The sequence below is a fragment of the Fibrobacter sp. UWB13 genome, from assembly GCF_900177805.1.
Lineage (GTDB): Bacteria > Fibrobacterota > Fibrobacteria > Fibrobacterales > Fibrobacteraceae > Fibrobacter.
Genome location: NZ_FXAX01000005.1, coordinates 115,343 through 171,090, shown reverse-complemented (window position 1 = coordinate 171,090; position 55,748 = coordinate 115,343). Strand labels below are relative to the sequence as shown.

Genomic DNA, 55,748 nt, shown 5'->3' with positions numbered 1-55,748 from the left:
TCGATAGGCCGCAGGTGTAAGCGTGGCGACACGTTGAGCCGAGCGGTACTAATAGCCCGTGAGACGCTTTTCCTTTCTTTCAACGATTTGGTTCATCCGCTGCGTGAGCAGCCCGAACCCACTACGCTTCAGCACTGAAGCTTGATTGAGTTTCCATGTCACAGAGATTGTTTCAGCGGTTATCGAGTGAGGGTCACACCCGTTCCCATCCCGAACACGGAAGTTAAGCCTCAGATCGCCGATGGTACCTGGCCCCCGGGTCCGGGAGAGTAGGTCGCCGCTGGATTCTCGAGGCCCCCTGCCAAGACGGCAGGGGGCCTCTTCGTTTTTACGCGCAACCGCTCGCGCCGGTGTCCTGCCGGGACTCCGTCGAGGCGCTCGCTCTCGCCGCCACGGCATGTCAGTACATGCCGCTTGCGGCTCACGCCCCTTGAGGAAATCCTCGAGGGGTCCTTTCTTTTATCTAATCAGTTTTCTATGTTGTTTGTGTTTCTTTGTTCGCACACTGTCGCGCTGGAAACCGCGCCGTTATGCGGACCTGCAATATTCGGATGCTGAATATTCCAACCTGGCACATTGATAAAAAGTCCATAAAAATATCCAAAATGTATACTCCGCGCGCCCGCAGGAATTGTAGTTTAGAATTGTAGGCAGGCGATGTCGCAGGCCTCGGGGTATAGTGAGGATAAGACAATGAAAGACAACGAAAATGAAATCAAAAAGGTTGGACCCATCGTGGAAACTGCCTGGGGCATTCTCCTGCTGGTCTCTAGCGTTACGCTATTTTTAATCGGTTGCTGAGCTATGTCCTTTAACCGGTTGATTTAAAGAGAGTCCGTTATTGTTGGAAACGGGCTCTTTTTTTTTAGCCTTAATTAGCGTGCCATTTTCATCCAGATGAAACAAAAACGGAGCCCCGAAGGACTCCGTGAAATTTTTTTTTGAGTCTATTAGACTCTTCCGAAGCGGCGCGTCTTGCGGAACGGCTTGTCGCCAAAGCTGCGTTCATCGCGGTCTTTGCGGAAGGGCTTGTCTTCGAACTTGCCTGGCTTGCGGTCGGCGAATTGGCGTTCGCGACGTGCCTTGCGGTTCTCGAAAGGCTTGTCGCCAAAGCGGTCGCCGCTTTCGCGATTTTTGCGGAATCCGCCACGACGTTCTTCGTCGTGGAAGCCTCCCTTGCGGTCGCGATGGAAACTGCGGCGTTCTTCGCGGCTGGCGTGCGGCCTTGTTCCCGGTGCGGGACCCTCGGGAGGTTCGTCGGTCATCACGCGGAAGCGGGCGTCGTTACCGCGGATTGTCATTTCGGACAAAATGTCGAGAACGTCTTGCGGGAGCGTGTTCGGGAGTTCAACGGTACTGAACTTGTCAAAGAGCTTGATACGGCCGATGTTGCTGCTGTTGATGTTTGCTTCGCCAGCGATTGCTCCCACGATGTCGCGCGGGGTAACGTGGTCAATGCGACCGACGCCAAGATAGTAGCGCAAGAAGCCTTCTTCGACGCCGTTCAAGCCTTCCTTGCGTTCCTTACGCATGCGCTTTTGTTCTTCGCTGTTGAGGCCGAAATCTTCGCTGTTGCCGAGGAAGTCTCTGCCCGTGCGGACTTTTTCGCGGCGTTCCTTCGGAGCTTCGAGCGGCGGGAGGTTCGGGAAGAGCGGCTGCTTTTTCTGGTACATCTTGATGACTGCTGCTGCGATGTCTTCGGCGGTCATTTCGTTGACCGTTCCATCTTCGAGGGCAACGCCATCCTTCATGTTGCAGCCTTCTGCGGCGAGTGCGCGGACGAGTTCCTTGAACTGGTCTAGTTCACCGTAGCTTACAACGCTCTTGACTTTAGCCTTGAATGCTTCGACGCGTTTTTTGCTGATCTGATCGGAGGTCGGCATTTCCATCACGTCAATTGGTTGGCGCGTTGCCTTTTCGATGGTCTTGAGCATGCGCTTTTCACGCGGTGTGATGAACAAGATGGCGTTACCGCTGCGGCCTGCACGGCCTGTACGGCCAATGCGGTGCACGTAAGATTCCGTGTCGTACGGAATGTCGTAGTTCACAACGAGCGAAATGCGGTCCACGTCAATACCGCGGGCGGCGACGTCTGTTGCGACGACGATATCGAGCTTGCCCATCTTAAGACGGTTGATGGTACGTTCGCGCATGGACTGGGCGAGATCGCCGTTAAGCGGGGCCACGTTGAATCCGCGGCTTTCGAGCTTTTCTGCCACTTCGGTGGTGTTCTGCTTGGTGCGCACGAAAATGAGTACACCGTCAAATTCTTCGCCTTCGAGCACGCGGGCGAGCGCTTCGATTTTGTGTTCGTTTTTCACGAGCAAGTAGCGCTGGCAAATGTTTTCGACCGTGGTCGTCTTGCCTTCGATGCGAGCTTCTTCGTATTCGCCCAGGTGCTGGTCGATAATCTTCTTGACGCTGTCCGGCATGGTGGCGCTAAAGAGGGCGCGCTGGGCGTCGGCGGGGATTTCCTTGAGGATGGTTTCCACGTCTTCCATAAAGCCCATGTCGAGCATTTCGTCAGCTTCGTCGAGGACGATTGCTTTGACGGCTCCGAGAGAAATAGAACCACGCTTGATATGGTCTATCAAACGACCCGGTGTGGCAACGACGATGCTAGCCTTGCGCTTGAGGGCGCGCAACTGGATGGCGATATCCTGACCGCCATAGACCGGAACAACCGTCACGTTCTGCATCTTGACGGCGTATTGCTGGATGGCATCCGAAACCTGGATCGCAAGTTCGCGTGTCGGCGTGAGCACGAGCATGGACGTTTCGCGTCCGTTAAAGTTGATGCGCGAAAGGAGCGGGAGCGAGAATGCTGCCGTCTTGCCGGTACCTGTCTGTGCTGTTCCGAGAAGGTTTGCGCCCTGTAAAAGCGCCGGGATGGCCTTAGCTTGGATGGGCGAGGGCGTTTCGTAGCCTGCGAGCTTGACCGCTTCAAGAACTTCCGGAGAGAGACCGAGATCGTCGAACGTCACCAAGGATTCGTCGCCGACATCTTCTTCGTCTGTGGAGTCTTCGTTTAAGGTTGCCGAATCAGTCGCGACTGTTGCAGAGTCTTCTGTTTCAGCGGGCTTTTCTTGCTCGCATGTTGCTTCGTCATCGTCGATAAATTCGACTTTTTCGCCTTTCTTAATCTTGGAATTTGCGCCGGATTCCAGAACTTCGCCGTTATCATCAACGACAATGCCGTCCGGATTTGCAGCAAAGAATGCGGCTTCGTCAGCCTGGTCTTCGTCTGCACCGCCTGCGATGGCGTTCAAGAACGCATCTGCTTCGAGCTGCAATTTAGAGTTGTCATTATTTTCCGGAACGTCGATTTCCGGGCCGCAAGAAATATCTTCTGCCATAAGTCACCTTCGGGATCCGTAAACTTCATCTGCAGCACATGCCGCGTCATCACTTTGCTCGAATCGAGCATTCAATAAGCCCCGAAGTGCACTCGCACTTATAAACCTGAAGTCTGTTGGGTCCCCTTAATTTTGCGCCAAATGTAGAAAATAAAGGTTTGAAATCAAAGGTTTTTAAAAGGTCGCTCTCTGAAATAAGCAAAATAGAATTTATGGTGTTATTGGAAATGTAATTTATGGGATGGACTCATTGCAAAAAAATAATTGTATAAAAGGGAGTAAAAGATTGTCAGAAATAGTTAATGAACATAGACAGTTTAAATGAAATATACTATATTATGCAAACCTCGGAGAGATGCCAGAGTGGTCGAATGGGCCGGTCTCGAAATCCGGAGTCTGTCACAGGACCGAGGGTTCGAATCCCTCTCTCTCCTTGAAACAAATAAGGAACCCCTTGTGGGTTCCTTATTTGTTTCATAGGGTTTGTGTTTCCGAACCCTCGCAGAGGGTTCGACAAACTCGCCGAGAGCGAAGCGAACGCAGGCGAGTTTGAGATTACGGCCTCTGGCCGTAACCCGTAGGGCAAGACGTGAAACGAAGTGAACGTCTTGTCTAATCCCTCTCTCACCTTTGGGGAGGGAGACACATAAAAACGCAAAAAAATTTTCGAAAAATCATTTTTTCCTTGCTCGTCGCGGTCTTTTTTCGGAATTTTAAAGAAAATTTATACGAAAAAATGGTAATTTTTAGCACTTCTGTGGTCAAAAAATGAAATTTTGTAATAAAAATGTATTCTTTTCAAAAAATTATGCTATATTTATTTACGTGAACGTATCAGAGGGGAGCTTTGATTTGTTTGCGCAATTTCAAGCGCCCTTCTATGAATTTAACGAAATAAACGAGACAATAGGAACCGTAAGGAACGGTTTTGGTGTATTAGGAGTTTATTCAGAAGTCTCTCATTCCAACTCGTAAAATACTGTCGCCCTCCATTCGAGGGCGACTTCCCGTTTATGGGGCGCGCGACGTGGCTTTTTGCGGTTACAAAAAAAAGACTGACTTTTCAGTCGATCTTTTTTATACCCTTTGTCGCGGTTGGCTTGTGGGTATAAAAAAAGAACCGGCTTTTCAGCTGGTTCCTTTATACCCTTTAAAAGGTTGAAAAAAAGACTCATCTTTCGATGAGCCTTTTTATACCCTGTGTCGCGGTTTGCTCGAGAGTAACGAAAAAGGCTTGCTAAGAAGCAAGCCTTTTCCTTATACCCCCAAGCGGTTTCGAACCGCTGTTGCGGGAATGAAAATCCCGAGTCCTGGGCCACTAGACGATAGGGGCGTTTTGTGTGAGGACAAATATAGGATTTTATAAAATATTGTCAAGGGTGGATTGATAATTTTTTTAAGGGCGTGCGATTTTTTTTAGCTGGCTTTTTATACCATGGATGGATTGAAAAAAAAAAACAACCTTGCGGTTGATCTTTTTTATACCCTTTAAAAGGTTGAAAAAAAGACTCATCTTTCGATGAGCCTTTTTATACCCTGTGTCGCGGTTTGCTCGAGGGTATAAAAAAAGAACCCAACTTGCGTTGAGCTCTTTTTATACCGCTTGAGGCGGTTACAAAAAAAGCCAACCTTGCGGTTGACTTTTTTATACCCCCAAGCGGTTTCGAACCGCTGTTGCGGGAATGAAAATCCCGAGTCCTGGGCCACTAGACGATAGGGGCGTTTTGTGTGCGCCAAATATAGATGTTTATAGGAAAATGTCAAGGGTTTTTGTTTGATTTTTTTATTTTTTCTCTCGTGATTCTGAAAAAAAGGCTAAAAAAGATACTTTGGCGAGGCGTTTTCCGCTTTTTGCCGGTGGCTTTGCTTGCGAGTGCTGCCGATGCGGCTTTGCTTTGGGGCATTCGCTCATTTATGGATATTCTCCAAGGCAAACCGATTTTCTCACTCTCCGGGTGGCTTGTGCTGATGGTCGTCCTTACGGCGCTCCGTTTTGCGTTTTTTGCCTGGAAAATGAACATTTCCGAAAAATGGCTTTTTGGCGCGGGTTGCCTGGTAATGGGTTGGTTCCTACATACGCTCCGTTCGCTCTCGCCGCGAGTGTTCCATACGCCGGAGGGCGAATCCAAAGTTGAGGCTGCTTACGAATCGGTGGTTGTTTTGCAATCGAATGGAGGCGTGTTTTTCCAGGCGGTTCAGGCGGTACTCCAGCTTTTGGTCTTTTTGCCGGTGCTGTTCTACATTTCTTGGCCGTTGACGTTATTCCTTTTTGTTGTGGTTGTTCCGCTGGTGGGCTGGATGCAGCGCCGTTTACACAAAATGGGTCCTGCCGAAGAGCTCATCCTGACGGAACGCTCGGATTTTCGCGGTTCGCTTTATCTTGCTCGTAAACTTTTCCGTCGCTGGAGTTCTCGTTATGAACGTAAGGAAATTTCGAATGACTTGATCGCTCGAGTTCGCGATCTCAGGGACGATGGTCTTGATGTTTCGCTCCGCAAGGGCGTGCTTTCTCTGATTACGGAAACTGTGTCGGTCTTGGCGATGGTCTTTGTGCTTGCGTTTTGTGCGCTACTGATTTCGGAGGGCTGGATGGACGGAACGGGACTTGTGCTTTACTGCTCGGCGGTTCTACTTTGTTACAAGCCTGTGAAGGAATGTGCTCGCGTGATGCCGCAGGCAAGGTCTGCGATGAGTGCACTTAGCGTTTTGGAAAAGTTCGAAACGTTGCCTTCGAAAAAATCGGATTCCAGTTCTGCAGAAAAGGCGTATTCTCCAAATTCAGACAACTTGCAAATTACGCATGGCGACTTTGCGTATGAAGGGGCTTTTGAAACGCTCTTTAGCAATTTTTCGCTTTGTTGGAATACGAAAAAGCCGGTGCTTGTCCGTGGACGAAATGGTGTTGGCAAGTCGACGCTGTTGCGCTTGATTGCTGGTCTTGAGGAATGGGACTATGGAAAAATTTTAAGTTCGATCCCCTTAAAAAACAACGTGTTTTTTGTCGCTCAAGATTTAGAACTCCCTCCAATTCACTTGTTGCAAAAATTGCTTGCACAAACGAATTCTGCGGCAGTCATCGAATTTGCGCATGCCGCGCGAGTGGATAAAATAATGGCTAAGGAGGGAATGTCGGGCGGAGAACGTGCTCGCGTTGCCTTAGCTTGGGCGCTTGCCTCTGACAGTTCCATGATTTTGCTCGATGAACCGTTTGCATCTGTGGCGCTTGCGGACCGCGAATTGCTTTTGACAGCGTTCCTCGATACGGCTGAACTCTTGCACAAGTGGGTGGTGCTCGTGAGCCACGATGTCCTTTCTCGTGAACTTGAACAACGTTTTAATGTTGTGGAGATGGGCGATGCCTAATGCAGAAAATAAAATTTCTGCGTTCTTGTATCGCTATCGCGGATACATCTTGGGCGTCATTGCTGTTGCTCTTGTTTGTGCGCCTCCGGGCGATTTAACCCCTAGTACCCTAATTGCGATTCCGATTTACGTTGTAAGTGCTTTTTTACGAGTGCTGTCAAGGCGTTTTATTGGCGAACATACTCGTGGGCATGTCCATGCCGCGGATGCGCTTGTGACTTGCGGTCCTTACGCTCGTGTTCGTCATCCGCTTTACATTTCCAATACGGGCTTTGCGCTCGGGGTCGCGTTTTTCCATCTAGGCGTTTCGCTTTGGGTGGTCGCGTTTATGCTTGTCGTGGTTGCTTTTGAAGTGGCGCTTTCGCGAATTGAAGACCGCTTCTTGGAACAGAAATTTGGCGATGTGTGGCGCTGTTGGGCTCGCGAAACTCCAGCTTTTGTCCCGCGTTTAAGCGCATTGGGCGCTTCTTCTTGTGATTCTAAACACGTTCCCGCGCAAAGAACCTTTTGGCTGGCGTTTTTTGCAGATTCTTCGACATGGCTGTGGCTTTTCTTTTGTAATTTATTATTGATATTGAGGAAAGTGGCGGTTTTCTATGTTTAAGGTATTTGACATTGCGCGTGAGGCTCTCGGATCTGTAGCCAAAGCTGCAGCCAAGGTGCCTGTTATAGAAAATAAGTACCATATGAACGAGCGCTTGCGCGGTCCGTGGCCTAAGGGACCTTTCCTTTGGATGCACGGCGCGAGTCTTGGTGAATGCAAGATGCTCTTGAATTTGGCGAAGTGCCTCAAGGAGGACTTGCCGAATTGCCCGCGTCTTTTGCTCTCGACGCAGAAGGTAGAGGTCGTTTCGTTTATTAAGGAATCGGGGGTGGATGTGGTCGCTCACATTGCGCCTGTGGATGCCCCTGCAACGATGAAGTCCTTTATTTCGTCTGTGAAGCCGATGGGGTTGATTCTTGCCGAAAATGAGCTTTGGCCGGGCTACCTCTCTTCGATGTTGCGTATTTCGACGAGACCGCCTGTAGCCCTTGTCTCTGGGCGCTTCCATCACGCGGTTCCGGGAATGGACTATGCCGCCATTGGCTTTGTGAGCATGCAAACGGGTTCGGACTTGTCGCGCTTCTTTAGCGTTTCTGCGCGAGCGAGTAATTCGCGGATGATGATTGGCGGTGATTGGAAACTTTTGCCGTGGGTGCGCTTGAACAAGGCTGTTTCTGCCCCTGAAAATCCGACGGTCGATACGGTGTTTGTCTCGATGCACATTCAGGAGGTGTCGAGCCTTAGCCGCATGGTTCTTTCTTCGATCAAGCGTGGAGAATCTGTGGTGCTGATGCCGCGTCGTTTGCCCGAAGTGGAAGAGTTCCGTCAGGAACTTAGTGAACAGGGAATTCCTCTTGTCGACTGGCCGCTGGTGCAGAAGGGCGCGGTTTCGATTGTGAGCGAGTTTGGCAAGACAAAAGAAGTTTTGGCGGTTTCTAGAACGGCTGTTATTGGTGGTTCGTTTGCGCGTGGACTTGGTGTTCACGATTTTTGGGAGCCGCTTCAGAGTGGTGTTTCTACGTGTGTTGGTCCGTATGCCGAGGGACAAAAAGAGGCGGTTGCAACGCTTGTACGTGAAGGCGTTATTGCCCAGTTGCAATCGGCTGCGGAATATTCTAGGCGCAATAAGCCGGATATCCGTTTGGTGCAGACGTTCCTGGCTCATGAAAGTGCGAAGATTAGTGATTCGTACCAGCAATTGCTTGAGTTCTTGAAAAATTTGTTAAAGTAAATTAGGTAAACTATGAAAAAAATCGTTTTGGCTACGCCTCGTGGTTTTTGTGCCGGTGTGGATCGTGCTATTCATGTGGTCGAAAAGGCTATTGAAAAATTTGGTACGCCGATATATGTGCGCCATGAAATTGTTCATAACAAGTTTGTTGTGGATACTCTCAAGGGTAAAGGCGTTGTTTTTGTTGATGAACTCGACCAAGTACCGGAGGGATCCGTGGTGATTTTCTCGGCGCATGGTGTAGCTGAACATATTTATGAAGAGGCTAAAGCCCGTAATTTGCAGGTGCTCGATGCGAGTTGCCCGCTGGTGCTCAAGGTACATTTCAGCGCGAAACGCCATTACAATGCGGGGCGCCATATCATCTTGATTGGTCATGCTGGTCATGCTGAAGTGGAAGGTACGCTGGGGCAGCTTCCGGAAGGCGCAATTACGCTTATCAGGAACGAAAAGGATGCGGAAACAGTAGAAGTGCCTGCAGACAAGGAACTTGCCTATATCACGCAGACGACGCTTTCTGTGGCGGAAACGCGCAAGATTATTGAGGCGCTTAAGCGCCGCTTCCCGGAAATCATCGGACCGGAGGCGGGGGATCTCTGCTATGCGACGGGCAATCGCCAGGCGGCGGTTCTCGAACTGTGCTCTGTGGTCGACATGCTCTTGGTCGTTGGAGCCAAGAATTCCTCTAATTCTTCGCGTTTGATGGAGCTTGGACTGGAACAGGGACTCCCGAGCCATTTGATTGCGGACGTGAATGACCTTGATCCGGCATGGTTTGAAGGAATTGGTTCGGTCGGTATTTCGAGCGGTGCGAGCGCACCGGAAGTGCTAGTTCAGGGTGTCGTCGACTGGCTGAAAGAAAAATTTGGACCGGTTGAAGTGCAAAATCTTGTAAAATTAGTGGAAAATACGAAGTTTAACTTGCCAAAAGCATTGCAAGATTAACTTTAGCCTTGACAGTTCCAGAATTTTTAGCTAAAATTGCTGCCTGTAAAAACAACGGAGTTTAATATGAGCCGCATTTGTGAAGTTACCGGCAAGGCCGGTCTCGTGGGTAACATGGTTTCCCACTCTAACCGTAAGAAGTTGATGAAGCAGCTTCCGAACCTCCAGAAGAAGCGCTTCTACATTCCTGAAGAAGATCGTTGGGTCACGCTCCGCGTTAGCGCTGCTGGTCTCCGTACGATCAACAAGCTTGGTATCCAGGCTGTTGCTCAGGAACTCGGCATCTAATTTCTTAGATTAAAAGTTTAACGAAAGCCGCTATGCTCCGCATGGCGGTCTTTTGTGTATTTATTGATTGTATGCATTGTCATTCTGAGGGGGTAGCCCCGAAGAATCCAGTTAAGGTTTATGTTGCTGATTCGTAATGTGCAACAAAAATACCCCGGCGTGGTGACCGGGGCTGGTTTTGTAAAAGGAGATTCCCGGTCATCCCCGTCAAGCGAGGACAGGCGCCGGGAATGACAGTACTGTAAGACTACTTTCTAATGAACTGCGGGACGCCTTTGTACTTCGCCATGGCCTGCATGATGCTGCCCATTTCCCATTCCTTCTCCTTGAGACGGCGGCGGAGGAGGGCGACGAACACTTCCATGAGCATTTCGCAGTCGTACACGGAACGGTGCATCTTTTCTTCATCGATGGTCATTGAGATTTCACCGCGCTTCATGAACATATTTGCCATGAAACCGAGCTTGTGGTTTGCGAGTTCCGGCATGATGGTCTTGGAAATAGCAAGGCTATCGACGACGGGGTTGCCCGGCGTGAACTGCGGGTTCTGCTCGTAGGCGGTGCGCAAGAAACTGGCGTCGAAGTTTGCGTTGTGAGCGAGCAAGATGGAGCCAGGGCCGCAGAATGCGGTGAACTGCTTGAGGGCTTCTCCGACGGGCGGTGCGTTTTCGACCATCTTGTCGGTAATGTGGTTCACGTTTGTGGCTTCGGCGGGGATGAGCATATTGGGCTTTACGAGCGTGTCAAATTCCGAGATGAGTTTCGGTACGACGCGTCCGTTTTTCACTTCTACGGTGAACTTTACGGCGCCGATTTCAATGATTTCGTCTTTACGGTTGACAAGACCAGTCGTTTCTAAGTCGAATGCGACAAATTTTGGTGGTAGTGCTATCACGGCTGTGTTTCCTTTTTTGAATTATTTTCGGGCAAAAGATACTTAATTTCGATGTCAATTGCTGTCAATGGAAGAGGAATTATGAAATTATCCCATCCATTTAAGCGAAAATGCCTGCCATACTTGATGCAAAAAAGCCAAAGAGGGCGACCGCTCGCCTTAGAAAGCCATAGGGAACCCGGTTTTACCTGGAGAGCGGGGCCGTGCGGACCGTCGAGTGCCATGCCAACAAAACGGTCGTTTTTGAGTGACTTGAGCAAATGGCGGACGTTTGTGGCTCCGTGCGTGTCGGAACCGCGGGTAACTTCGTAATGGAGCTGCTTGGCTGCCTGGGCGAAGAATTCACCGTCGTTTGATTGCGAGACGAGAATGTGAACGTTCTTATCCTTGAAGGCGGCGGTGCTTGCAAGCAGATCCTTGTGCCAAAGTCCAAGGATTCCCGGGCGGAAGTCGTCGGGCACGCGTAGGCGGATGCGGAGGCTCCTCATCCAGAGGGCGCCGAGCGTTGCAAGCAATTTTGTCTTCATTTGGGTGAAATTCACGGCTAAAAATTAAAAAATTTCACTTTTTTTGATCTTACCCCTTGTAAGGTCCGCTTAAAATACTTATATTGCGTCTGCAATTATGGCGACGTACCCAAGTTGGTAAGGGGCGAGTCTGCAAAACTCTTATTCGGCGGTTCGAGTCCGCCCGTTGCCTCTCAAAAGACCTTTCGTGAAAGCGGAAGGTCTTTTTGTTTTTCGCAGGGCTGCGCGGAACTGCGTTTTCGGTCAAAAAAAATGCCCGCGCACTTGTGGTGGCGGGCTGGGAAACTTATTCTGCCGGAGGCGGTGGGAGCGGGTTCTTGCGGGGGCGACCACGGGGGCGCTTGACCGGCATTTCTGCTGCGGCTTCTGGGTGTAAAGCCTTGTTCTTTGCCATGAGCGCTTCGCGGATCTTCTTTGCGCGTTCTTCGATGCGCTGGCGGGCGAGGTCGGCTGCCGATACAATCACGGTCTTTGGCTTGTCGCCCGGTTTTGCGCCGAACGAGCCCTTGAGGACGCGGCCTGAAGGCGGCTTGGGCGGTTCGGAGAGAACACTTGTAAGCACGCGCTTCGGAGCTTCGGCGGGGGCTGCTTTAGCGATGATTTTCTTGACTTCGGCGTCATCGGCCTTTGGAGCGGCGTTCGTGGCGATTTTCTTTAGGATACTCTTGATTTCGGCATCGCTTTCGGCTTCGCGGGACTTTGCGTTATCCGGCTTGTTGTACTTTGCCACGAGCGTATTGAACTTTGCGTTTTCGCTCTGTTCTTTGAGTCTTTGACGTTCACGCTTGGACGGTCGCTTGGCGCCGTTGTGCTTTTTGCCGATGAACTTTTTTTCCTTGCTTTCCGAGTTGCGAATGATTTCTTCGTCGGAAAGACCACGCAGTTCGGGCGGAACTTCAGTGATTTGAAGAGCCTCTTTTCTAGTGGAATCAGTCATGATTTCTGGGTCTTTTAGCTGTTTTTAGCTTTGTCAAGGTTTTTTTTGCACTTTTTTTGCAAAAAATTCAGAAAAAAATTAAAAAAATTTGAAAAAAATGTTTGTCAAGGTCTAGAAAAAAAATTCTTTATGGACTATTTTTGGAGTACAATGCTTCGGTTTACACAAGAAATATCTCTCGCTTTGCGCTCTATCGCTAATGAAGAAGAAGCGCATGAAATGTCTAAGAAGGCTAGGGAGCAATTTGAATTTCTCGGAATCAGATTGGTTCCCCGTCGTGAAGTCACATATCCGATTTTCGACAAGTACCCGCCAAAGGACGGGGACGAACTCGTGTCGAGAGTCGAGGACATGTGGGCGCAGCCGTATAGGGAATTCCAGTACGCGGCCTGTGACTACCTGTTCCGTCATCGTGGGCTTCTCGGTGGTCAGCACCTTAATTTTTTGAAAAAACTCATCAAGACCAGAGCCTGGCGCGACACGGTCGATACCCTCGCTTCTTGCGTCTTGGGTGACTTGGCGCTCCGCCTGCCGGCGCTGCGTACGAAGATTGCCTCCTGGATCCGCGACCCGAACATCTGGGTTCGCCGTAGTGCAATCATCTTCCAGGTGCAGTACAAGGACCGCACGGACTGGCCGCTTTTGCGTCAGTTCTGTCTCACTTGCGCAAAGGACGACGACTACTACATCCGCAATGGCATTGGTCGTGCTCTTTCTGAGTATGCACGCATCAACCCGACGGAAGTGCGCCGTTTTGTTCAGGACAACACGTTTGCCGAACAGACCGCTCAAGAAATCCTGCGCCTCATTTAAGCAGGACATTGGCGGGCTGCGAAATTTTGCAATGTAAGTTGCGCGAAGCCTCGGCTTTTAAAGACTCTCGAAAGAGGGTCTTTTTTTTGTATTGTCATGCCCGCCACCGAGCGGGCATCTCTCTTATTTACTGTTCTTTTCGGATTTCGTCTTTTCCTTTAGCGGAAAGCTGAATTTTCCCTGAAGGACGCAACCTTTTGCCCCCGGGTCGCATTCCTGTTTGCGTTTTTCGCAGAACGTTTCGTTGAGGTATTTACATTCCCAGCTCATAAGAATCTCCTTCTTGAAAGAGGTGGTTGTGCTTGTGGCACTTTTATTAATCTAATCAAAAAGGGGGCGGATAAGCCTATAATTTTGAGCTGAAAATGGTCTAATTAAAAACTTGCCTTAATCAAAGTTGAGGGATCGGCGGTAGGGGGTGAAGCCGGCGTTTTTGATGAAATTTTCGGCTTGTTCGATGGTCGTGAGCCCATGATTCTTAAGCACATTCTCTTCGATGACGATGCTGTTGATGTCATCGGCGCCAGCGTGCAGCCCGAGTTCACCGAGCGAAAGTCCCATGCCAAGCAGCGAAACTTCAATGTGCGGGACGTTGTCGAGGTACAGGCGGCTGAGCGCGAGCAGCTTGAGGTATTCGTCGCCGCGTACGTGACGGATCGGGAACTTGTCGGTCTGCGGCTGGAACGTCCAGACGACAAAGCTCTTGAATCCGCCCGCGATGTCCTGCGTTTTGCGCACGTATTCCAAATGTTCTATGACTTCTTCGGCGGTTTCGGCGCTGCCGATGACGATGTTTGCGCTGCCGGGGAGGCCTTTTTTGTGGCAGGCGGCAAGCGTGTCGCACCACTGCTGCGCGGGGAGCTTCTTGGGGCTCAGAATTTGACGCATGCGGTCGGAGAGAATCTCGGCGCCTGCGCCTGGAACGGAACTGAGGCCTGCATCCTTGAAAATGTCAAGCAGTTCGTCGAGCGGTATGTTGTTGAATTCCGCGATGCGGACAAGTTCAACTGGCGAGAATCCGCGCACCTTAACGCCCAATTCTTGTGTGAGCATCTTGAGAACGTCGGTGTAATAGCTGAGCGGAATTTCCTTGTTAACGCCACCTTGCAGAAAAATTTGGTCGGCGCCTTTAGCTTTGGCTTCGATTGTCTTTTGGCGGATTTCGTCTAAACTTAAAATGTACGCTTCAGGGTGCTTTGCAGGGCGGCAAAAACTGCAAAAACTGCAAGTCACTTCGCAAACATTCGTGTAGTTAACGATGCGGAATGCCGTATAACCGACACGGTTACCTGGGAGTTTTGATTTACGTACGGTATCGGCTGCTTCGACGACTTCAGTCCACGGGTCGTTTTTCAGGATTTCGAGCCCTTCGGTTGGAGTGAGGCGTTCTTGGGCGATAGCTTTGTTTAACAAGGAATTCATTGGTTAAATAATAGAAAAAATAAACCTCATACCTCAAAGGCTCGAAGAGCCGACCTCACACCCAATGCCCTGTTGACTAATTGTCCACGAAACCGCTTCTTTGCTATGTGATAACGTTCACATTCGGGGATATATTATAGTTGGGTTAAGTTAGGAAGAACACTGGTGTGTTCATGCTTGGTTTTGTGGAGCCACGCTGTTGTGTGGCGTATCTCCTTGCATGTATCAAATCAGTTTGGAGGACTTGTCCCTTCGGGATAAAGAGTTAGGAATGATACTAAAGGAGAACAGGTATGAATCATCTCAGTTTGAAGTGTGCTGCAATGGCGCTTGCTTTTGCGGCATCTGCACAGGCCTTTACCGTTACGGGTAAGGTTAGCGACGAAAGCGGCAAGGCTATCGAAAAAGCCTCCGTAGAACTTCTTAAAAACGCACTCAAGACAACGACCGATTCCAAGGGCGAATTCAAACTCTTCAAGGAAGATTCGACGATTGGCATCCATGCGGTACGTCCGATGCTCGGCTACGTGAGCGTAATGAACGGCGTTCTGTCTTATTCCCAGAGCACAAATGAACCGGTGCGCATTCAGGTTTTTGATGCTGTGGGTTCCCGCGTCTTGAACGAGACCGTTTATGGCACGGGCACGCTTGACATGCAGTCTATCGTGAAAGCCCAGGGCTCTTATTTTGCACGCGTGAGCGTCGGTAGCGCCAAAAGCAATTTCCGCTTTACATCCAATGGCAATTACGGGATTTCGTTTGGCGAAGCTGTAGCCCGCGGCCTCAAGAAAGAAGAGGCTGGCGATGAACTTCGCGTGATTGCAACGGATTATGATACGCTTACGGTTGCGCTCAGCAACTTGGACACAAACGTTACTCTCAAGCTCAAAAAGACGGTCAAGCAGCCGGAATACGCTTACGGTTGGGGCCTCAAGAACGATCCTGTGCCGACACGCGGTTGCGGCAAGGATACAAAGCTTGATTACAAGTATCGCGGTGACAAGCCGTATATCGAATTCAAGTGGAGCAAGGGTTCGCGTACCGTGCGTCTCGACATCCCGAAGAACTATGACAAGAATAAACCGTACAAACTTATTTTCGGCATGCAGTGCATGGGCGGCTGGGCCGGTGGCGTGCAGGATGAAGGCTACTATGGCCTGAAACCGCTCGATACGGGAAATACCGCTATCTTCGTCGCTCCGGAAGGCAATGGAAACCAGGCCCCGTGGGGTCAGGATGACTACACGCTCTTCGATGAACTCCTTGCTTACCTCGAAGGCAACTTCTGCATTGACTCTTCTCGCGTGTTCTCGACGGGCTTTAGCTATGGCTCCATGTTCAGTAACGGACTTTCCTGGAACCATCAGGATGTGCTCCGCGCGGTCGCCGTCTATGAAACTGCCGAACGCAACATTTGGCTCCCGCAGCGCAAAAAGATGGGCATTGGCTGGATGGGCGTGCTCGGCTTGCAGGATAACCTCTGCACTCCGGTCATGGGTCGCGCAGCTCGCGATATCATCTTGGAACTCAACTCCGAAGGTGGCAAGGCCAAGAACGAGCGTGCTCAGGAATACGGAGGCAACGGTCCGCACGTTTGCTATGACTACACAACTGTCGAAGAACGCTTCCCGGTTCGCTGGTGCACGCAGAATGGCGGCCACATCTGGGACCACAAGGATCCGGGTTCGAACCAGTCTTGGGTACCGAAGACTACTTGGGATTTCTTCAACAAGTTCTAATATCTAAGATTCTTTCCTCCTCACTAAGCTCCCGGTTTCGGCCGGGAGTTTTTGCGTAGGAGAAAATTTGCCGTCCCGTTAGGCTTTTTCTATCTTTGGGCGCATGGAATTCAAGCGCTTTGAAGCTTTGATCGAGATGTTTCCGCAGGTGCAGATTTTCAGCACCGAGGGCGAAGATCTTGACCGAGTCATTACTCATTTTTTGAATCAACGTGAAAATGTCTCCACGATGTCGGAGGCGATGCAACGTAAAATCCAGCAGGCGTTGGCCCCGTTCTTCCAGCAGCGTTTTATCAGCTTGCATGATGCGGAAGCTCCGCTGGTGCGTAACCTGCTTTTGGACAAGAAGTTCTTTTTGCAGACGGACCGCTACATTGACGATATGGCGTGGCCGCTGACCGATCCGGAAAAGCTTGGCGAGGCATTGAACATCGCTGACCTTGCCGAAGGAATTCTTGACCGCAAGCTGTTGAGCCTCTCGAACGGCGAACTGCGCCGAGTGCTCTTGGCCCGCATGTGGATGGAAAAGCCGGAATGGGTTTATTTCAATGACTTGTTCGGCGGGCTCGATCCGGAATATCGAGCGCATTTGGCTGGCTGTGTGGCTGACCTTGCAAAACGTCCGGGATTGAAAGTCGTGGTGCGCCTTGCTCGCGAAGATGAACTGCTCCCGGAAATTCCGGCGTTTGTTTATGCGGACAAAACGTTCACGCAGTATGCGGGTGAACTCCCGAAAGCCGCAGCAACCCCGAAGTTCAAAAAAGCCGAACTCAAGGATTACGAGATTGTCGATTTGAGACGAGAGACGAAAGACGAGAGACGAGAGTGCGGGAATGACAATAGCGGTGTCATCCTGAGCGATGCACCGCAAGGTGCGCAGTCGAAGGATCCAGTGAATTCTAGTGCCGAGATTCTTTTTGATCTTAAGCACGTGAATGTTCGCTTTGGCGATACGGATGTGCTCAAGGATTTGAACTGGACGGTTCGCAAGGGTGAACATTGGGCGGTGATGGGCGAGAACGGTGCCGGCAAGAGTACGCTCCTCGGCATGCTTACTGCAGACCATCCGCAGATTTACAATAACGATATTACGCTTCTCGGTGAACGCCCGGGGCATGGCCTCAACATCTGGGACCACAAGGCAAAACTCGGATTCTTCTCGCCGGAAATGGCTCTCCAGTATCGCGAAGATTTGAGCCTTCTGGATGTGCTTTGCACAGGATTTACACCGAACCTCTGCCGCGCTGAAAACATCACGTGGGAAGAAAAGGCAAAGGCTCGCGAATGGCTCACCTACTTGGGCTTTGAAGATACGTCGATTTCTATCCGCAAGATTTCGCCGATTGACAAGCGCCTGGTGCTGATGGCTCGTGCTGCAATCCGCCCGCCGAAAGTCCTTTTGCTTGACGAACCGACGCAAGGCCTCAAGGGCGAGTATCGCGAAAAGCTGTTCCACCTGTTGCAACTGCTTTCGACGGAAACGACAATCATCATGGTCAGCCATTACGAAGAGGAATGGCCACCTTGTATGACACACCTCCTTCGCATGCCGAAGTTTTCGCTGAATTAAACGAACGCAAAAAGGTCCCGAAATGAATTTCTTATTCGTTGCTCTTGGCGGTGCTCTCGGTAGCGTGTTGCGCTACTTCATGTCGCTTGTGATTCCGAAGGTCGCCGGGTTCCCGTGGCCGACCTTTGTCGCAAACATCTTGGGCTGCCTTTGCATCGGGATTTTCTCGGGACTTTTCCTCAAGTGCGACTCCCTCTCGCCAAACCTCAAGCTTTTTTTGGTGACAGGCTTTTGCGGAGGCTTTACGACGTTCAGCACTTTTGCCAATGAAAACTTGGCGCTTTTGCAAAGCGGAAAAATCGGGATGTTCATAGCTTACGCGCTAGCAAGCTTTGTACTTGGCGTTGCCGCCTGCGCCTTCGGAATTTATAAATTATAAGAACTAATAAACCTAATACCTAGCCTATGCAATTGAATGAGCAAAATATTTTAAGCGCCTTGCGTGCAGTCCAGGATCCGGACTTGCACAAGAATATTGTAGAACTAAACTTTGTTCAAAACCTGAAAATTGAAGGCACGAAGGTTTCCTTTGATTTGAAACTCACGACTCCGGCATGCCCGATTCGTGACCGCTTCAAGGATCAGTGCATTACCATTGTGAAAAGCCTTGGTGCCTCCGAAGTCGAAGTGACGCTCACTTCTTCGCAGGGCCGCGTGGGCGATGACAATTCTGCTGCTAAGGCTCCGCAAAATTCGCACATTGGCGAAGTGGCGCATGTGGTTGCTGTGGCTAGTGGCAAGGGTGGTGTCGGTAAATCGACCGTGACGGCGAACCTCGCCATGGCGCTTAGCCTTTCTGGCGCTCGCGTGGGTATTCTCGATGCTGACATTTACGGCCCTTCTATGGGTCTTATGTTCGGGATAGACAAGGCACCGGAAGTTTTCGAAGACAATACGATTGCACCTGTCGAAGCGAAGGGCGGCATCAGCATCGTCTCGATGTGCATGTTCGCGGATTCCGACAAGGCGACCATCTGGCGCGGACCGATGGTTTCGCAGATGATCCAGCACTTCATCCACCACGTGCGCTGGGGCAAGCTCGACTACCTCCTCGTAGACTTTCCTCCTGGAACGGGCGACATCCAGCTCACGCTTACGCAGAACTGCCCGATGGCAGGTGCAGTCGTCGTGACGACTCCGCAGCAGGTGGCTCTCGCTGACTGCCAGAAGGGTATTGCCATGTTCGATAACGTGGGCGTGCCGGTTATTGGCATTGTCGAGAACATGAGTTATTTCATTTGTGATGAGTGCGGCAAACACCACAATATTTTCCCTGCCGGTGGCGGTCAGAAAATTGCTGAAAAGTGGGGCGTGCCGCTTATCGGTAAGGTCCCGATGGAACCGGCTGTTGCCGACTGCGGTGACAGTGGCACTCCGGCGGTGCTCCGCTACCCGAACTCCGAATCGGCGAAAGTCTTTATGGATGCAGCCGAAAAAATGGTCCGCACGCTTTCTGTGTTTGAATCCGAAGGCGATGGAGTCCTTAAAAACTTCAATTACGATTTCGAACAGTTGCCTGTGGAGGAAGTATGATTCAGCCAAAGAAAGTATTCAGGACAAAAGAGGGCAAGCTCGGCTTTGAATGGAACGACGGCAGCCGAGGCGCTTGCGATGCCCGTACGCTCCGCTTAGCTTGTCCGTGCGCACTTTGTGTGGACGAACATACAGGCGAAAAACTCCTCGATGATTCGACTGTTCCCTTGGATGTAAAGCTTGAACATATCCAGTCTATAGGTCGTTATGCCGTTGGTCTTTCTTTTAGTGATGGCCATCGTTCGGGAATTTACCCGTATGATAAACTTAAGGAATTGACGAAATCCGCATAATAAACCATATTTGAAAGAGTCGAAGACGGTTTGTCCAAGACAAGAAGGTGTTGTTTTATGAGTGATTTTAACGAAGCTCTTTATTTTCGTGACTTGAATAGGTATCCTACGCTGACTCCACAGGAGGAATCGGCGCTGTTGAAAATTATCAAGAACGGTGAAACCGAAGAAATTCGAAAGTCTGCCTTACAGCGCCTTATCCGTGGTAACTTGCGATTTGTGGTGAGTGTCGCCCGTAAGTACCAAGGTCGCGGTCTTTCACTTCTGGACCTCATCAACGAAGGTAACCTCGGTCTTTTCAAGGCGGCTAAGCGCTTTGACATGGACAAGGACGTGAAGTTCATCAGCTACGCCGTGTGGTGGATTCGTCAGTCCATCCAGAAGGCTTTGTTCGAACAGGTGGGCGCAGTCCGCATTCCGCCTAACAAGCTTGCCTTGGTGAATCGCTTCAAACGCGCCTTGATGCAGAACGGCGGTGACTACGACAAGACCATCTCGATGGAAGAATTTGCTCCTTACGAACGCGACATCGTCGAAGTCATGGAAAAGATTGTCGATATCTCGCTCGATGCACCGATTGGCGATGACGCTGGCGTCTCGAGTGCCGATTCCGTGAGTACGCTTATGGATGTGCTCGGCAGCGACGGCAACCAGGACGAGGACATGGAACGCGAAGAGCGCAAGAAGCTCATCCAGGAAACGCTTTCTTCACTCCCGCAGCGCGAAGAAGAAATCCTCCGCATGTTCTACGGTCTCGATACGGTCGAAGACACGACGCTCAAGGACATTGGCGAAGACTTGAAGCTCAGCCGTGAACGCGTCCGCCAGATCAAGAACAAGACTTTGCGTCGCTTGCAGAAGAGCAAGGAACACAAAGAAAAATTGGCTGACTTCCTGGAAATTTAATTGGAACTCTAATGTCGAATCCTTCATCTGCGCCTCGTACTGCCGCGTACCTCTTTCTGTTTTTTTTCTTTGGGGCGCTGCTTGCGTATGGCGGATTCAAGATTTATAACAAATACGGACCATCCAAGACGGTCGTAGGGGAAATTCCGTTCGGGCTCGAAGCGGGTACTTCCGTGATGAATGGCGATGCCCCGAATTTCAAGGCCGATGTCGAAAGTCTCCCGTTGCAGGCGCAGGCTGAATTCCGCCGTGCGGGTGAACTCTCGCGTAGCGGGGCGACCAAGGCCGCTTACGAAATTTACGATGCGCTTGTGCTTCTGTATCCGAATGTGGATGCGGCGGTCTGGGGCGAAGTCAATACGTTGTTCCATATGGATTCCGTTACGGAAACAATGCGTGACCGCGCTGAACTTTTGATGGGGCGCCTCATGGCTCGTTATCCGAATACGGGTATCAGCTTTTACTTGGACAGCCGCAAGTCGCTCCTTGCAGGGAACTTGACCGTTGCTGTCGAACTGGCGAAGATGGCAAGTTCGCGCGCTCCTGCCATTTACGAGATTAGACTTTGGTACGCGGAACTCCTGCACAAGAATTCGAATTTGCGAGATGCTGCCAACGAATGCCGTGCGGCTATCAGCCTTTCTTCGGGCGATTCACAGCGTGCGTTTGAGCTTTTGGCTAAAGTCTACCATGACGATGGAAATCTGGACAGTGCGGCACTCGTCGTTGATTATGCTTTGACGCAGTTCCCGCTCTCTTCGGAATTGATGCTTTTGCGCGGTTACCTTGCCGAATACAATGGCAAGTTCGACGTTGCTGAAAAGACGTACCAGCGCATTCTTGCCTTCCGTCCCGATTACGAAAAGGCTCGCCGCGCGATGGCGACGATTGGCGAAAAGACGGCTCCTGGCAAGAATGGTATGTATGCGGGTTCCTCTCGCGATCGTGCCCAGGTGGCATGCGACATTCTTGCTCCGCTGGTCGAACGTTATCCTGAAAACTTGCCGCTACGTGAAGCCATGGGCATCGCATATACCAAAGCCCACATGTTTGATATGGCTCGCCGCGAGTTCAACTACATCCTCAAAACCGATCCGGATTACCCGGATATCAAGTCTCGCCTGAATGAACTTGAACAAGTACGCAGGGCAGCGATTGAGGAGTACAATAACGGTCTTACGGCAAACTTGAACCGCGCCGTGGATAGCCTCCGCGAATCCATGATGCCCGAAAGAAAACACGACTTCTCGACGAAATTAGGACATTATCTTGTTCGTTATGGAGCCTCTTCGCAGGAGTTCTTTAAGAAGTATTCCGCCTCTAATTTTAAACAAGTGAAGCGCTTCGTTTGGCAAGAGACTTTCTTTGAATCGCCTTACCATCATACGTACACGGTCGTTTTTGATTCGCTGAACCGATTCAGGGAAGTTCATGTGGTCGTGTTCGATTCCGCTTCAAGCTCGAATCATCTTGGTGTGGCTCCAGAAATCTTTACGCGCCTCCTCAAGCAGAATTCCCGCATTTCTGGCATCAGCAATAACACTGGCGAAACGGATTGTGGCAATGGCGTTATCATGGATGCCGCTGTCTGGGAAACCCGCGATAACTTTGAAATCCTGGCTCGCATTGTCGGGAAACCCGCCGAAGTGCGTATGGTCCGCCTCGATCGCTCGACTTTGCCCCCAACAGGCATGAAACTTTGCGATTATATGCCTCTTCTTATGGAATTTTAGCTCATAAATATCTATTTTATAGCTATATGTTCCGTGGTCGTTTTTTAGCTTTATTTTTGCTTGCCGCTTTGATTGAAGGCTGCACTTGCTGCGCCTACTTGAACCATATGTTCAATGCAGAACGGCTCTATGACGAAGCGACCGAACTCCGCCAGGCTCGTCTGGATAGTGTTCCCGACGAAACCATGTCTTACCCGAGTGGCGAAGAATCTCAGAAATACGAAAAAGTCATCGAAAAAGGCTCTCGTGTTCTTGAACGTTTCCCTAAGAACAAGACGCGTACTGCCGAAGCTGTTTTCCTCATTGCCGAATCTTACAGGCACAAGTCCGACTGGCCCAAGGCAATTACCAAGTATGACGAATACGAACGCTACTTTGCCGATAACGATTCCATGCGAGCTGTGGAATACCAGCGTGCTTACTGCCTCTACCGCAACCAGGAATTCAATATCAGCCGCTTTGCGTTGGAACCTGTAGTGGCTAACAAGAACCACCCTTACTATTTCCAGGGGCTCAACTTGCTCTCTCTCTTGGACGAAAAGTCCGAGGCTCCGGAACAGGCAATTGCTGCTTTGGAGGCTGTGCTTGCCGATACGAGCGGAACGCCGTACATGAAGGGCAAGGCGCATTTCCGTTTGGCTGGGCTCTATTATAAGATGGAGCAGTGGGAAAAGGCGCACCATCATTACAATGCGAAGGAAATCGAGAATTTGAATGATCGCGAACGCCAGACGGCGGGCGAGCAGTCGGCTGAATGCCTCGTGAACATGAAGGATTATCTCAAGGCGGCTGACGAGTTTAAACAACTCTACAAGGTTGAGGCGTACGAGAAAAAGCGTCCGCACTATTTGGTGCGAATCGGTGAAACGACTCTCTTGGCTGGTCGCAATGCCGATGCCTACGTGATTTTCAATAAGGTCAATTCGGAATACGCAAAGACGGAACACTCTTCCCGCTGCTATTTCAATATGGGCGATTACGAGCAGAACAAGACGCTGAATTACGATTTGGCAATGTCCTATTACGATAGCAGTTACATTGCAAGGTCCATTAGCGAGTACGCCCAGAAAGCCCGTGACCGTCGCAATGCTTTGAGGCGCCTAGTCTCGATGCGCGAAAAGAACGAAGATATTCTTCAGAGCAAGGATTCCATTCCCGACATGAAGTCGTTCTTCAAGAATGAATTCATGATTGCGGAACTCTTTTTGCTCAAGCTTTCTGAAGCGGATAGCGCCGTAGCAAGGCTCACGAACGTTATTGAAAAATCCGACGACACCGCAAGTGTTATGCGTGCTGCGTATGCAAGGGCTTTTATCTATGACGAGTTCCTGCACGATCCAGATACCGCTGAAGAACTTTACAAGGAAATCATCGAAAAGTATCCGAATACCGATTACGCCAAGCAGGCTCAGGTAAACCTTGGCATGAATGTCACGATGAAAACGCAAGAAGACGAAGCCCGTGACCGTTATATGGCCGCCGAAAGCTTGTGGACGGTGGCGTCTGAAATGCCTGCAAGCAAGATGGACTTGGTGGATTCCGCATATGCCAATGCCTTTGCCGCCTTTGATAGCGTTTACAAGGAATACCCGCAGACGCAGTCGGGCATCCAGGCTCTTTACATGAAGGCGATTTACTTCCAGATGACTCCGGACCGCATGGATAGCGCTGTCGCTATTTATCGCGACCTTCGTGACAAGCATGGAACAACGGCGTGGGGTAAGCGTGCCGCTTACGTGCTCAATACCCGCCTCACGACAACGGATGATGACATTGCTAGACTTCGTAAGCGTACGGCTCAGACGATAGAAAGCCTTGATAAAAAATCGGCGAAGTACTACGAAGAGCTGAACGCCAAGCCTGAAGAAAAGAAGGCTGATATTATCAGCAAGGAAGATGAAATTCTCGAAAATACGTACAACAGTATGTACGACTTTGAATAGGCTTATGCATTCTCGACTTTTCTTTGCTGTTCTTATTTGTGTTTTGGTCGCGTTTTCGGGCTGTTCGGGCGCGACGAACCGTAAGGGTTATACCCGCGTGACAAAATCATCGCGAGTACAGAAAAAAGCGGAAATCGGCTATACATTTACAGGCGATGCCAGTTATTATGGCAAGGGCTTTGATGGCAAAAAGACTGCAAGCGGTGAAATTTTTGACCGTGATAAATTTACCTGCGCCCACCGAAGTCTTCCGTTTGGAACGAAGCTCAAGGTAACCCGCATTAAGACGGGCGCCTCTGTTGAGGTTCGTGTGAATGACCGTGGGCCGTACTCCAAGAAACGCGTACTCGATTTGAGCGAAGCTGCCGGGAAGGTGCTTGGTCTTGATAAAGCGGGACATGCCCAGGTCAAAGCGGTTGTTATAGAATAATTTTTCAAAAAAATGAAACTACTGCTCAAAATGTCATCTTATGACATTTGACGATTCTATATTAGTGCTCGTAAGAACACTAAATACCCAAAGGTAAAAATATGAATCGCAAAGCAGTTAAGGTGAATAAGCATGTAGTCGAAATCCCGGAACAGTCTCCGTGGGATTCCGGCTTTTCCATTTTCAAGCGCCGTATTGGGGAATTGATGCAATTAAGCGGTAATGACGATTCTGTTATCGATGACGATGACTTGATTCCGTATTACCGCATGGGCGAAAGCGAAACGTTTGTGCTTTCTGCCCTCGGAAGTGCCGTTTGCGGCTAGTGGGTTCCTAAGCTTTGGTTAGGGAGCTTACTTGCGGTTGATGCGTAACATTACTTGCAGGGAATTGCCGCAATGAGTGTGGTGGTAGTAATCTTTGCGGTTGTCGTCTCCGGCTGTGTCATAACCGGATTCAATTCCCAGGAATTGCCATCTTACACTGATACCCATGTATGTTCTTTCGGAAATTTGCCAGTCTTTTCCGACTTCAAAGTCGATTCCGACAACCGTGTGGCTGTCTCGGGTTCTTTTCCCTGCATGGTAGTAATTTAAGTTTCTGTCATAATAAAATCCACTGTTGTCGAACGGATCGTTCATGAGTATGGCGCCGATAGACATTTTTGCGCTGACGAAAAGCCCTTGCAAGAATGTGTTTTGTGTCCGAGAGAATGGGAATGCTGTTACGCCACCACCGAATAGAATGACGAGAGCGTCAATGTCGTTCAAGCCGATGTATTTGCTGTCGATGTCATCTAAATCGTATTTGCCGTCAATGGATACAAACTCGAAAGAGCCATGGATGGCGATAAGCCCTTTGATGAGCATACCAAGGGTTAGTTCGCCCGTGTAGCCAAAACCTGTGCCATCGTATTTGAGTCTTTCGTCATAATAGCGATGGTTGTAGTAGATGTTGGTCATGTCGAAACCAATTCCTGCGTTCACGTAGAAACTGTTTCTTCTGGGGGCTTTCTTGACTACGCCAAATTCTTGAGGCTTGGCCTGTGACTGTTGCGTTCCCCACTGCGATTGGTTGTTGCCGTTTTCGTCGGCAAAATAATCTTGTGCAAAAGCTGTTTCACAGAATACAGAAAAAAATAGAGCGAAAATCAAACGTTTCATGTCGCCCCCTGGAGACGGGTTAAGGGTAAAGGATGTTACTTTACTCTATAACTTATATTTTTTTATAGCTGACGAAACGAATGTTGTTGCAAAAATCTTTGTGAATGCCTGTAAATTCAAGCCAAGTGTATCTTGATGCTTCAGCTTTGAGCATTTCACCTTGTTCTGAACCGATTTCGAGTAAAATAGATGCGCCCGGCTTGAGGCTGTTTTCGGTCTGCTGTAAAAGCTTGCGGACAAGGTCGAGGCCATCTGCACCGCCAAACAATGCGAGCGCGGGGTCGTATTTCGCAACTTCTGGCTGGAGCTTGTCTTTTTCGCCGTCGGGAATGTAGGGGAGGTTTGCGATCAGGCAGTCAATTTTTGCAGAGGCGTCACCGGTGGTTTTTGCGATGGCTTCTGGAGTTACGGCGTTCAGCAGGTTTCCCTGTGCAAAGGTCAATGTGCTAACTGCGTTTGCGGAACTTGCCGAAGCGGTAGAGTCTGCTGCGGTTGCCGCGCTTTGTTCGCTAGAATTGCCTGCGAGTCCGTTCACTTCTGCATTTGTACGTGCAAGGGCGAGAGCGTCTTCGGAAACGTCTGTTGCCAAGACTTTGGCGCCTGCAATTTCTTTAGCACAAGCGATTGAAATGGCGCCTGTGCCAGTGCCGATTTCGACAATGAACGGCTTTTCAACGCCCTTGAGGCAGTCGGTTGCCATGTCCACGAGTGATTCCGTTTCCGGACGCGGGATAAGCGCGCGGCGGTCGCACTTGATAATGAAACCGCGGAAGCTTGTGTCGCCGATGATGTGCTGCAGCGGCTCACGCGTTGCACGGCGTGCAACCATCGTGCGAAGCACGTCCAGCTCTGCTGGCGTGAGCGGCTTTTCGAAGTTCAGGTACAAGTCCATGCGGTTCTTCATCTTGAGACCGTAGCTGATGATGTACTCGGCATCGAGACGTGCATCAGGAATGCCCTTCTTTTCGAAGAAGACCTTGGTGCGGTTCAAAATTTCAAGAACTGTCATCTGCGGCTGTGGCATTGGACTTACCTCACGACCCCTTAAGCGTTGAACTTTCCGAGCTTTTCCTGGGCGTTTGCCATCTGGAGACCGTTGATGATTTCATCGAGATCGCCTGTGACAACCTTGTCCAAGTTGTAAACGGTGAGACCAATGCGGTGGTCCGTCACGCGGTTCTGCGGATAGTTGTAAGTACGGATCTTGGCAGAACGGTCGCCAGTACCCACGAGGGCCTTGCGGTTTGCCGCTTCTTCCTTTTCCTTCTTCGCGATGACGGCGTCAAGAATCTTGGAACGCAACATTTCCATAGCGTGGAGTCTGTTCTGCAACTGGCTACGTTCGGTCTGGCAGCTCACCACCACACCCGTCGGGATATGAGTCAAACGCACTGCGGAGTCCGTCTTGTTGATGTACTGACCGCCAGCGCCCGAAGAACGGTAGGTATCCATGTGGATGTCCGCTTCGCGGATTTCCACGTCGACTTCTTCTGCTTCAGGGAGGATTGCGACTGTAGCTGCAGACGTATGCACGCGGCCCTGCGTTTCTGTTTCCGGCACGCGCTGCACGCGGTGAACGCCACTTTCGAACTTGAGTGTTCCATAGACGCTGTCGCCTTCGATGAACACGCGGATTTCCTTGTAGCCACCCACCGTGCCTTCGCTCAAGTCCTGGATGGTCATCTTCCAACCCATCTTGTCGCAGTAACCGCGATACATGCGGAACAGGTCGCCTGCGAAAAGTGCGGATTCGTCGCCACCCGTACCGCCGCGAATTTCAAGCGTTGCGTTACGGTAGTCCCACGGATCCTTCGGCACCATCAAAATCTGGAGTTCGTCCGTCACTTCGGGGAGCTTCTTTTCGATCTCCGAAATTTCGGCCTTGGCCATCGCGACCATTTCCGGGTCGGAATCGCCGAGAGCGGCCTTGTATTCGTCAAGGTCGTCCATCATCTGCAGGTATTCCTTGGCCTTCAAAACAGCCTTTTCGATACCCTTGTACTGCTTGTGAATCTTGTTGTAACGAGCCTGGTCTCCGAGAACATCCGGGTTGCCGAGTTCCGATTCCAGTTCTTCGTACTTTTCAATGAGTTTTTTAGCTTTATCTTTCATCGTGCGCAAATTTAGTAAAAGGCGAATGCAGCGGCAAAACAACTTGTTGTTTTGACATTGCTGAGCCGAACTAAATGCGCTCCAAAGGAGCGCAAAGATAGAAAAGTAGGAAGTAGGACGAAAAAGGTATGATAATATTGTCGGCTATGAAAAATCTAGTGGCGTGAATTAGAAGAATGATAGCCTCGCTTTTACCGAGGTTTTTTCTGTGTTCTATATCAATATTTTTGGTCAAAAACTCGAAAAAACTTGACAATGTTTCGCCTTTTTTTACATTTGAGGTTGGATTTGTTAAAACATAAACGGAACATATTGAAATGAAATCAAATCTGTTTACTGGTTTTCTGTTGTCTATTTCTTTGCTTCCCTCATTGCTTTTTGCCCAGGAAAGCGAATTCGTTGAAGATAGGAGTAATACTGTCGTTGAATTTGCTGAATCAGAGCAAAAAACGAGTGAATCAACGGAAGTTGTCGTTAAAGACAATGATGTTAAGAAGTCCGACATTGATGATTCCTTTAAAATAAGGAGTTTGCTTTTGGGAGCTCGTTTAGGGGGCATGTTTGCTTTACCTTTGGGAATGTCGATGACTGATGAAGTTCAAAAAAATCATGAGGAGGCTGATGCTACTTGGCTTGGTGCAAAAGCTGGTGTTGGTGCGGCCTTGTGCGTTTATTTTTATCAAAAAATGGCTTTGGTAACAGGTCTTGATTATCAGATGCTCTATTATAAGACTACGGATCAAGTTCCTCGAAATCGTGTAATTACGGTTACTGGATCAGAGTATTATAGTGATGGATGGAGTGGCGTAAAGGAACCGCGTCGTGTGAGTAAAACTTCTTCGCAAGACCGTTCAATTACATATCATCAAGTTTCTGTTCCCGTTTCTTTTAGATATCATTTCTTGGATGATTTATGGGGACAACTTGGTGTTGGTTTGGGTTGGAACTTAAAGGGAAAAGGTGTATATGAAAGCTCTATTACGAACGCAACTATTGAGGTTCAAGGGTACTATCAGCCGAATTCACAAATAAGCATACCTCAATATGGGACTACTTATAGGTCACAGCCGCCTATCGAAGAACCTGTAAAGAAAGAATTTATCCCAAGTTTATTGCTTTCTGTAGGTAAAAGCTGGACTTTGGGAAAATGGAATCTTGATGCTGCGTTGTCGTTCTCGTATGCATTAAAGAAAATTGATTTTGACTATGGATTGTCTGCGAACACCTTTACTATCGGACTTGACTTTTATGCCTGGTACTCTTTAACAAAGGAAAAGAAATGAAAAAAATAACCCTTATTGCAGTAGCCTTGTTGATGGCTCTGTTCTTTGCTTCTTGTGCAACAGTTAAGCCAAATTCGCCGGCTGCTGGTCCGACAATCCCAATAACCCCATTGAAAATAAAAAAGATGACGCCTGTTACATATCAGTACGAATCTGCTAATATTGGATGTTCTGAAATTGGTTTTTTGAACAAATTTGTCGGTAAAATGATAAAGCTTGGGGATGGAAGTGTTATATACGTAGATAACATTTTGGATATCCATACTGAAAAGTATTCGTCGCAAAGGTTTTTTGATGTAGGTCTTTTTGGCATGTTGCCATCTTTTGCATTGACTGATGAAAAATACAATTGCAATTTTTGGGGTTTGGCTGTAGAATACGAGAAGTAGTGTGTGATAGAAATTTGAAATACGTTTAGCCAGTCCTTCGCGGGGCTGGCTTTTTTGCTTTTCCTGGTGCTTAAATCCCGTCGAGCAAACTTCCGACGATAGTCCCGGCGACTTCTATGGCTGCGTTTGCTGCTTCCCCTGCGACATCAACGGCGGCACTCGCGGCAGACCCGGCAACATCCGCGGCTGCACTTGCCGCGGAACCTGCAACATCCATGACCGTATCGACGGCGGCCCCGGCGTTGTCAATGACTGAATTCGCGATAGGCTTGGCAACGTTGATGACTTTATCAATGGCCGAGCTAAAGGCTTCGTCTATAGCGTGATCCGCTACGGAATCAAAAAACTGTCCCACAAAAGACTGATCGTTAGAGGCGTTTTGAGCCTGGTTTTGAATTTCAACTGGATCGTTCTGCATATAATTTTAAATTATTAAATTTTGTTTGTTGAACTGTAATTGTTTCTGGTAATTTTATGGAAATCACTCCCATCGGCACATTTTACGGTGATGCTGTTTACAAGTACGACGCTCCCAGGCAGGGGCGCCTTTTTGCGGGGCATCCGGGGCGGATTGTGTTGAATCCTGGGCGAAATTTCGAGATGGCTCTCCGTGATTTGGAGGGCTTTGAGCGCATTTGGGTGATTTTTCAGTTCCACGAAAATGGTGGCTGGCGTCCGACAACGCGTCCGCCTGTGCCGCCGAAGGGCAAAGATCGTGTAGGGACTTTTGCAAGTCGCAGTCCTTATCGCCCGAATCCGATTGGGCTCAGCTGTGTGCGTCTTTTAAAAGTTGATGGTCTTACGTTATATGTAGATGAATCGGATTTGCTGAATGGAACGCCTGTGCTTGATATCAAACCGTACATTCCGATGGCAGACGCATTCCCCGATGCAAAAGCGGGGTGGGTTGAAGAGCAAGTCGGTGACCTTTGGGCTGTTGAAATGTCTGAAAAGTTCGCCGAACAGAATCGCTGGATTGCTGAGCGCAGTTCTTTTGACTTGGAAAGCTTTGCGCAGGTGCAGCTTTCGCGTGGGAATTTTTCCAAAGATGTTTTTGACAGCTCTCGACGTCGGTTGACGATTGGTGAAAATTCCAAAACGGGTGTGCTTGCTTACCGCACGTTCCGCATCCATTTTAGCTATGACGATGTGGCTTGCAAGGTTGTGCTTGAAAGCATTACGAGCGGCTACACACCTGAAGAACTCCATTCTCCCGAAGATAAATACGGCGACAAAAAAATCCACAAGGAATTTGTGGATTTGTATAAATAAATTCTCGGTGATTTTTGTTATGCGAAAGCTATTCTTGCGTTTAGCGCTTTCGCGTTGTTTTATTTGAGTTTTTTATTGATGTACTCGTTGTAGTCGATTTCACCGCATTTTAATGTTTCTTTTAACGTGAATGTCTGTACGATTTCGGGACTTTCAGAAAGTTCACCACAGTACTCGAATAGGAATCCGACATGCGTATCGAACGGGCGCGGCTCGTAATCGCAATTGTCGTGGATTTCTGTGATGGCGATGGTGTCCTTTGTAATTTTGGTAAGCACATGCACGACGGGCGATGAGTCGTAGATGTTTAGTACATAGAGCGGGCAGCCGTCTGGCAATCTTGAAATATCTCCGCTTGCTGTTCCATAGACATCGCCGTGCATTGCCCAGATTGTTTTTTCGAAAAGATAGGGGAGTGCGCGTACATTATCTTTCGTAATCTTGTGCAGTCCGAGTTCTCTCAGCTTTGCTGTGCTAGATAGTTCCGCACAATTTTGCTTTGTGGAGTCGCAGTATGTTAAAGTCACGTTGTAGCCGAGAACGTTGTCGTCGTAAGTGGCTTCGGTAATGTTGTATTTTTTGAGGTAATCATCAAGTGTACTTGCGGGCTCTACTGTTGGACCACAATGACATGTATATCCGATTGGGCAATAACAGTTTCCCGGATTGCCAAAACCAGGACTTCCTGCTCCTCCACTGCCACCTGTTGAACTGCTTGACAGTGCTGGATCTGTGTGTATGGGGTTATAGCCGTCTTCTTCAGAGCGTGATGAAGAAGAAATCTGTACCGAGGGCGTTGGACTTGTGGCGCTGCTTGTGATAATAGGATAATCGTTTGGTGTTTCTAGAGATTTGCCGGAATCCGATACGATGGAGCGGTCTATGGAACTGCTAGACTGCGTCCCATAGGCGAACTGGTTTGGTTCTTCGGCGGTTCCTGCTATTTTGTCTGAACAGGCAAACGAACAGAATGCGGCTAAAACCGTTGCACTTGCAGTCAAGAGTTTATTGAACAACTTAGTCATTACCATTCTCCTTCGCCTTTCTTGTGAGAGGGAATAACTGTAAATTTAATCTATAAACTTGATCGATGTTCTTGTCGCCTGCGGCAATGCTTACGATTTTACGGCGGCATTCGTCGAGTTCCTTGACGATTTGTTCGTAGGAGTCCTTGGAAATTCCCATGGTGATTCCGCTAAAATTGCGTTCGGTACGGGCAAGATCCAGCGAATTTGCCGCAATTTTTGCCATTTCACGATGCATGTCGCGGATGGCGAGCTTGGTTGCCTCGGGGGATCCCTTGATGGATGTTTCGGTCTGGGTGTAAGTGTTCTCTCCGGTCTTGTTGAGGAACCCTGCCTTGACCAAAAAATCTAGGGACTGCTTGATGTCGGCGGCGGAAACGTCCGTGTAGCACATTTTGGCGAGTTCACCCGGGGTGGCGCCTGGCATGAGCGGGGCGAGTTCTCGTAAGACCGGGTTTCTCCAGCTTTCGTAAAATTCAAACAGGTCGCCTTCGACGACTCTGACTTTGTGGACTCTGGCGATTTCGAGCATTTCTTCGTAGGCGGCCTTCTTTTTTGCTTCGTCCGTTTCTTGGCCGAAGTTGACCATTGCTCTGAAGTAGTCCATCTCAAATCCGACAAGCCCCATGGCTTGCCCAGTGCGCTCGACGCCGATACGGCTCAAATTACTTTTCCCGTCGCAGACGACCTTCATGTATGAAGATGAGGTAAAACCTGCGGCTTTGGAAAATTCACGCCATGAGAAAACATGGCGGAGCTTGCGCTCTTCGTAAAAGTCGCGCATGTACTGTCGGAAGTCTGAGTATTCGATAATTGCTTTCATCACTCCTAAATATAAATTGAATTTTACGGAAAAGCAATGTTTCTATGCAACGGATTGTATTAAAAATACACAAAAATAGCGATTTTTATTTAGTATTTACATTTGTGTACCCATATATGCAACATTTGCCGAGCGTAGCGATACACCGTAATGCCTACTATTGTTTTTGAGAATAAACAGGGATTTTTGTCCTAATGTAATAGAAAAAGAGTATTTTTGTAGGTATGAGCGTTTTTGGATTTTATGTCGAAGTCAATGCGGGATGCATCGTGATACTGCTGCTGCTTTTGTACAGTATCAAGAGACTCCCGACTCCGCAGGTTAAGTATGAACTTTTCCAGACGCTTGTGCTTTGGCATATTGTCTATTTCATAAGTGACTCTGTTTGGGCGCTTGTGAACGATGCTACTATCCCGAAAAATACGTTTACTGTCTTGGCGGTGAATTATTTCAATGCCATTATTATGCCGGTTGTCGCGTACAACTGTTTTATGTTTGCTGAAATCAGCACGCGTCCGGAGATGACTCGCAAGCAGATTGAACGGTTCCGGTGCAAATTGCGTATCCCGATTATCGTGCAGTTTGTGGTGTTGCTCATTTCTTTTTGGATTGCTCCCGACTTTTGGCTTGATGACCGACTAGAACCCATTGGCTTTTATTATTTCATCTTATCATTCTTGCCGTTGATTTATTGGATGGCGGGGACTGTCCGTGGTTTGCTCCGTACGCGAACCATGCTGAATAGGGCTAATCTTGGAACGTATCTGATTGTGGCTAGCTATACGCCGGGTGTGTTAGTGGCGGGCGGTGCTCAGGTTCTCTTTGCATTGACGACTCCGATTTTCTGCTTCTGGTGTACCGCTATTATTTTGTTTGCGTATTTGCATATGCAAAACCAGTTGATTTCGACGGATTCATTGACGATGCTCAATAACCGCAATCGTCTGCATGACTATTTGCATCAGCCGCGCGAAGAGAAAGACTCTTTTGTGATTATGGTGGACGTGGATCACTTCAAGCAAATTAATGATACGTACGGCCATGCCGAAGGTGACCGTGCGCTCATTATTGTTTCGCAGGCGCTCAAGAAGGCTTGTGAACGCTTGGGGTCTTCGATGTTCCTCTGCCGTTATGGTGGCGACGAGTTCTTGATGATTGCGCAGACTGAAGTCCCGGACGATGTGGTTAAGGAAGTCCGCGAATGCTTGCAAGAAGAAGTCGCGAAGAGCGTGTCACGCTCCTATAAGATTGAGGCGAGCATGGGCTTTGCCCGCTGGGATGGAAATCCCGAAAGCTTCAAGGAAAGCATGATCAACGCCGACAAAAAAATGTACGAAGACAAACGCTTGGCCTAGTCGCTTGCGGGTTCGCCGCAGTTACTAGTAACTGCAAGCTAGGAAGTCGCTTTACCCTTCGAGTTTATTTTTCAGGTAATGCCTTGATGTGTATGTAAGGAACATGATGTCGGCGATGGCGAGTGCTATGCCGCAGACGAAGAACACTTGCTGGTGCATCCCGAAGTGGTTTGCCATGGCGCCACCTACGAGAATTCCTGTTCCAATGCCGATATCCCATCCCGAAAGATAGGTGCTGTTTGCCGTACCGCGCTGGTCGTGGCGGGCGAGATTCACGCACATGGTCTGGTAGCCGGGAAAGATAAGCCCGAGGCTTGTGCCGATAAGGAATGCCGACAGGAAAAACGTAATGGGCCCGTGGCTAAAGGCAAGAATGAAGTAGGCGATGACGATCAGCGTCATTCCGGAACCCACAAGATGAATCAGGTAACCGCGGTCAATCAAGCGGCCTGTCATGATGCGGTTCAAGATGAGGCCTGTGGCGATGAGAGCATAGAACCAGCCCGTGCCGCCAATGCCAAGCTCATTGGCGTAAATGGCGATGTAGTTTGTGACTGGACCGTAAGCGAATCCGACGAAGATGAAGTTTGCAAATTGCGGAACCGCGCGTGTGAGGAAGAATCGGTCAAGCGAAAGCGGGGTGCAGACCTTCTTTTCGCGGGGCTTTACCTTGAGCGTCTGCACAAGCACAAGTCCAATCACGCAAAGGATTGTAGAAATGGCAAAAACGATTCCGTCGCCGAATGCTTCGTAAAGAAACATTCCGGTCATGGGACCGGTGGCGAAGGCTAAGTTCACGCTAATCCCGAAATACCCGATGCCTTCGCCTCGGCGACTTGCGGGCAGTGCATCAATAGCCACCGTATTACTTGCGGTACTCGAGATGCCGAAGAACAGTCCGTGTGCAAAACGCACGACCGCTAGAATCGGCAACAGTCCGACCGTCTTGTAGCCTAAAAAGCAGAGTGTAAACGCAAAAAATGTCCAAAAATACAGCGGCTTTCGGCTGAATGTATCAACGAGAAATCCGGCAAATGGTCTGCAGGCGAGCGCCCCAATCGTGTAGAGCGAAATGATAAAACCGGCAGTCGCGTTGTCTGTCTGGAATTTGTCGATGATGTACAACGGCAAAATTGGCAATAGCTGGTAAAAGCTAAAGAACAGCAAAAAGTTCGCCGCTGCAACGGTAATGAACGTGCGGCTCCAAAGTGTATTATCGGGAATGTTGGACTTTGTTTCCATGTAAGCAAAAAATAGTATATTGAAGGTATGGAGAAAATTATTCAAATTTTATTGTTGTCGTTTTGGGCAACGTTTATGGCGGTTTCTTGCGCTGACGAAAACCCTAGTATTTATAGTCTGGGGAAAACTTCGACTTCGATGCTTGAGCCGGAAGAAGGACTCGTTGGAGGGCTGGTCTATGTTCACGCTACTGGTAAAAAAACGTTTTTGGGGACGAACATACAATCGGCGAAAATGCTTGAACGCCCACAGATGGGGGTGGAGTTTACCTATGATTTTTATATCGGTCGTCACGAAGTTATCTGTAAAGATTTTAACAATGTAATGGCGGGTGCGACGGGCTTGAACGTGATGTGCTTGCAAGATTCTTTGCCTGCCGCCAATGTGACTTTCTATGATGCGATTTTGTATGCCAATGCCTTAAGCAAATTGAACGGCATGGATACCGCCTATAAATACTCATCGATGGAATTAGATGCCGAAAGACATTGCGTGAAAATGAAGAATTTCAAGTTCCAGCCGAAGGCGAATGGTTTTAGGTTGCCGACCGAGGCGGAATGGGTGTTGGTCGCTTCTGAAATCTGGAATCCGGCGCAATCCTGGAATGGTGAAAATTCGGGTTCCGTGGTGCATCCAGTCTGCTCTTCGATGGACGCGCAAAAGAGTGTCTGCGACATGGCGGGGAACATGCTTGAGCTGGTCAATGACCGTTTTGCATCTTTTAAGGATACGGTCGTTAGCAATTTTGCGGGTTCTGTAGACGGCGATGCCATTGGCTCCTGTGTGGTCAAAGGCGGCAGTTTTTATATGTCACCGACATCAATGAATTTATACAGCAGAGGCGATACTTACCCGATTTTGAGCTCGACAAAGGGCGATTATCTTGGATTCCGTTTGGCGCTTGGTGCAATTCCTGATGTGACGTGGTTCTCGGAAGATGGCGAGGCTGAGACGGCTTCTATAAATCCATTGGTAGAAACTGCTGATATGCTGAAGCTTGTGGAATCGTACAGGGCAAAGCTTGTGTTTAGAAACGATATGACGGGCGGGCTAGTCTATGTGAATTTTGCAAAGACCCCAAAGGTGGTTCAAATTAACGATGGTATTGAAGTGTACCATCCGGAGATTTCACCAGATGGTAATCATGTGGCGTTCAGTACGTCCATGGAAGGGTCTACAAAAAAGTCATCCGTTTATGTCCGAGACTTGAACGAAACTGGTAGCAATCTGGTGATGTTGTCTGTTGCAAATGCGGCGATTCCGCGTTGGCGCGTGAACCCTAATGGCGATACGGTAATCGTTTATGTGACTTCGGCGGGGAACAACAAGAGTGATCAGTTCCTCCAGGAAAGTACGTGGCAAGTCAAATTTTCTAATGGACGGTTTGGAACTCCTGAAAAGCTTTTTGATGGTGCCTATCATGGTGGTGTTTCTAAGGATAATTTGTTTGCGATTTCTTCAGCTCCGTTATTGCGTGCTCGATTGTCTGATGGTATTACAAGTGGCGAAGTCATTTTGTACAATGGCGAACAAGCTTGCAATGCGTCTTTGGCGAAAGACGGAACCAATCGCACCTTGTTCCTCGATTTTGCAGGGAGTGCGGGTCGTGAATTTGTAGGTGCTAATTACGGAGTCCATGAGCGTATGCTTGTTATGGATGGAACGGGAACGTTGGTGCAGTCAATTCCTGCGCCTGCGGGATATACTTTAGACCATACCGAATGGGTTGTCGGCATTTTGAAAGATGGCACCAACAACTTGGTGGTGGCTACTTTGACGGATTACAATGGAAATCATCAAAAGGTTGTTTTAATTGACTTGGTTAGCGGCAATATTGTTCCTCTTGTGGAGGGGGCGGAGCTGTGGCACCCATGTTTGTGGGTCTGGCAGGATAATCCGAATGTGGCTAAACCTGTTGTAAACCTGGATAGCGCCGGTGTTTATTTTAATAGCGAAGACCAGGGACCGTTTCCGTTTGCTTCTGTTGAATTGGCGATGCGTTTACAGTCGTTCTGGAAAAAGAATGAAAATGTCGAAGTCATCACTTTTGGAAGCTCAATGCTTTTGAATGCGGTCATTGAAGATTCCTTAAAGCCTTTCAATGCGCTGAATATGGGCGTGAGCATGACTGATATTTATTTGTCGGAATATCTGATAAATCATTATGTTATACCGTATGCGCCTAAAATAAGATATCTTGTCGTGGAGCTTTCGCCGGGATTTTTGTATCGAGATTATGAATCTATGACGGGCCAACTTCGCAATAGCTCTCCAGGGATGATTTATGATGAATTGCATTTGTCTAAGGCGACACAGAAAGAAATTGCGGAACTGAGTGCGGCTCAGGAATATCCGATGGCTCTGTTAGGGCAACAGTATCTTGAGGGAACTTTCCTATTGCCGTCTGGTGAATGGGGCGTTCCTGTCGTCAATGTCGATATTTCGGCAATGCCGTTTGGTGTTCCGAATGTGCAGAACAGCTTAAAGGTTTTTGAATCTCTAAAGCGATTGGCGGATTCGTGTGGGGTGACTTTGATTGCTGCAATTCCGCCGCGCAACCCGGGGTATAAGGATACGGGGGCTTTTGACCCGTATGGCCCGAGTTGGGAGGTGGCGCACCAGATTATTGATGCGGTTAAGGCGATGGGCATCGTAATTTTCGATGAATATAAAGATGGCCATCACGACTATACCGACGCGATGGCTTTTAATCCCAACCATGTGAGTTATTTGGGGGCTGCTCAGTTCAGCGCAAGGCTAGAAGCCTTCTTGGAAACGCTGAAGTAGGTTACTAGTTGTTAGTCAGTAGTTAATGGTCTAAAGTATGGCGACGAAGTCGCGAATATGAAGCTAATAACTAATGACTATTGACCAATTACTTCTTTTCTAGTGCGACGAGCGTTTCGAGGTGCGGCGTGCCGGGGAACAGGTCCATCGGCAACACTTCCTTGACACGGTAGCCGTAACGTTCCCATTCGGCGAGAGCGCCTGGGATTTCGTCGGTGCCGCAGAAAATGTGGAGCACACGCACAGGCTTGCGCATCGCGAGAGCGCGGATGACGCCCGGTTCGGTACCCTTGCGTGGCGGATCCAACAAAATGCGTTCCGGTTCGCCAGGAATCGGTCGCGGAAGTCTCATTTGCACAAACGTCTCGTCAATCTTGCCGGCGATGAACTTGTAGTTCTTCTTCAAGAATCTTGCGGATGCCTTTGCACAATCAATGGACGGGCCTTCCCATTCCACACCGAGTACGGACTTGGCGGCTTCACCGAGTGCAAAGCTGAAGAGACCGTAACCGCAGTAAAGATCCAAGAAGTGGTCGCCCTTTTCAAGACCGAGCAAACGGCTTGCGGACTTGATGAGGTTGTGGATCTGGCTTTCGTTAATCTGGCTGAAGCCCGTCACCGGGTACTTGAGCCTGAAATGGCCGAGGTCGAGCGAAAGTTCGCGCGGACCATAAAGCTGCTTGAAGTTGAGCGTGTCTGTCGGGCGCTTTGCTTCGAGATAGTAGTTGGAGCCTGTCGGGTCCACGTAGGCATGTGCTGCGGTCACGTGGTACGGGCTCTGCTGCAAGACTTCGGAAATCTGCTTGAGCTTGCGCACGATACTTGCATCGAGCTTTTTTACGTTGAAAATCACGATGCGGTACTTGTACGTGCCGCGGATGATGAGCCAGTTGAGCGCGTAGGCGAGCGGCTTGTATGCCGGCGTGATGAGCTTGTCGAACAGCAGACGGTAAATGGCGTTGTGTTCTTCGGGCTCCAAAATGCTATCGTATTCGTTAAAGCGGAGGTCGCCCGGCTTCATTTCGACTTGGCGCTTGGACGTCGTGCGATAATTGCGCGGCATGGGGCTAGCCACGATTGGCTGCGGACCGCGTGCAAGGCGGTTGACTTCCCAAAATTCGCGGATGGCTTCGTTCTTGACCTTGAGTTCGTCCTTGTAATCGAGCGGAGCGAGGGTTTCGCCGTAAGCGGAATCCGATTCCTTCGTATAATTCGGGAGGTTATGGGCTATTGCTTGTTCAAAAAACATGAAATCCTCTTTTTCTACCCTCAAATTTAAAAAGTTCCCGGAAAGTTTAAAGTCTATTTTTATGCTATATGGGAGTGATTAGTGGTTAGTAAACAGTAGGTATGAGGCGTGAGGTCGGGACTACGCCCCTTTGAGGCATGAGCAATGAGGTAAACGAGTCATCCTGAGCGGAGTGCAACGTAGCCGAAGGATCCAGTGACAGTTGTGCTCTTGGGGGAGGACCCCTTAAGGGCGAAATTGAATTGCTTTAGAGCGTGTTTTACCTTGTTCCTCCTTTAATTATTTTGTATTATTTGTACAAATGAAAAAGGAGTGAGTTGTGAATTTTAGGCGTGTTGTAGGAATTTTTTCTGTTGTTTCGACAATTATGTCGTTTTATGCATGCGGCGACGACAAGTCGTCTTCTGCAAGTTTGTTGCCCGATGAAGTAGCTGATAAAGCTGAACTCGAAACTTACGAATGCAACATGTCTGTCATTGGCGGAAAAGTATTCGTGAAAAGCTTGGGTAAAAATTACGAATGCGATGGCGAAGAATGGTTCGAATCTTACGACCAACCGAAATCGAGTGCGAAGGGTAAGAGTTCTTCGTCTAGTAAAGGAAATAGCTCGTCTTCTGGTAAGTCTTCCTCGTCTTCTTCTGAGAAGGTATCTTCGTCATCGAGTAGTGCGGTGGAACAGTCGAGTAGCAGTGTAATGTCTAGCAGCTCGCGCCCCACAGAAATCCTTGAACCCGAAACCAAAGTGAACGAAAGATGTTCTGAAACGGGAGCCTGCGACGCAATGGATAAGAATGATGTCGGCACGTGGCATTTTGTGCGCAAGGATGATTTTGGCGATGATGCTGAATACACTTACAAGGCTGACGGTCGCGATTTGATTGTAACCATTAAGAGTGCTGATGGCTCGGTAGATTCTAAGACTTATTCCATGTATAATATGGAGTCTGAAGTGGGTGTTGAAATGGCTTTCAATGCTGCGAAGTCCACCTGCAAGGACGGTGGCGGAAACGACAAGAAAATAAAGACTTGCGTGAAGGATACAACGGAAGTTTTGCCAGAGTGTGATCGGGAGCATGAAGGCTACCTTGCGTTAATAGGTTCTGTTTATAAAATTTGCAAGTCGAAATCTTGGACCAAAGCGACTGTATTAGAGTATGATACCTATGGCTTGGAATGTCTCGACGATGGACGAGCCGTATGTGGGAATGTTATTGATAGTAATAAGTATGTGTGTGAATCAGGAAAATTCCGTGAGGCAAATTCCATTGAACGGGATACTTATGGCTTGGATTGCGTTGAAGGACGGACCGTTGCTGGTAGAGTGAATGAAGAAAATAAGTATACATGCGAATTGGGAAAGTTCCGTGAGGCGAATAAAATTGAAATTGATACTTATGGTTTTGAATGCGTTGAAGGGCAAACGGTTGCAGGTAATGTAAATAAATATAACAGGTATACATGCGAATCGGGAAGGTTTCGTACAGCGAATGAATTCGAAATACATACTTATGGTTTGGAGTGTGTTGAAGGGCTTGTTGTTAAAGGTTCTGAATTCAGTTCTGGATATTATGTTTGTAAATCGGGAAAGTTTGTTGAGGCTGCTGACGATGAACGGTCTGTAGGTTTGGCGTGTATGGCTAATAACGAGGGGCAAATTGCTGAGGGGCGTCCTGTGTCTTATTCTGGTCCATCACCGTTGCCTATGTATAAATATTATTGTTCAAATCAGGAGTGGAAAAATATTACAAATTGGGATTGGAATGTTTCGAAAGAAATTCGTTTTAATCCTGAAGTAAAGTATGGCTCCATGATAGACGATCGAGATGGGCGTGTTTATAGAACAGTGAAGATTGGCGAACAAGTGTGGATGGCGGAAAACTTGAATTATTCGGACAGTATAAAAACGCCAAGCCTTAAGGGTAGAAGCTCGTGCTATGATAATAAAGATGAGTATTGCGAAGTGGCTGGTCGACTTTATACTTGGGCTGCTGCATTTGATTCTGTTGCTAGGCCTGATTTGGCGGAAAAATTGGCTTATTGTGAACGAACCGTTACCGTTTGCGATGTTTCAGCCAAGACTCAAGGAGTGTGTCCTAAAGGTTGGCATCTTCCTGACACGACGGAATGGATAAATCTTTTGGTTGCTGTGGGAGGTGGTCGTGGAACTTGGGCGAATGTGCGTGGCGCTGAATTTCTCAAATCTCGAACAGGTTGGTCGGATTCTGGGACTCAAAATTTCGATGATGCTTTTGGCTTTTCTATGTTGCCTGCGGGATGGTGGGATGCTCAAGAAGGTTATTTAAAATTTGATGCGAGTGGTTTTTATGCTTATTTTTGGGAGGTTACGGGGCGTCATTTGGTGGTGGGGAGTGGTGCATACGCATGGATTACGAATGGTTATAAAAAAAGCATGATGAGTGTCCGTTGTGTCAAGGACGAATAGTCCTGCTACTTAAAAATTGAAAGCTGATGCCCTGTTCCATCATATGGACGGGGCGATTTTTTTGTGGGGTTTTAGGGGCGGAGCCCCTAGGCGAAAGGGTAATGGAAGACCCGGTGGGCCCGTCGATGTACTTTAGGTTGCTGAGGGAACGCCGGGGCTGTAATTAGGGGAAGACTTGCCCCTTTTAATAGAAAAGGATATTTTGGAATGAAGGAGATTGCTTATGAAAAAAGAATATGATTTTGCAAAAATGCAGGCTGTCAGGAATCCTTATGCAACTGCATTGAAAAAACAGATAACGATTCGTTTGAATTCGGGTACTGTTGAATATTTTAAAGCGATGGCAAAAGAAGTCGGCATCCCTTACCAGACTTTGATTGATTCGTACTTGACGGATTGTGCGTTGAGTAAACGCCGACTGAATATTCGTTGGAAGTGAACTACGACGCCCTGTTCCTTAATATGGATGGGGCGATTTTTTTTTGCACTTGGGATTTTAGGGGTGAAGTTGGCACAAAAAAAGACCTCCCGAAGGGAGGTCTAAGAGCGGCGGACCGGGATCGAACCGGCAACCATTAGCTTGGAAGGCTAAGGCTCTACCATTGAGCTACCGCCGCGAGCATGGACAATTATACAAAAATATTGCGCTTTTTAAAGGGGTTCTTAAAAAAGTTGTTGGAAAAATATGAAAAAAATTCTAAATTTACGCTCGCATTAACAAACAATCATATCAGAGGTAGCATACTTGTTCCCTAATCCGCGCGATCGTCGCATGCCCAACCGTCCCAGCGATGGGACCCGTATCAACGAAGATATCCATATCTCTCCGATTCGTCTCGTGAAAGAAGATGGCGAAGCTATCATCATCGAGACGAGCAAGGCATTGCAGATGGCGAAAGACGCCGGACTGGACCTTGTGGAAGTCTCCCCGAATGCTAAGCCGCCTGTCTGCCGCATCATCAACTACGGCAAGTACAAGTTCGAACAACTGAAGAAGGCTAAGGCCGCAAAGGCCAAGCAGCACGTGGTGAAGCTCAAGGAAATCAAGATGCACCCGAAGACTGCCGAGAATGACTACCAGTACCGCATCAAGCAGGCTGGCGAGTTCTTGCAGGACGGTATGAAGGTAAAGCTTATCATGCAGTTCCGTGGACGCGAAATGGCGCACATGGACTACGGCAAGCGCCTTATGGAACGCGCCAAGGAAGACTTGGCCCCGTTTGGCGATTTGGAAATGGATTCGCGGGTGGAAGGCAACACAATGCTTTCTATCTACGGTCCAAAACGTGGTGCCGGTAAGAAACAAGACCAGGCACCGAAGCCCGTAACCGAGCCAAAGGCAGCAGGTGAGGCTTAACTATTAACCTACGAGGTAAAAATGCCTAAGATGAAAACTCACAGCGGTGCTAAGAAGCGCTTCCGCGTGACTGGTTCCGGCCATGTCAAGTTCAAGCGCGCTGGTATGCGCCACATTCAAGCTAAGATGAACACTAAGCGTAAGCGTAACCTTCGTAAGGGCGCTCTCGTTAAGAAAGTCGATACCTATCATGTCAAGCGTCTGCTTGTCGTAGCATAAGGAGAGTAAGAATGCCACGCGCAAAAACTAGAGTTCCTTCCCGCGAACGCCGCAAAAAAATCCTCAAGGCCGCCAAGGGTTACTATGGCCGCCGCAAGTCGAACCTTCGCCTTGCTATTGACGCCGTTGCCCACGCTGGTCAGTATGCCTATGCACACCGCCGCGACAAGAAGGGTGATTTCCGCTCTCTGTGGATCACTCGCTTGAACGCTGCTGTTCGTGAATTCGGCATCAGCTATAGCCAGTTCATTTACAAGCTTTCCAAGGCTAACATCAACATGAACCGCAAGGTTCTCGCTGATTTGGCAGTTGCCGATCCGGCAGCTTTCGCCAAGGTTGTGGAAATTGTGAAGGCTGCTTAATTTAGACGCAAGTTTAAGTTAACTTATAGCTAAACAAACGCGAGAAATTGCGCTCCGCCCGAAAAGGCGGGGCGCTTTTTGCTTTGTTTCCCTAAAAACCTGATATAAAAAAGTCGCTCAGGCAAACCTGGCGACCGCTTTGACATGGCTTTCACCCTATCAGTCTTTGAGACAACGAACTGAAAAACCGTTGTTTTTGGTGTCTAATGATTGGAACTTCTTTACTGTCCAATACACTTCGTCAGAGTTTGACTTCAAATAAATATAATACGCGTCGTTTCTGCCGTCCTCCGTAGAACTCCAGAAATACTCGTTACGGCCTTCGCTTTCGAAATACCCAAAGCGCGTTCTGAGGCCGGCTGGCAACGCTGAAAAACCGTAATCATCCGTGCCGTTGCCATTTTCCGACCAACCATTAGTTGATTTCAGTTTCTTGCCCGCCGTAGGTGCTCCGCCGATTGCAGTGAATAAAATGTTCCACTCTTCCAGCGTGGGTATATGCCAGCCGGTGGGACAAACTCCTTGCACTGGATAAGTCTGCTTGCATTCTGTTTGGAATCCGCAACCCTTACTGCTCGTAGACCATGTGCCTGCGCTATCCATTATAGAAGTCCATCTGTAAAGGCGACCGTACTTGGTGCAGTTGGTTTCGTCATTTTTATAGCACCAGCTAGTGGAATCAGAGGTGTAATCTCCATAATGGTAGTTATAGGGACTGCCTGTGACCGCATAGTTGAGATTTTCCGCCATCCAAGTCTGAGTGCCGATAACGACTGTTTTGTAAGTCTGTCCGTCGCGGGAGTCAGTCAATGTTCCATGCTTGCAATTATCCGCGTCTTCGGTCTTACAGGGCTCTACATGAGGGATAAATGACGAAGAATCGTCCTTGAGACAACGAATTGAATGTCCTAATTTAGCACCACTGAAATCTCGGCTTGCAAAGTCGCTATCATCGCTCAAATATATTCTGTATGCGGATCCTTTATTGTGCATCTCGGAGGAAGTCCAAAAAAATGCAATTTCGCCGACATAATTGAAAGTGTTGTAGTCGTCACCATCGAAACTTTTAAAGAGATACCTTCTGCCTGCGGGCAATGCGGAAAAGCCGAATGCGTCTGTGCCATTACCTTTGTTAATCCAGCCTGTTTGCGACTTGAGAAACTTGCCTGCTATCGATTGACCTCCTACTGCGTTGAATAGAGTTCTCCATTCTGAGGTGTCTGGCAAATGCCAACCGTCAGGACAGATTCCCTGTACGGTCACAGGCAAGATGCATTCCTTGCCGTCTCCACAATCGAGCGACTTGTCAGTATAAAGTTTTGCCGAGTCGATTGCTGCTGCCCAAGAGTAAAGGCGACCTGTCACTTCGCAGGTAGCTGCATTTTCTCCATTGGCGTCATGGTCTCCATTTGGCTTGCCTTGACACCAACTCTTGGACTTCAGACTAGGGTTTTCTTTGTCATAGTAATTCAAGTTCTCCGCCATCCAGGTCTGGTTGCCTATCTTTATTGTTTTGTATTCTTTGTTATCTCGAGGATCGGTCATAGTTCCGTAGGCGATTTCTGGATTTAGGCGTTGTTCCTTCGGCACATCCCAGCTCCAGCCATCCGAGCTGGACGAACTAGACAAGTAAACGGTGTCAATCACACAGGTCTTTACCACATTGTTGTTTCCATCGCCGCTATTGCAGGTAGATTTCGCGGCGTTGAATGCCATTTCTACACCAACTTCGGATTCCATATTGTACATTGTATATGTATTGGAACTTGTAGAACCGTCAGCGCTCTTAATGGTCACAATCAAATCTCGGCCATCGGCTTTGTAGGTGTATTCGGCGTCATCGCCGAAGTCGTCTTTGCGGACAAAATGCCATGTACTTATGTCTGACTTGACCATGGCGTCGCAGGCCCCCGATTCAGTACAGGTTTCATTTACGGTGAATCCGGACCCATTTTGCTGACTGCTGCTGGATTTTGCAACAGTCTTGCTGGAACTAGACTTCGACTTTCCATTGGAAGAACTACTCGAAGATTCCCTCTTTTCGCTACTGCTACTTGATTTATTCGATTTTACCGAACTCGACGAACTTCTCTTAGCAGAAGAAGATTCCACAACTGGGTCGTCAGTATTTGGCTCTGTAGATGATGAACCACTATCGCATCCGATTACTGTAAATGCCGCCAAACCAATCGCTATAATGAATTTTTTCATAGAACTCTTATTTGTATAAATAAAGTATAGTCTATGATAAATTTAGAATAAATCCACGTCGAGGACGGTCTTCTTTTTGCTCTTGGGTTCGACTATAGCGATGGAATATTTTGCCGTGCTGAGTAGGCGGTTGACTGTTGCGAGGACTTCGTCTTCGGTAATGGAACGTATTTGCTTTTCGGCGTATTCCATGGTGTGGAACTCGCCGAGGTGGAGCGTCTGTTCTGCCATGCGAATCACGCGCTTTTCGGGACTGTCTGCACCGAGGTGGAGTCCGCCGAGGATATTCGTCTTGGTGCGTTCGAGTTCATCCTTGATGAACCCGTGACGCAGAAATTTTTTGACTTCGGCGATGGAAAGCGCAAGGGCGGTCTTGAGCTGGTGCGGTTCGGTAGCAAGCGAAATGCCCCAGTCTACACAATCCTTGTAAAGGTCTGCTGTAGAGTACACGGAGTAGGCAAGACCTTTGTCTTCGCGGATTTTTTGGAACAAGCGCGATGCCATGCCTGCACCCATCGCCACGTTGAAAAGCGAGAATGCGCTGCGGTCGCGATCGCTCATCTGCGAGCGGTCAAAGCTTAAACCCCAGAAAAGGTTCGATTGCGTGATGTCACTTTTCTGTACAATCTTGATGCCTTGATTCGGCGTGTAGATGTCTTCGGGCGTAATTCCGTTAATCTTTTTTTGTTCAAATTTTTTAGCACAAAGTTCTACGAGTTCTTCGTGCTTGACTTTGCCCGATGCGCAAACATAAAGCGGGATTTCGTCGGTGACTTGATGTCCGTACTTGAGCATTTGCTTGCGCGTGAGGGATTGGACTTGCTTCACGTTCCCGGTGATGGAGTGTGCGAGTCCGCAGCCTTTAAAGTGAATGGCGTTGAAGATGTCGCCCACGAGTTCTTCGGGAATGTCATCGTAGCTATGGACTTCCTCGATGATGACGTGGCGCTCCTTTTCCATTTCTTTCTTGTCGAAGCGCGGGTGCATGAGCATGTCCGAAATCACGTCGATGGCTAGTGGCATGTCGCTGCTTTCGACTTGTGCGTAAAAGCCCGTTTCCTGGCGTGTCGTGTACGCTTCGAGATTTCCGCCGCGGTCTTCGATGGCGTGTGCAATTTCGAGTGCGGTGCGGTTCTCTGTTCCCTTGAAAACGAGGTGCTCGTAAAAATGGCTGAGCCCGAATTCATCGCTTGCTTCGTGGCGACTCCCGCGCGGGACCCAAACACCGACGGCTGCCGAATAGGCGTGCGGCATGTAATCCGTTAGAATGGTAATTCCGTTTTCGAGAACAGTCTGTTTGATATTTTGTTTCATTTTTTGTAATACGCGCGTCGTATGGGAGCTAAAAGTTTTATTTGCGGCTTAACTATAGCAAATTTGGGTAAAAATGTAACAAAAAACGCAATTTTAGCACCCTTTTATTGTTGTGTAAATTTTTCTAAATTTCGTGCGAAAATAATGTTATGACTCACAGGAGAACGAAATGGGAAAAGACTTAAAGGAAATGGCTCTCCAATACCATTCCATGGGCAAGCCAGGCAAGATCGAAATCGTGCCTACCAAGCCGCACAGCACGCAGACGGACTTGGGCCTTGCATACACGCCGGGCGTGGCTTCACCGTGTCTTGAAATCGAAAAAGACCAGAACCTCGCTTACGAATACACGGGCAAGGGCAACCTCGTCGCTGTGATTAGTAACGGTACGGCTGTGCTTGGTCTCGGCGATATTGGCGCACTCGCTGGTAAGCCGGTGATGGAAGGCAAGGCCTTGCTTTTCAAGATTTATGCGGGCATTGACGTGTTCGACATCGAAATCAACGAAAAGGACCCGAAGAAGTTTATCGAAATCGTGAAGGGCATAGCCCCGACGTTTGGTGGCATCAACCTCGAAGACATCAAGGCTCCGGAATGCTTTGAAATCGAAGACACGCTCAAGGCTGAACTCGATATTCCGGTGATGCACGATGACCAGCACGGTACGGCTATCATTTCTTCTGCAGGCCTCTTGAACGCAATCGAAGTTGCAGGCAAGAGCATTCGCAACGTGAAGATGGTTGTGAACGGCGCAGGCGCTGCCGCTTGCGCTTGCACGAGACTTTATCTGTCTCTCGGTCTCAAGAAAGAAAATCTTGTGATGTGCGATAGCAAGGGCGTTATCCGCAAGGACCGCAAGGGCCTCACCGAAGCAAAGGCTTTCTTTGCAACGGAACGCACCGATATCGAAACGCTCGAAGATGCCATGAAGGGCGCAGACGTGTTCGTCGGCCTTTCCAAGGGTAACATCCTTACTCGCGAAATGGTCCGCAGCATGGCCGACCAGCCGATTGTCTTTGCTCTTGCAAACCCGACTCCGGAAATCAGCTACGAAGAAGCCATGGCAAGCCGTGGCGACCTCATCTTTGCAACGGGCCGTAGCGACTATCCGAACCAGGTGAACAACGTTATCGGTTTCCCGTACATCTTCCGTGGCGCTCTCGACGTGCGTGCAACGACGATTAACGAACACATGAAGCACGCTGCAGTTCGCGCGATTGCCGCTCTCGCTCACAAGCCGGTTCCGGATGTGGTGAACATTGCATACAACTCACAGCGCTTCACGTTTGGCAAGGAATACTTGATTCCGAAGCCGCTCGATCCGCGCCTCCTCACGGAAGTTTCTATCGCTGTTGCCAAGGCCGCTATTGAAAGTGGCGTGGCCCGCAAGCCGATTACGGATTGGGACGCTTACTATGATCGCCTCCGCGACATGATGGGTTATGACAACAAGCTCATCCGTCAGTTCAGCGATACCGCCCGCAGCAACCCGAAGCGCGTCGTGTTTGCCGAAAGCAACCTCAACATGCTCAAGGCCGCTGTCCAGGCTCAGGCCGAAGGCATTGCACACCCGATTATGCTTGGCAACCCGGAACGCATCCAGATGATCGCCCAGCGCGAACAGCTCGACCTCACGGGCATCAAGATTGTGAACCCGCGTTCTCCGGAAGAATTCGAACGCCGCCGCAATTACGCTGCAATTTATGCTGAAGAAAACGGCCGCAATGGCGTGACCTTCGAAGAAGCCCGCGACGATATGTTCGAACCGAACCACTTCGGTATGATGATGGTGAAGGTCGGCGATGCCGATGCTCTCATTTCCGGTGGCTATTCCAAGTACTCTGAAACGATTGAACTTGCTAAGGAAATTATCGGTATCCGTCCGGAATACAAGCACTTCGGTGCTATGCATATCCTCAGCACTAAGAAGGGTACGTTCTTCTTGGCCGATACGCTTGTGAACCGCGACCCGGATGCAGAAACGCTCGTCGATATCGTGAAGCTCACGCACGACGCAGTCCGCTTCTTCGCTCACGAACCGGTGATGGCTATGCTCAGCTATGCAAACTTCGGTAGCGACAAGGAAGCCGCTCGTGGCACCGTGAACAAGGTCCGCGAAGCCGTGAAGACGATTCACGAACAGTATCCGGACTACGTTCTCGATGGCGAAATGCAGGTGAACGTGGCTCTCGACAAGGATCTTCGCGATACGAAGTACCCGTTCAACAAGATCAAGGGCCAGACCGTCAACACGCTCATCTTCCCGTGCCTCTCTTCTGCAAATACCACTTGCAAGATGCTCTTGGAAATGGGCGTTGGCGAATCTATCGGTCCTGTGCAGATGGGCTTGAACAAGCCGGTTCACTTCACCGACTCCGACGCTTCTGTCCACGATATCTTTAACCTCACGGTGGCTGCTGTTATCGACGCCATCGTTCAGGAAAAGAAGGACGAAGAAAAGAACAAGAAGAAGTTCGACAAGATCTGGTAAGTCGCGATTCCCGCTCGCCATTGTGCGGGCGCATCTCGTAACATTTTAAAAGTCGCCGTGGGTAAAACTGCGGCGATTTTTTAATTTGTTTAATTCGTTTGTACTCTTTTTGTGTATATTATGCATAAAAGGAGATGAAGGATGAAAAAGAACTTTTATTGTGGCTTGGCTGCTTTTACGGCGTTAGCCTTTACGGCCTGTTTTGATGATAGTAGTGCCAATGCTGTGGCGCAACCCGTTGCACTTGATTCGTCTAGTTCTGTATTAGTGGGCTCTTCAAGCTCTTTTGTCGAAGGTTTATCGAGTTCTGCGATTGTAGAGTCCTCAAGTTCAGCGGTTGTTGAATCCTCGAGTTCCGCTGTTCCTGGATCTTCAAGTTCGTCGTTTGGGCTTTTATCTAGCGATGGTGTTTCTTCAAGTTCGCTTGCCTACTCTTCTTCTAGTTTGCTATTCAATTCATCGTCTAGTTCGCTTGCAAAGTCTTCTGCCAGTGAATGCTGGGGGTTGCATTGGTATGGATCTGATGAGGAGGACGGTGTGCGTGTTCCTGTTGAGACGTGTGCTGAATTTTCGTGGCCGAAAAATGTAGTTGCTGATGGTGCTTGGCGCATTATGGAAACGGATAGTGAGGATGGCGGGAAATCTTCTATCGTTTGGCCGGTGGAATTTTCAGATGGTGTGGATTCGATGGCTACGGTTAATGAATATTGTCAAGGAATCTGTGGTACGGCTGTTTTGGATAAAGGCTCATTGACGTATCATCCTTTTGTATCGGTGGGCTTTACGCTTGCGAGGGATAGCTCAGGCAATCCGGTTCCTGTTGATGTTTCGAACTGGGGTGGTATTTGTATCGTTTATACGTCTTATGTTGCGCCTGCACTAGAATTGGATTTGGGTGATTCAATCAATATGAAGGTGTTGAATGGTGCTGTGCCTACAGCAAGTTTGCCGAAGTCTGCTTTTGCGCATGCTATAAAATGCATTCCGTGGAGTTCCTTTAAAATAGCGTCTTGGTTTAAAGGTGATGATTACGGTTGGAAAGAAGATACAGGGGTTAAGGCGGCTAAGCAGCTTGTTGGTGTAAGGTTTAGATTACAGGATAAACCCCAAGAAGGCGGCTATTATTTTAACGTGCAATCAATATCAGCTTATAATTCAGGGAGCGGTTATGCAGCGGGTCCTGCCGATCAGTAACTGAAAAAATCGTCAATTTTAAGAGCGCCGTAGGTAAAACTGCGGCGTTTTTTCATATACAGTACGGGGTGTACTATATGGCTTAAAATATTGTTTTATGTCTTTGTAAAAATGCTAAAATTTTATAAAAATAAAAGAAAATGTACTCTAAATTATTGACTTTGTGAATAAGTGAACTTATATTTTTTTATATGAAACCAATAATTGAATACCAAGATTATCACACTTTTCTGAGCGACTACTACGAGGAACGCAAGCGCACTTCGGCGTTTTCTTGGCGTGAGTTTGCCAAAATTGCGGGTTTCGTTTCGCCATCGTATCTCAAGGACGTTTGCGGTGGAAAGACAAACCTTAGCAAAGTGACCATGGGCCGTGTCGCTAAGGCTATAGGTCTTGTTGGTCATGAGGTCACTTATTTCGAGGCGATGGTCCAGTTTGGTAACGCCAAAACGGATGAGGCTAAGAAAAAGTTCTTAGAACAAATGCATTCGATTGCGCTCGATCATAAGGTTCGCATTATTGATAAGGATGCTTTCGAGTATTACGATACTTGGAAAAATCCGGTGGTGCGCGAATTGGCGCCTTTGATGCCGGGAGCCATGCCGGGCGATATTGCAAAAGCGTGTGCTCAAGATGTTTCGGCGCTAGATGTCCGCAGGTCGTTGCAATTTCTTGAACGCGCTGGGTTCCTTAAGCAGGTTCAAGAAAACGTTTATGTGCAAACGGAAAAGTCCGTGGAAGGCTCCAAAGAGGGCTTGCCTTTGGCAATTCGTTCGATGCACCGTGCGATGGGCAACTTGGCGGTGGATTCTCTGAATCGCTTTACACCGGACGTGCGAAACGTTACGGGAATTACGATGGGCATAGACCGTGAAGCTTATGAACGCATCGTGCTCGAACTTGAGGAATGCCGCAAGAAAATCACGGCGATTGCTGACGAATGCAATGATATCACTCAAGTTTACAGATTGAATTTACAACTATTCCCGCTTTCGAAAGAAGTGGCGAAAAAAGAGGAGGAATGAGATGAACAAGAAAATTTATATGGCATGCGGGGCTGCAATGCTTGCAATGGCGTGCTCCGAAGAAAATTTATCAGGAACGTCGATTGAGCCGAATACGGTTCAAGCCGATGGCGGAGTCTTGTGGGACCCGCTGAGAGGCGATTATCGAGTCCGGTTTGCGGCAAGTGTGCTAGCTTTGCCCAGTGATGTCGATGCCGATGGACATTGGTATTGGGAATCGTATAGCGATGCTGAAAAAGGAGGCGTGTCGTATATCTCATGGCCTCAGAATTTAGCTGGTGGGGTGGACTCGCTGTCTCCGGTTATTGAGTCCTGTCAGGGCGTGTGCGGGAAGGCTGTCTTGAAAAAAGGCTCGATGGCAGATAGTCCGTTTGCTGGCGTTGGTTTTGCGATTGCGAAAGACAAAAATGGAAAACCCGTTCCTGTCAATGCGTTGAATTGGGATGGTGTTTGCATGACGTATACGTCTGAAGCGGATCCGTTGCTTGTGCTTGATTTGGGAGACTCGCTTGGACGTGTGCTTGGCGATGAACTTCCGTCTGTAACGCTAGCGAAGTCTAATAATGGAAATGAAATAACGAAATGTGTTGGCTGGGAAGAATTTGGCGAAAAATCGGCAAGTCAGCTTGTTGGGTTAAAGTTTAGAATACAGGCCGATTCCGGTGAATATAAGTTCAATGTCAAGCGTGTCGAAACGAAGGCGCAAAACCTGTTGAATGCGTGGTGCCTGGATATTTCGTCTAGCTCTGTGGCCGAAATTCCGGAATCGTCATCTAGCTCTCAGATAGCGAGTCCTTCTAGTTGGCTTACGTTAGAAGGGGGTGATGGTAGCCTTTGGACCCCGCTGAAAGATAAAGACAATGTTCCGTCTTTGCTTTATACGGTCTATGAAGAGGATAAAATAGCTGCGAACTCGTATAGGCCTATGGAGCAGGACGGTCGATGGTTCTTGGAAACGGATGTAGCCCGTGGTGGAGAATCGTCTATTGTTTGGCCGGTTTCGCTTGGTGAAGACAGTTCTTTGGCTGGCGTTGTGGAATTTTGCAAAGGACTTTGTGGTAGAGCCTCTTTGAAAAAAGGATCGTCAGAAAATCTCCCTGCGGTGTCTGTTGGCTTTAATCTTGCCAAGGATCAAGCAGGAAACCCGACATATGTGGATGTTTGGAACTGGCGGGGAATTTGTGTGGAATATTATTCAGAGGCGGATATTTCGGTAGAACTTGTTTTACCCGATTATCTGAATGAGCTTTTGGAGTATAACTTGCCCGCTGCTAAACTTTCCAAGTCTTTGACAATCGAAAAATCTTGTCTTTCGTGGAATGATTTCCGTTTGCCGGAAGGGCTCGAAAATGTGCCTGCGGTCTTGAAAGAATATAAACGCAATCCTAATGCTGATACTTTGGAAAGTGAAGATGAGTGGAAATCGCATGTGGGAGAACAAGCTTCGCTGCGGTTGGTCGGCGTGAAGTTTAAAATTCAATCAGATGAGGGCAACTACAATTTTGGAATTGGCGCAATTGGGAGTGTCTTCAGAGAGTTTAAGAGCAATACGGATTTGCCTATCTGTATAAGCGAGGGCAAGGGCTCGAAAATGTGTGAAGGCGACCTCATGAGTGCGACTTTTGGAATGCCCCGAGTCCGTACTGACTTGTATGTTGGTGGTGACAGTTGGCCTGCAAATGTCGCTGCTAATGGTATTTGGTTCGTGGAAACGGATGCTGAAAAGGGTGGAAATTCATCTGTGTCGGAAAGTTTTGTACAATACTCTGGTAGAACGAATGCTGATACTTTGGAATTGCTAGTAGACGATTGTCTCGGAGTATGCCGTAGTATGGATTTGAGACGCGGAACGATGGCTGGTGATCCGTATGTTGTGTTTGGTTTCAACTTGGCTGGAGAAGGAACTGAACTGGATCAAGATAGCACTAGTACCCCGGTGCCTGTAGATGTCTCGAATTGGGGCGGCATGTGCTTGGCTTATTTCACTCAAGTTTCTGTAAAGGTTGAGCTTGATATGGGTGATTCGCTAAATGTAGTGCTTGGAAGTAAACCGTATGTTCTTTTGCCTGAAACGGAGAGAGAAAAGTGTGTCCGCTGGAGTGATTTTGAACTTCCTGCTGGACAGGACGCTTCGAATGATTTGGAAGGAACTGTTGGCGAATTTGCCTCAAAGCATTTGTCTGCGGTAAGGTTTGTAGTGCAGTCACCGGATGATAGAGATTTAGTCCTGAATATCAGAACTATCTCATCGTACTATTTCTAGTCTTGTTGTTAGGAGGAAAGAAAAAAGGGCTCGGCGATTGCCGGGCCCTTTCCCTAAACAACAGGAGATAGGTCTCTCTGTTATTCCCTTGCAGTAAACACTCCAACATGCAAGGGGTTTTAAGTTAGCGGAGCTTGATCTGCTTGACGCTCTTCTGGCTGCCCATCTTGACGATGAGGACTGCAGCGCCGCGTGCGCTTGTGCTCAGCTGGACTTCGTTTGCGCCAGCGTGTGTGTCGAAGCTCTTTTGAGCGATGACCTGGCCCATGGAATTCATGAGCATTGCGGTTGCGCGAGTGGCCTTGCTTGCGTTGAATGTGGCGTAAACAGAACCCGGCTGCACATTGACGAGCATCTTCGGTGCTGTAGCGGTGTGCGGCATGCAGATTCCAGTGGAACCGCTGATGGCGACAACCTTGCCGGATGCGGTGCCTTCGGTAGAAGGTTTCTTGTCGAAGTCTTCGATGATTTCAGTTGTACCGTCAGCCTTGATGCCCTTGATGTAGTCGATAGTGATGGTTCCAGAAACTTGCGTGCCATAGAGGTTGAGACCGATGGCGTTTGCAGAGTTGAGATCCGTGGGTTCAGTACGGAAGTCGGTCCACTTGACTTGGAATGTCGTGAAGTTTTCTTCGAGTTCCTTGTCGGCTTGAGCCATGAGAGATGCGTCAAACCATGCCCATGAACCGCCGGTCATCATGAAGAGGTCCATAGAAGTCCAGCCGTATTCGCCGCAATCCTTGGCGGCGTTGGTGCAAGGACCTGCAGAAACGACGGAGCCCTTCATGCGAATTTCGAGACCGACGTACTTGGAAAGATCCTTGGCGGTGCCGGAGAGGTTGATGCGGAGAGTGCCGGTTTCGCTAGAGTCGGATGTTACGCTCTTGTAAGTGATTTCGGCAGCCTTGCCGCCAGCGGTTTCCGGAACTTCGTTTTCCTTAACCAAGCTGTCGAGGTTGCTCTTGTTGTTGCCTTCCATGCCGTATGCCTTTTGCATAGCGTTCAAAACATCCGGGTCGAGAATGGAGTAGGTGCCCTTCTGACGGGTGATGATGGTCATGTTACCGTCGTTTTCTGCGCCGGTGTCCCAAACGTAAGGAACAATGCCGTTTGCCTTAGCGTTCTTGGCAACTTCGCCGTAGAAGAGGGCGCGGCCCTGTAAGTGGAGCTTGAGGTTGGCGGCATCGGTAATCTGACCGGTGCGCTTGATGGCACCGAGTTCGCCGATAATCACAGGAATGCCCTTGTCGCAGAACATCGTCTTGAGTTCGCCGAAAGCCTTTGCAATCTGGTTCGGAGTGCCGAGAGCGGAATTGTCGATGCTCTTGCTGTAAACGTTCCAACCCATGTTGTGTTCTGTATCGGTCGTGCTGTGAAGACCAGTATAATAATAGAACTGCTTGCCCCAATCTTCGTCAGCGGTCATGAGAGAGTACTGATACGGGTAGTAGTGGACTTCGGCCATCATGTAACCTTCGCCAGCCGGGTCGGTCGGCCAGCTTGTGCTGAGCATCGGAGCATTGTCCATTTCGGTACGCGGAGCCTGCACAATCAAGGTGCGGGTGTCGTTGTTGCCGCCTGCGCTACGAACGGAAGTGATGAATGCGTCGTAGTAGCCCTTCAAAATCTGCATACGGGAGTTGTCGAACGCCCACTGGCCGCTGGAACCCCACGGGTCGTTCACGCCCGGTTCGTTGGCGC

Annotated in this window: 47 protein-coding genes, 5 tRNA genes and 1 rRNA gene (1 of these 53 cut by a window edge); 33 read left to right on the top strand and 20 right to left on the bottom strand. The window is 48.9% G+C overall.

Annotated elements, in window-relative coordinates:
* Positions 1-171: 171 nt before the first annotated feature.
* Positions 172-286, top strand: a 5S ribosomal RNA gene (rrf, locus tag B9Y77_RS15065).
* A gap of 664 nt (positions 287-950) precedes the next feature.
* Here rrf and B9Y77_RS15060 read toward each other — a convergent pair.
* Complete coding sequence (locus B9Y77_RS15060; protein ID WP_254900070.1) at positions 951-3,356, bottom strand: DEAD/DEAH box helicase; 2,406 nt, start codon at positions 3,354-3,356, stop codon at positions 951-953.
* A 349-nt stretch (positions 3,357-3,705) separates the two neighbouring features.
* Between B9Y77_RS15060 and B9Y77_RS15055 the strand changes: the two genes are divergently transcribed.
* Positions 3,706-3,790, top strand: a tRNA-Ser gene (locus B9Y77_RS15055).
* An 826-nt stretch (positions 3,791-4,616) separates the two neighbouring features.
* Here the strand turns inward: B9Y77_RS15055 and B9Y77_RS15045 are convergent.
* Positions 4,617-4,689 (bottom strand) — tRNA-Glu (locus tag B9Y77_RS15045).
* Between the two features lie 315 nt (positions 4,690-5,004).
* A tRNA-Glu gene (locus B9Y77_RS15040) sits at positions 5,005-5,077 on the bottom strand.
* A 76-nt stretch (positions 5,078-5,153) separates the two neighbouring features.
* On the opposite strand from B9Y77_RS15040, the gene B9Y77_RS15035 reads away from it, so the two are divergent.
* The 5 genes from B9Y77_RS15035 to rpmB all read left to right on the top strand — a co-directional run bounded on the left by B9Y77_RS15035 (position 5,154) and on the right by rpmB (position 9,727).
* Positions 5,154-6,719: an ATP-binding cassette domain-containing protein gene (locus B9Y77_RS15035; RefSeq protein ID WP_254900069.1), complete on the top strand. Its 1,566-nt coding sequence runs from the start codon at positions 5,154-5,156 to the stop codon at positions 6,717-6,719.
* Entirely contained in the window at positions 6,712-7,323 is a 612-nt protein-coding gene (locus B9Y77_RS15030) for a methyltransferase family protein (protein WP_085492241.1), read from the top strand. The genes B9Y77_RS15035 and B9Y77_RS15030 overlap by 8 nt, the downstream gene beginning before the upstream one ends.
* Positions 7,316-8,494: a 3-deoxy-D-manno-octulosonic acid transferase gene (locus B9Y77_RS15025; RefSeq protein WP_085492240.1), complete on the top strand. Its 1,179-nt coding sequence runs from the start codon at positions 7,316-7,318 to the stop codon at positions 8,492-8,494. The genes B9Y77_RS15030 and B9Y77_RS15025 overlap by 8 nt, the downstream gene beginning before the upstream one ends.
* 12 nt (positions 8,495-8,506) lie before the next feature.
* Positions 8,507-9,439, top strand: a complete 933-nt coding sequence (ispH, locus tag B9Y77_RS15020; protein ID WP_073443406.1) for a 4-hydroxy-3-methylbut-2-enyl diphosphate reductase — start codon at positions 8,507-8,509, stop codon at positions 9,437-9,439.
* A 66-nt stretch (positions 9,440-9,505) separates the two neighbouring features.
* Positions 9,506-9,727: a 50S ribosomal protein L28 gene (rpmB, locus tag B9Y77_RS15015; RefSeq protein WP_014546602.1), complete on the top strand. Its 222-nt coding sequence runs from the start codon at positions 9,506-9,508 to the stop codon at positions 9,725-9,727.
* 247 nt (positions 9,728-9,974) lie between these two features.
* Here the strand turns inward: rpmB and B9Y77_RS15010 are convergent, their stop codons facing one another.
* Both B9Y77_RS15010 and B9Y77_RS15005 read right to left on the bottom strand, forming a co-directional pair.
* The gene (locus B9Y77_RS15010; RefSeq protein ID WP_014546603.1) at positions 9,975-10,622 is read right to left on the bottom strand and encodes a 3'-5' exonuclease; all 648 of its coding nucleotides are present in this window, start codon (positions 10,620-10,622) and stop codon (positions 9,975-9,977) included.
* Entirely contained in the window at positions 10,619-11,149 is a 531-nt protein-coding gene (locus B9Y77_RS15005; protein ID WP_254900068.1) for a lysophospholipid acyltransferase family protein, read from the bottom strand. Before B9Y77_RS15005 ends, B9Y77_RS15010 begins: the two co-directional genes overlap by 4 nt.
* Before the next feature lie 99 nt (positions 11,150-11,248).
* Between B9Y77_RS15005 and B9Y77_RS15000 the strand changes: the two genes are divergently transcribed.
* Positions 11,249-11,321 (top strand) — tRNA-Cys (locus tag B9Y77_RS15000).
* A gap of 114 nt (positions 11,322-11,435) precedes the next feature.
* Here the strand turns inward: B9Y77_RS15000 and B9Y77_RS14995 are convergent.
* Positions 11,436-12,086 carry a hypothetical protein gene (locus B9Y77_RS14995; RefSeq protein ID WP_085492239.1) on the bottom strand — a complete coding sequence of 217 codons (651 nt, stop codon included), beginning with the start codon at positions 12,084-12,086 and terminating at the stop codon, positions 11,436-11,438.
* 150 nt (positions 12,087-12,236) lie between these two features.
* On the opposite strand from B9Y77_RS14995, the gene B9Y77_RS14990 reads away from it, so the two are divergent.
* Complete coding sequence (locus B9Y77_RS14990; RefSeq protein ID WP_014546605.1) at positions 12,237-12,899, top strand: DNA alkylation repair protein; 663 nt, start codon at positions 12,237-12,239, stop codon at positions 12,897-12,899.
* A 123-nt stretch (positions 12,900-13,022) separates the two neighbouring features.
* Here the strand turns inward: B9Y77_RS14990 and B9Y77_RS16095 are convergent, their stop codons facing one another.
* Together B9Y77_RS16095 and B9Y77_RS14985 are read right to left on the bottom strand one after the other, a co-directional pair.
* Entirely contained in the window at positions 13,023-13,169 is a 147-nt protein-coding gene (locus B9Y77_RS16095) for a hypothetical protein (protein ID WP_176221784.1), read from the bottom strand.
* 117 nt (positions 13,170-13,286) lie between these two features.
* Positions 13,287-14,321, bottom strand: coding sequence for a radical SAM protein (locus tag B9Y77_RS14985; RefSeq protein ID WP_085492238.1), 1,035 nt, complete (start codon positions 14,319-14,321; stop codon positions 13,287-13,289).
* Positions 14,322-14,614: 293 nt separating this feature from the next.
* On the opposite strand from B9Y77_RS14985, the gene B9Y77_RS14980 reads away from it, so the two are divergent.
* The 10 genes from B9Y77_RS14980 to B9Y77_RS14935 all read left to right on the top strand — a co-directional run bounded on the left by B9Y77_RS14980 (position 14,615) and on the right by B9Y77_RS14935 (position 24,794).
* Positions 14,615-16,060: an esterase gene (locus tag B9Y77_RS14980; protein ID WP_085492237.1), complete on the top strand. Its 1,446-nt coding sequence runs from the start codon at positions 14,615-14,617 to the stop codon at positions 16,058-16,060.
* Between the two features lie 103 nt (positions 16,061-16,163).
* On the top strand, positions 16,164-17,630 hold the full coding sequence (locus B9Y77_RS14975) for an ATP-binding cassette domain-containing protein (RefSeq protein WP_085492236.1): 1,467 nt from the start codon (positions 16,164-16,166) through the stop codon (positions 17,628-17,630).
* A gap of 22 nt (positions 17,631-17,652) precedes the next feature.
* Positions 17,653-18,009 (top strand): fluoride efflux transporter CrcB, encoded by a 357-nt coding sequence (gene crcB, locus B9Y77_RS14970; RefSeq protein ID WP_085492235.1) that lies wholly within the window; start codon positions 17,653-17,655, stop codon positions 18,007-18,009.
* A 26-nt stretch (positions 18,010-18,035) separates the two neighbouring features.
* Positions 18,036-19,163 (top strand): Mrp/NBP35 family ATP-binding protein, encoded by a 1,128-nt coding sequence (locus tag B9Y77_RS14965; RefSeq protein ID WP_073443391.1) that lies wholly within the window; start codon positions 18,036-18,038, stop codon positions 19,161-19,163.
* A complete protein-coding gene (locus tag B9Y77_RS14960; RefSeq protein ID WP_073443388.1) occupies positions 19,160-19,456 on the top strand; it encodes a DUF971 domain-containing protein in 297 nt (98 codons plus the stop codon). Before B9Y77_RS14965 ends, B9Y77_RS14960 begins: the two co-directional genes overlap by 4 nt.
* Before the next feature lie 57 nt (positions 19,457-19,513).
* Positions 19,514-20,362 carry a sigma-70 family RNA polymerase sigma factor gene (locus tag B9Y77_RS14955; protein ID WP_072830344.1) on the top strand — a complete coding sequence of 283 codons (849 nt, stop codon included), beginning with the start codon at positions 19,514-19,516 and terminating at the stop codon, positions 20,360-20,362.
* Between the two features lie 11 nt (positions 20,363-20,373).
* Entirely contained in the window at positions 20,374-22,095 is a 1,722-nt protein-coding gene (locus B9Y77_RS14950) for a tetratricopeptide repeat protein (RefSeq protein WP_085492234.1), read from the top strand.
* 26 nt (positions 22,096-22,121) lie between these two features.
* On the top strand, positions 22,122-24,038 hold the full coding sequence (locus B9Y77_RS14945; RefSeq protein ID WP_085492233.1) for a tetratricopeptide repeat protein: 1,917 nt from the start codon (positions 22,122-22,124) through the stop codon (positions 24,036-24,038).
* Positions 24,039-24,042: 4 nt separating this feature from the next.
* Positions 24,043-24,468, top strand: coding sequence for a septal ring lytic transglycosylase RlpA family protein (locus B9Y77_RS14940; protein ID WP_085492232.1), 426 nt, complete (start codon positions 24,043-24,045; stop codon positions 24,466-24,468).
* A 101-nt stretch (positions 24,469-24,569) separates the two neighbouring features.
* Positions 24,570-24,794, top strand: coding sequence for a hypothetical protein (locus tag B9Y77_RS14935; RefSeq protein WP_085492231.1), 225 nt, complete (start codon positions 24,570-24,572; stop codon positions 24,792-24,794).
* A 27-nt stretch (positions 24,795-24,821) separates the two neighbouring features.
* On the opposite strand, the gene B9Y77_RS14930 is transcribed toward B9Y77_RS14935, so the two are convergent.
* Genes B9Y77_RS14930 through prfA form a run of 3 tightly spaced genes read right to left on the bottom strand, consistent with a single transcriptional unit; the run spans position 24,822 to position 27,743 of the window.
* Complete coding sequence (locus B9Y77_RS14930) at positions 24,822-25,631, bottom strand: hypothetical protein (RefSeq protein WP_085492230.1); 810 nt, start codon at positions 25,629-25,631, stop codon at positions 24,822-24,824.
* Between the two features lie 52 nt (positions 25,632-25,683).
* Positions 25,684-26,655: a N5-glutamine methyltransferase family protein gene (locus B9Y77_RS14925; protein ID WP_085492229.1), complete on the bottom strand. Its 972-nt coding sequence runs from the start codon at positions 26,653-26,655 to the stop codon at positions 25,684-25,686.
* A gap of 20 nt (positions 26,656-26,675) precedes the next feature.
* Positions 26,676-27,743, bottom strand: a complete 1,068-nt coding sequence (gene prfA, locus B9Y77_RS14920; RefSeq protein WP_015732162.1) for a peptide chain release factor 1 — start codon at positions 27,741-27,743, stop codon at positions 26,676-26,678.
* 317 nt (positions 27,744-28,060) lie between these two features.
* Between prfA and B9Y77_RS14910 the strand changes: the two genes are divergently transcribed.
* On the top strand, positions 28,061-29,026 hold the full coding sequence (locus B9Y77_RS14910) for an outer membrane beta-barrel protein (RefSeq protein WP_085492227.1): 966 nt from the start codon (positions 28,061-28,063) through the stop codon (positions 29,024-29,026).
* Positions 29,023-29,415, top strand: coding sequence for a hypothetical protein (locus tag B9Y77_RS14905; RefSeq protein ID WP_085492226.1), 393 nt, complete (start codon positions 29,023-29,025; stop codon positions 29,413-29,415). Before B9Y77_RS14910 ends, B9Y77_RS14905 begins: the two co-directional genes overlap by 4 nt.
* Before the next feature lie 70 nt (positions 29,416-29,485).
* Here B9Y77_RS14905 and B9Y77_RS14900 read toward each other — a convergent pair whose 3' ends face one another.
* The gene (locus B9Y77_RS14900) at positions 29,486-29,833 is read right to left on the bottom strand and encodes a hypothetical protein (protein ID WP_085492225.1); all 348 of its coding nucleotides are present in this window, start codon (positions 29,831-29,833) and stop codon (positions 29,486-29,488) included.
* A 56-nt stretch (positions 29,834-29,889) separates the two neighbouring features.
* Here B9Y77_RS14900 and tsaA point away from each other — a divergent pair, with 56 nt between their 5' ends.
* The gene (gene tsaA, locus B9Y77_RS14895) at positions 29,890-30,687 is read left to right on the top strand and encodes a tRNA (N6-threonylcarbamoyladenosine(37)-N6)-methyltransferase TrmO (RefSeq protein ID WP_254900067.1); all 798 of its coding nucleotides are present in this window, start codon (positions 29,890-29,892) and stop codon (positions 30,685-30,687) included.
* A 59-nt stretch (positions 30,688-30,746) separates the two neighbouring features.
* Here tsaA and B9Y77_RS14890 read toward each other — a convergent pair whose 3' ends face one another.
* Entirely contained in the window at positions 30,747-31,712 is a 966-nt protein-coding gene (locus B9Y77_RS14890) for a hypothetical protein (protein ID WP_254900066.1), read from the bottom strand.
* The gene (locus B9Y77_RS14885; protein ID WP_073443364.1) at positions 31,705-32,535 is read right to left on the bottom strand and encodes a TIGR02147 family protein; all 831 of its coding nucleotides are present in this window, start codon (positions 32,533-32,535) and stop codon (positions 31,705-31,707) included. Before B9Y77_RS14885 ends, B9Y77_RS14890 begins: the two co-directional genes overlap by 8 nt.
* 224 nt (positions 32,536-32,759) lie before the next feature.
* On the opposite strand from B9Y77_RS14885, the gene B9Y77_RS16275 reads away from it, so the two are divergent.
* Positions 32,760-33,890, top strand: a complete 1,131-nt coding sequence (locus B9Y77_RS16275; protein ID WP_254900065.1) for a GGDEF domain-containing protein — start codon at positions 32,760-32,762, stop codon at positions 33,888-33,890.
* Positions 33,891-33,941: 51 nt separating this feature from the next.
* On the opposite strand, the gene B9Y77_RS14870 is transcribed toward B9Y77_RS16275, so the two are convergent.
* Positions 33,942-35,132, bottom strand: a complete 1,191-nt coding sequence (locus tag B9Y77_RS14870; protein ID WP_085492223.1) for an MFS transporter — start codon at positions 35,130-35,132, stop codon at positions 33,942-33,944.
* Between the two features lie 27 nt (positions 35,133-35,159).
* Here B9Y77_RS14870 and B9Y77_RS14865 point away from each other — a divergent pair, with 27 nt between their 5' ends.
* Complete coding sequence (locus B9Y77_RS14865; protein WP_085492222.1) at positions 35,160-37,919, top strand: TIGR02171 family lipoprotein; 2,760 nt, start codon at positions 35,160-35,162, stop codon at positions 37,917-37,919.
* 88 nt (positions 37,920-38,007) lie between these two features.
* On the opposite strand, the gene B9Y77_RS14860 is transcribed toward B9Y77_RS14865, so the two are convergent.
* Positions 38,008-39,168: a class I SAM-dependent RNA methyltransferase gene (locus tag B9Y77_RS14860; protein ID WP_073443357.1), complete on the bottom strand. Its 1,161-nt coding sequence runs from the start codon at positions 39,166-39,168 to the stop codon at positions 38,008-38,010.
* Between the two features lie 319 nt (positions 39,169-39,487).
* Between B9Y77_RS14860 and B9Y77_RS14855 the strand changes: the two genes are divergently transcribed.
* The gene (locus B9Y77_RS14855) at positions 39,488-41,611 is read left to right on the top strand and encodes a fibrobacter succinogenes major paralogous domain-containing protein (RefSeq protein WP_139829337.1); all 2,124 of its coding nucleotides are present in this window, start codon (positions 39,488-39,490) and stop codon (positions 41,609-41,611) included.
* Between the two features lie 223 nt (positions 41,612-41,834).
* Positions 41,835-42,050, top strand: coding sequence for a BrnA antitoxin family protein (locus tag B9Y77_RS14850; protein WP_085492220.1), 216 nt, complete (start codon positions 41,835-41,837; stop codon positions 42,048-42,050).
* A 106-nt stretch (positions 42,051-42,156) separates the two neighbouring features.
* Here the strand turns inward: B9Y77_RS14850 and B9Y77_RS14845 are convergent.
* Positions 42,157-42,228 (bottom strand) — tRNA-Gly (locus B9Y77_RS14845).
* 155 nt (positions 42,229-42,383) lie between these two features.
* Between B9Y77_RS14845 and infC the strand changes: the two genes are divergently transcribed.
* The 3 genes from infC to rplT are packed head-to-tail and all read left to right on the top strand — an operon-like array spanning position 42,384 to position 43,549.
* Entirely contained in the window at positions 42,384-42,968 is a 585-nt protein-coding gene (gene infC, locus B9Y77_RS14840) for a translation initiation factor IF-3 (protein WP_014545554.1), read from the top strand.
* Between the two features lie 21 nt (positions 42,969-42,989).
* Positions 42,990-43,187 carry a 50S ribosomal protein L35 gene (rpmI, locus tag B9Y77_RS14835; protein ID WP_014545553.1) on the top strand — a complete coding sequence of 66 codons (198 nt, stop codon included), beginning with the start codon at positions 42,990-42,992 and terminating at the stop codon, positions 43,185-43,187.
* 11 nt (positions 43,188-43,198) lie between these two features.
* On the top strand, positions 43,199-43,549 hold the full coding sequence (rplT, locus tag B9Y77_RS14830; RefSeq protein ID WP_014545552.1) for a 50S ribosomal protein L20: 351 nt from the start codon (positions 43,199-43,201) through the stop codon (positions 43,547-43,549).
* Between the two features lie 159 nt (positions 43,550-43,708).
* Here rplT and B9Y77_RS14825 read toward each other — a convergent pair whose 3' ends face one another.
* Positions 43,709-45,760, bottom strand: coding sequence for a fibrobacter succinogenes major paralogous domain-containing protein (locus B9Y77_RS14825; RefSeq protein ID WP_085492219.1), 2,052 nt, complete (start codon positions 45,758-45,760; stop codon positions 43,709-43,711).
* A gap of 42 nt (positions 45,761-45,802) precedes the next feature.
* Positions 45,803-47,074: a M16 family metallopeptidase gene (locus tag B9Y77_RS14820; RefSeq protein WP_085492218.1), complete on the bottom strand. Its 1,272-nt coding sequence runs from the start codon at positions 47,072-47,074 to the stop codon at positions 45,803-45,805.
* Positions 47,075-47,243: 169 nt separating this feature from the next.
* On the opposite strand from B9Y77_RS14820, the gene B9Y77_RS14815 reads away from it, so the two are divergent.
* The 4 genes from B9Y77_RS14815 (at position 47,244) to B9Y77_RS14800 (ending at position 54,047) form a co-directional block, all read left to right on the top strand.
* Complete coding sequence (locus B9Y77_RS14815; protein ID WP_014545550.1) at positions 47,244-49,565, top strand: NADP-dependent malic enzyme; 2,322 nt, start codon at positions 47,244-47,246, stop codon at positions 49,563-49,565.
* A 141-nt stretch (positions 49,566-49,706) separates the two neighbouring features.
* A complete protein-coding gene (locus B9Y77_RS15830; RefSeq protein WP_139829336.1) occupies positions 49,707-50,759 on the top strand; it encodes a hypothetical protein in 1,053 nt (350 codons plus the stop codon).
* Between the two features lie 191 nt (positions 50,760-50,950).
* Positions 50,951-51,784: a TIGR02147 family protein gene (locus tag B9Y77_RS14805; protein ID WP_085492216.1), complete on the top strand. Its 834-nt coding sequence runs from the start codon at positions 50,951-50,953 to the stop codon at positions 51,782-51,784.
* 1 nt (position 51,785) lies between these two features.
* Positions 51,786-54,047 (top strand): hypothetical protein, encoded by a 2,262-nt coding sequence (locus B9Y77_RS14800; protein WP_085492215.1) that lies wholly within the window; start codon positions 51,786-51,788, stop codon positions 54,045-54,047.
* 124 nt (positions 54,048-54,171) lie between these two features.
* On the opposite strand, the gene B9Y77_RS14795 is transcribed toward B9Y77_RS14800, so the two are convergent.
* On the bottom strand, positions 54,172-55,748 hold the 3' portion of the coding sequence (locus B9Y77_RS14795; RefSeq protein WP_085492214.1) for a glycoside hydrolase family 5 protein. It continues 598 nt past the right edge of the window; only the last 1,577 of its 2,175 coding nucleotides appear in the window; its start codon lies off the right edge, out of view — the gene reads right to left on this strand; it ends in the stop codon at positions 54,172-54,174.

Excerpts from the sequence above, each read along its gene's own strand:
- B9Y77_RS15060 (WP_254900070.1), bottom strand. The coding sequence starts at position 3,356 with ATGGCAGAAGATATTTCTTGCGGCCCGGAAATCGACGTTCCGGAAAAT.
- B9Y77_RS15030 (WP_085492241.1), top strand. The coding sequence starts at position 6,712 with ATGCCTAATGCAGAAAATAAAATTTCTGCGTTCTTGTATCGCTATCGC.
- B9Y77_RS15025 (WP_085492240.1), top strand. The coding sequence starts at position 7,316 with ATGTTTAAGGTATTTGACATTGCGCGTGAGGCTCTCGGATCTGTAGCC.
- ispH (WP_073443406.1), top strand. The coding sequence starts at position 8,507 with ATGAAAAAAATCGTTTTGGCTACGCCTCGTGGTTTTTGTGCCGGTGTG.
- rpmB (WP_014546602.1), top strand. The coding sequence starts at position 9,506 with ATGAGCCGCATTTGTGAAGTTACCGGCAAGGCCGGTCTCGTGGGTAAC.
- B9Y77_RS15005 (WP_254900068.1), bottom strand. The coding sequence starts at position 11,149 with ATGAAGACAAAATTGCTTGCAACGCTCGGCGCCCTCTGGATGAGGAGC.
- B9Y77_RS14995 (WP_085492239.1), bottom strand. The coding sequence starts at position 12,086 with ATGACTGATTCCACTAGAAAAGAGGCTCTTCAAATCACTGAAGTTCCG.
- B9Y77_RS14990 (WP_014546605.1), top strand. The coding sequence starts at position 12,237 with ATGCTTCGGTTTACACAAGAAATATCTCTCGCTTTGCGCTCTATCGCT.
- B9Y77_RS16095 (WP_176221784.1), bottom strand. The coding sequence starts at position 13,169 with ATGAGCTGGGAATGTAAATACCTCAACGAAACGTTCTGCGAAAAACGC.
- B9Y77_RS14985 (WP_085492238.1), bottom strand. The coding sequence starts at position 14,321 with ATGAATTCCTTGTTAAACAAAGCTATCGCCCAAGAACGCCTCACTCCA.
- B9Y77_RS14980 (WP_085492237.1), top strand. The coding sequence starts at position 14,615 with ATGAATCATCTCAGTTTGAAGTGTGCTGCAATGGCGCTTGCTTTTGCG.
- B9Y77_RS14975 (WP_085492236.1), top strand. The coding sequence starts at position 16,164 with ATGGAATTCAAGCGCTTTGAAGCTTTGATCGAGATGTTTCCGCAGGTG.
- crcB (WP_085492235.1), top strand. The coding sequence starts at position 17,653 with ATGAATTTCTTATTCGTTGCTCTTGGCGGTGCTCTCGGTAGCGTGTTG.
- B9Y77_RS14965 (WP_073443391.1), top strand. The coding sequence starts at position 18,036 with ATGCAATTGAATGAGCAAAATATTTTAAGCGCCTTGCGTGCAGTCCAG.
- B9Y77_RS14960 (WP_073443388.1), top strand. The coding sequence starts at position 19,160 with ATGATTCAGCCAAAGAAAGTATTCAGGACAAAAGAGGGCAAGCTCGGC.
- B9Y77_RS14955 (WP_072830344.1), top strand. The coding sequence starts at position 19,514 with ATGAGTGATTTTAACGAAGCTCTTTATTTTCGTGACTTGAATAGGTAT.
- B9Y77_RS14950 (WP_085492234.1), top strand. The coding sequence starts at position 20,374 with ATGTCGAATCCTTCATCTGCGCCTCGTACTGCCGCGTACCTCTTTCTG.
- B9Y77_RS14945 (WP_085492233.1), top strand. The coding sequence starts at position 22,122 with ATGTTCCGTGGTCGTTTTTTAGCTTTATTTTTGCTTGCCGCTTTGATT.
- B9Y77_RS14940 (WP_085492232.1), top strand. The coding sequence starts at position 24,043 with ATGCATTCTCGACTTTTCTTTGCTGTTCTTATTTGTGTTTTGGTCGCG.
- B9Y77_RS14935 (WP_085492231.1), top strand. The coding sequence starts at position 24,570 with ATGAATCGCAAAGCAGTTAAGGTGAATAAGCATGTAGTCGAAATCCCG.
- B9Y77_RS14930 (WP_085492230.1), bottom strand. The coding sequence starts at position 25,631 with ATGAAACGTTTGATTTTCGCTCTATTTTTTTCTGTATTCTGTGAAACA.
- B9Y77_RS14925 (WP_085492229.1), bottom strand. The coding sequence starts at position 26,655 with ATGCCACAGCCGCAGATGACAGTTCTTGAAATTTTGAACCGCACCAAG.
- prfA (WP_015732162.1), bottom strand. The coding sequence starts at position 27,743 with ATGAAAGATAAAGCTAAAAAACTCATTGAAAAGTACGAAGAACTGGAA.
- B9Y77_RS14910 (WP_085492227.1), top strand. The coding sequence starts at position 28,061 with ATGAAATCAAATCTGTTTACTGGTTTTCTGTTGTCTATTTCTTTGCTT.
- B9Y77_RS14905 (WP_085492226.1), top strand. The coding sequence starts at position 29,023 with ATGAAAAAAATAACCCTTATTGCAGTAGCCTTGTTGATGGCTCTGTTC.
- B9Y77_RS14900 (WP_085492225.1), bottom strand. The coding sequence starts at position 29,833 with ATGCAGAACGATCCAGTTGAAATTCAAAACCAGGCTCAAAACGCCTCT.
- tsaA (WP_254900067.1), top strand. The coding sequence starts at position 29,890 with ATGGAAATCACTCCCATCGGCACATTTTACGGTGATGCTGTTTACAAG.
- B9Y77_RS14890 (WP_254900066.1), bottom strand. The coding sequence starts at position 31,712 with ATGACTAAGTTGTTCAATAAACTCTTGACTGCAAGTGCAACGGTTTTA.
- B9Y77_RS14885 (WP_073443364.1), bottom strand. The coding sequence starts at position 32,535 with ATGAAAGCAATTATCGAATACTCAGACTTCCGACAGTACATGCGCGAC.
- B9Y77_RS16275 (WP_254900065.1), top strand. The coding sequence starts at position 32,760 with ATGAGCGTTTTTGGATTTTATGTCGAAGTCAATGCGGGATGCATCGTG.
- B9Y77_RS14870 (WP_085492223.1), bottom strand. The coding sequence starts at position 35,132 with ATGGAAACAAAGTCCAACATTCCCGATAATACACTTTGGAGCCGCACG.
- B9Y77_RS14865 (WP_085492222.1), top strand. The coding sequence starts at position 35,160 with ATGGAGAAAATTATTCAAATTTTATTGTTGTCGTTTTGGGCAACGTTT.
- B9Y77_RS14860 (WP_073443357.1), bottom strand. The coding sequence starts at position 39,168 with ATGTTTTTTGAACAAGCAATAGCCCATAACCTCCCGAATTATACGAAG.
- B9Y77_RS14850 (WP_085492220.1), top strand. The coding sequence starts at position 41,835 with ATGAAAAAAGAATATGATTTTGCAAAAATGCAGGCTGTCAGGAATCCT.
- infC (WP_014545554.1), top strand. The coding sequence starts at position 42,384 with ATGCCCAACCGTCCCAGCGATGGGACCCGTATCAACGAAGATATCCAT.
- rpmI (WP_014545553.1), top strand. The coding sequence starts at position 42,990 with ATGCCTAAGATGAAAACTCACAGCGGTGCTAAGAAGCGCTTCCGCGTG.
- rplT (WP_014545552.1), top strand. The coding sequence starts at position 43,199 with ATGCCACGCGCAAAAACTAGAGTTCCTTCCCGCGAACGCCGCAAAAAA.
- B9Y77_RS14825 (WP_085492219.1), bottom strand. The coding sequence starts at position 45,760 with ATGAAAAAATTCATTATAGCGATTGGTTTGGCGGCATTTACAGTAATC.
- B9Y77_RS14820 (WP_085492218.1), bottom strand. The coding sequence starts at position 47,074 with ATGAAACAAAATATCAAACAGACTGTTCTCGAAAACGGAATTACCATT.
- B9Y77_RS14815 (WP_014545550.1), top strand. The coding sequence starts at position 47,244 with ATGGGAAAAGACTTAAAGGAAATGGCTCTCCAATACCATTCCATGGGC.
- B9Y77_RS15830 (WP_139829336.1), top strand. The coding sequence starts at position 49,707 with ATGAAAAAGAACTTTTATTGTGGCTTGGCTGCTTTTACGGCGTTAGCC.
- B9Y77_RS14805 (WP_085492216.1), top strand. The coding sequence starts at position 50,951 with ATGAAACCAATAATTGAATACCAAGATTATCACACTTTTCTGAGCGAC.
- B9Y77_RS14800 (WP_085492215.1), top strand. The coding sequence starts at position 51,786 with ATGAACAAGAAAATTTATATGGCATGCGGGGCTGCAATGCTTGCAATG.